The organism is Streptomyces sp. S6 (assembly GCF_054880855.1).
The window spans coordinates 1-47,414 of sequence record NZ_JBTYMC010000018.1 but is presented as its reverse complement, the minus strand read 5'-3'; the positions used below and the strand labels follow the sequence as shown (position 1 = coordinate 47,414).

Annotated in this window: 46 protein-coding genes, 3 tRNA genes and 1 pseudogene; 40 read left to right on the top strand and 10 right to left on the bottom strand. The window is 68.6% G+C overall.

Annotation, left to right across the window (positions count from 1 at the left end; genetic code table 11):
- A pseudogene (locus tag ACVNF4_RS04660) lies at window positions 1-176 on the bottom strand (hydrolase); the annotation flags it as partial.
- Window positions 177-423: 247 nt separating this feature from the next.
- Here ACVNF4_RS04660 and ACVNF4_RS04655 point away from each other — a divergent pair.
- The 6 genes from ACVNF4_RS04655 (at window position 424) to ACVNF4_RS04630 (ending at window position 3,050) form a co-directional block, all read left to right on the top strand.
- Window positions 424-496, top strand: a tRNA-Thr gene (locus tag ACVNF4_RS04655).
- 46 nt (window positions 497-542) lie between these two features.
- Window positions 543-615, top strand: a tRNA-Met gene (locus tag ACVNF4_RS04650).
- A gap of 89 nt (window positions 616-704) precedes the next feature.
- Window positions 705-869 (top strand): 50S ribosomal protein L33, encoded by a 165-nt coding sequence (gene rpmG, locus ACVNF4_RS04645; protein ID WP_003948671.1) that lies wholly within the window; start codon window positions 705-707, stop codon window positions 867-869.
- Window positions 870-972: 103 nt separating this feature from the next.
- Window positions 973-1,428, top strand: a complete 456-nt coding sequence (locus ACVNF4_RS04640; RefSeq protein WP_461801357.1) for an FAS1-like dehydratase domain-containing protein — start codon at window positions 973-975, stop codon at window positions 1,426-1,428.
- 8 nt (window positions 1,429-1,436) lie between these two features.
- The gene (locus ACVNF4_RS04635; RefSeq protein ID WP_461801356.1) at window positions 1,437-1,865 is read left to right on the top strand and encodes a MaoC family dehydratase; all 429 of its coding nucleotides are present in this window, start codon (window positions 1,437-1,439) and stop codon (window positions 1,863-1,865) included.
- A 129-nt stretch (window positions 1,866-1,994) separates the two neighbouring features.
- Window positions 1,995-3,050 (top strand): UDP-N-acetylmuramate dehydrogenase, encoded by a 1,056-nt coding sequence (locus tag ACVNF4_RS04630; protein WP_461801355.1) that lies wholly within the window; start codon window positions 1,995-1,997, stop codon window positions 3,048-3,050.
- A gap of 21 nt (window positions 3,051-3,071) precedes the next feature.
- On the opposite strand, the gene ACVNF4_RS04625 is transcribed toward ACVNF4_RS04630, so the two are convergent.
- On the bottom strand, window positions 3,072-3,704 hold the full coding sequence (locus ACVNF4_RS04625) for an NAD(P)-dependent oxidoreductase (protein ID WP_461801354.1): 633 nt from the start codon (window positions 3,702-3,704) through the stop codon (window positions 3,072-3,074).
- Between the two features lie 110 nt (window positions 3,705-3,814).
- Between ACVNF4_RS04625 and ACVNF4_RS04620 the strand changes: the two genes are divergently transcribed.
- Window positions 3,815-4,465 carry a TetR/AcrR family transcriptional regulator gene (locus ACVNF4_RS04620; protein ID WP_461801353.1) on the top strand — a complete coding sequence of 217 codons (651 nt, stop codon included), beginning with the start codon at window positions 3,815-3,817 and terminating at the stop codon, window positions 4,463-4,465.
- 24 nt (window positions 4,466-4,489) lie between these two features.
- Window positions 4,490-5,173 carry a hypothetical protein gene (locus ACVNF4_RS04615; RefSeq protein WP_461801352.1) on the top strand — a complete coding sequence of 228 codons (684 nt, stop codon included), beginning with the start codon at window positions 4,490-4,492 and terminating at the stop codon, window positions 5,171-5,173.
- On the opposite strand, the gene ACVNF4_RS04610 is transcribed toward ACVNF4_RS04615, so the two are convergent.
- Both ACVNF4_RS04610 and ACVNF4_RS04605 read right to left on the bottom strand, forming a co-directional pair.
- Entirely contained in the window at window positions 5,118-6,158 is a 1,041-nt protein-coding gene (locus tag ACVNF4_RS04610) for an adenosine deaminase (RefSeq protein WP_461801351.1), read from the bottom strand. The two genes, ACVNF4_RS04615 and ACVNF4_RS04610, sit on opposite strands and share 56 nt — an antisense overlap.
- A gap of 122 nt (window positions 6,159-6,280) precedes the next feature.
- Window positions 6,281-7,504, bottom strand: coding sequence for a pyridoxal phosphate-dependent aminotransferase (locus ACVNF4_RS04605; protein ID WP_461801350.1), 1,224 nt, complete (start codon window positions 7,502-7,504; stop codon window positions 6,281-6,283).
- 238 nt (window positions 7,505-7,742) lie between these two features.
- Between ACVNF4_RS04605 and ACVNF4_RS04600 the strand changes: the two genes are divergently transcribed.
- The 12 genes from ACVNF4_RS04600 (at window position 7,743) to ACVNF4_RS04545 (ending at window position 22,502) form a co-directional block, all read left to right on the top strand.
- Window positions 7,743-7,815, top strand: a tRNA-Trp gene (locus ACVNF4_RS04600).
- Window positions 7,816-7,924: 109 nt separating this feature from the next.
- A complete protein-coding gene (gene secE, locus ACVNF4_RS04595) occupies window positions 7,925-8,212 on the top strand; it encodes a preprotein translocase subunit SecE (RefSeq protein ID WP_461801349.1) in 288 nt (95 codons plus the stop codon).
- An 82-nt stretch (window positions 8,213-8,294) separates the two neighbouring features.
- Window positions 8,295-9,167, top strand: coding sequence for a transcription termination/antitermination protein NusG (gene nusG / locus ACVNF4_RS04590; RefSeq protein WP_461801348.1), 873 nt, complete (start codon window positions 8,295-8,297; stop codon window positions 9,165-9,167).
- A 168-nt stretch (window positions 9,168-9,335) separates the two neighbouring features.
- A complete protein-coding gene (gene rplK, locus ACVNF4_RS04585) occupies window positions 9,336-9,770 on the top strand; it encodes a 50S ribosomal protein L11 (protein WP_355869241.1) in 435 nt (144 codons plus the stop codon).
- Between the two features lie 81 nt (window positions 9,771-9,851).
- Complete coding sequence (rplA, locus tag ACVNF4_RS04580) at window positions 9,852-10,577, top strand: 50S ribosomal protein L1 (protein ID WP_461801347.1); 726 nt, start codon at window positions 9,852-9,854, stop codon at window positions 10,575-10,577.
- Between the two features lie 99 nt (window positions 10,578-10,676).
- Window positions 10,677-11,456, top strand: a complete 780-nt coding sequence (locus ACVNF4_RS04575) for a LolA-like protein (RefSeq protein ID WP_461801346.1) — start codon at window positions 10,677-10,679, stop codon at window positions 11,454-11,456.
- Window positions 11,457-11,557: 101 nt separating this feature from the next.
- A complete protein-coding gene (locus tag ACVNF4_RS04570) occupies window positions 11,558-12,448 on the top strand; it encodes a hypothetical protein (RefSeq protein WP_461801345.1) in 891 nt (296 codons plus the stop codon).
- A gap of 297 nt (window positions 12,449-12,745) precedes the next feature.
- Entirely contained in the window at window positions 12,746-13,276 is a 531-nt protein-coding gene (gene rplJ, locus ACVNF4_RS04565) for a 50S ribosomal protein L10 (protein ID WP_461801344.1), read from the top strand.
- A gap of 123 nt (window positions 13,277-13,399) precedes the next feature.
- Window positions 13,400-13,783 carry a 50S ribosomal protein L7/L12 gene (gene rplL / locus ACVNF4_RS04560; RefSeq protein WP_461801343.1) on the top strand — a complete coding sequence of 128 codons (384 nt, stop codon included), beginning with the start codon at window positions 13,400-13,402 and terminating at the stop codon, window positions 13,781-13,783.
- Between the two features lie 551 nt (window positions 13,784-14,334).
- The gene (rpoB, locus tag ACVNF4_RS04555) at window positions 14,335-17,820 is read left to right on the top strand and encodes a DNA-directed RNA polymerase subunit beta (RefSeq protein ID WP_461801342.1); all 3,486 of its coding nucleotides are present in this window, start codon (window positions 14,335-14,337) and stop codon (window positions 17,818-17,820) included.
- A gap of 94 nt (window positions 17,821-17,914) precedes the next feature.
- Entirely contained in the window at window positions 17,915-21,814 is a 3,900-nt protein-coding gene (locus tag ACVNF4_RS04550; protein ID WP_461801341.1) for a DNA-directed RNA polymerase subunit beta', read from the top strand.
- Window positions 21,815-22,013: 199 nt separating this feature from the next.
- A complete protein-coding gene (locus tag ACVNF4_RS04545) occupies window positions 22,014-22,502 on the top strand; it encodes a DUF1707 and DUF4190 domain-containing protein (protein WP_461801340.1) in 489 nt (162 codons plus the stop codon).
- Between the two features lie 295 nt (window positions 22,503-22,797).
- Here the strand turns inward: ACVNF4_RS04545 and ACVNF4_RS04540 are convergent, their stop codons facing one another.
- A complete protein-coding gene (locus ACVNF4_RS04540) occupies window positions 22,798-24,048 on the bottom strand; it encodes a hypothetical protein (RefSeq protein WP_461801339.1) in 1,251 nt (416 codons plus the stop codon).
- A gap of 137 nt (window positions 24,049-24,185) precedes the next feature.
- Between ACVNF4_RS04540 and ACVNF4_RS04535 the strand changes: the two genes are divergently transcribed.
- The 12 genes from ACVNF4_RS04535 to ACVNF4_RS04480 all read left to right on the top strand — a co-directional run bounded on the left by ACVNF4_RS04535 (window position 24,186) and on the right by ACVNF4_RS04480 (window position 38,959).
- Window positions 24,186-25,175 carry a glycosyltransferase family 2 protein gene (locus ACVNF4_RS04535; RefSeq protein WP_461801358.1) on the top strand — a complete coding sequence of 330 codons (990 nt, stop codon included), beginning with the start codon at window positions 24,186-24,188 and terminating at the stop codon, window positions 25,173-25,175.
- A 257-nt stretch (window positions 25,176-25,432) separates the two neighbouring features.
- Entirely contained in the window at window positions 25,433-25,804 is a 372-nt protein-coding gene (gene rpsL / locus ACVNF4_RS04530) for a 30S ribosomal protein S12 (RefSeq protein ID WP_003948652.1), read from the top strand.
- Between the two features lie 2 nt (window positions 25,805-25,806).
- On the top strand, window positions 25,807-26,277 hold the full coding sequence (rpsG, locus tag ACVNF4_RS04525) for a 30S ribosomal protein S7 (RefSeq protein ID WP_003992340.1): 471 nt from the start codon (window positions 25,807-25,809) through the stop codon (window positions 26,275-26,277).
- Between the two features lie 39 nt (window positions 26,278-26,316).
- Complete coding sequence (fusA, locus tag ACVNF4_RS04520; protein ID WP_461801338.1) at window positions 26,317-28,443, top strand: elongation factor G; 2,127 nt, start codon at window positions 26,317-26,319, stop codon at window positions 28,441-28,443.
- A 158-nt stretch (window positions 28,444-28,601) separates the two neighbouring features.
- Window positions 28,602-29,795: an elongation factor Tu gene (gene tuf, locus ACVNF4_RS04515; protein ID WP_461801337.1), complete on the top strand. Its 1,194-nt coding sequence runs from the start codon at window positions 28,602-28,604 to the stop codon at window positions 29,793-29,795.
- A gap of 170 nt (window positions 29,796-29,965) precedes the next feature.
- Window positions 29,966-30,313, top strand: coding sequence for a hypothetical protein (locus ACVNF4_RS04510; protein ID WP_461801336.1), 348 nt, complete (start codon window positions 29,966-29,968; stop codon window positions 30,311-30,313).
- Between the two features lie 4 nt (window positions 30,314-30,317).
- Entirely contained in the window at window positions 30,318-32,855 is a 2,538-nt protein-coding gene (locus ACVNF4_RS04505; protein ID WP_461801335.1) for a caspase family protein, read from the top strand.
- A complete protein-coding gene (locus ACVNF4_RS04500; protein ID WP_461801334.1) occupies window positions 32,852-34,162 on the top strand; it encodes an extracellular solute-binding protein in 1,311 nt (436 codons plus the stop codon). The genes ACVNF4_RS04505 and ACVNF4_RS04500 overlap by 4 nt, the downstream gene beginning before the upstream one ends.
- A gap of 88 nt (window positions 34,163-34,250) precedes the next feature.
- The gene (locus tag ACVNF4_RS04495; protein WP_461801333.1) at window positions 34,251-34,589 is read left to right on the top strand and encodes a hypothetical protein; all 339 of its coding nucleotides are present in this window, start codon (window positions 34,251-34,253) and stop codon (window positions 34,587-34,589) included.
- A gap of 38 nt (window positions 34,590-34,627) precedes the next feature.
- Window positions 34,628-36,847: a hypothetical protein gene (locus tag ACVNF4_RS04490; protein ID WP_461801332.1), complete on the top strand. Its 2,220-nt coding sequence runs from the start codon at window positions 34,628-34,630 to the stop codon at window positions 36,845-36,847.
- A 40-nt stretch (window positions 36,848-36,887) separates the two neighbouring features.
- Window positions 36,888-37,865, top strand: a complete 978-nt coding sequence (locus ACVNF4_RS04485) for a hypothetical protein (RefSeq protein WP_461801331.1) — start codon at window positions 36,888-36,890, stop codon at window positions 37,863-37,865.
- 503 nt (window positions 37,866-38,368) lie between these two features.
- A complete protein-coding gene (locus ACVNF4_RS04480; protein WP_461801330.1) occupies window positions 38,369-38,959 on the top strand; it encodes a hypothetical protein in 591 nt (196 codons plus the stop codon).
- Here the strand turns inward: ACVNF4_RS04480 and ACVNF4_RS04475 are convergent.
- Genes ACVNF4_RS04475 through ACVNF4_RS04455 form a run of 5 tightly spaced genes read right to left on the bottom strand, consistent with a single transcriptional unit; the run spans window position 38,954 to window position 42,580 of the window.
- Window positions 38,954-39,415, bottom strand: a complete 462-nt coding sequence (locus ACVNF4_RS04475) for a hypothetical protein (protein ID WP_461801329.1) — start codon at window positions 39,413-39,415, stop codon at window positions 38,954-38,956. The genes ACVNF4_RS04480 and ACVNF4_RS04475 overlap by 6 nt on opposite strands.
- Before the next feature lie 5 nt (window positions 39,416-39,420).
- Window positions 39,421-40,095 carry a hypothetical protein gene (locus ACVNF4_RS04470; RefSeq protein ID WP_461801328.1) on the bottom strand — a complete coding sequence of 225 codons (675 nt, stop codon included), beginning with the start codon at window positions 40,093-40,095 and terminating at the stop codon, window positions 39,421-39,423.
- A gap of 4 nt (window positions 40,096-40,099) precedes the next feature.
- Window positions 40,100-41,623 carry a putative T7SS-secreted protein gene (locus tag ACVNF4_RS04465; protein ID WP_461801327.1) on the bottom strand — a complete coding sequence of 508 codons (1,524 nt, stop codon included), beginning with the start codon at window positions 41,621-41,623 and terminating at the stop codon, window positions 40,100-40,102.
- Window positions 41,624-41,645: 22 nt separating this feature from the next.
- A complete protein-coding gene (locus tag ACVNF4_RS04460) occupies window positions 41,646-42,260 on the bottom strand; it encodes a hypothetical protein (RefSeq protein ID WP_461801326.1) in 615 nt (204 codons plus the stop codon).
- Window positions 42,257-42,580: a hypothetical protein gene (locus tag ACVNF4_RS04455; protein WP_461801325.1), complete on the bottom strand. Its 324-nt coding sequence runs from the start codon at window positions 42,578-42,580 to the stop codon at window positions 42,257-42,259. Before ACVNF4_RS04455 ends, ACVNF4_RS04460 begins: the two co-directional genes overlap by 4 nt.
- Window positions 42,581-43,076: 496 nt before the next feature.
- On the opposite strand from ACVNF4_RS04455, the gene rpsJ reads away from it, so the two are divergent.
- The 8 genes from rpsJ to rpsC form a co-directional block, all read left to right on the top strand.
- The gene (gene rpsJ / locus ACVNF4_RS04450) at window positions 43,077-43,385 is read left to right on the top strand and encodes a 30S ribosomal protein S10 (RefSeq protein ID WP_003948644.1); all 309 of its coding nucleotides are present in this window, start codon (window positions 43,077-43,079) and stop codon (window positions 43,383-43,385) included.
- 18 nt (window positions 43,386-43,403) lie between these two features.
- The gene (rplC, locus tag ACVNF4_RS04445) at window positions 43,404-44,048 is read left to right on the top strand and encodes a 50S ribosomal protein L3 (protein ID WP_005481233.1); all 645 of its coding nucleotides are present in this window, start codon (window positions 43,404-43,406) and stop codon (window positions 44,046-44,048) included.
- Window positions 44,049-44,055: 7 nt separating this feature from the next.
- Window positions 44,056-44,712 (top strand): 50S ribosomal protein L4, encoded by a 657-nt coding sequence (gene rplD, locus ACVNF4_RS04440; RefSeq protein WP_461801324.1) that lies wholly within the window; start codon window positions 44,056-44,058, stop codon window positions 44,710-44,712.
- Complete coding sequence (rplW, locus tag ACVNF4_RS04435; RefSeq protein WP_461801323.1) at window positions 44,712-45,131, top strand: 50S ribosomal protein L23; 420 nt, start codon at window positions 44,712-44,714, stop codon at window positions 45,129-45,131. The genes rplD and rplW overlap by 1 nt, the downstream gene beginning before the upstream one ends.
- Before the next feature lie 40 nt (window positions 45,132-45,171).
- Entirely contained in the window at window positions 45,172-46,008 is an 837-nt protein-coding gene (gene rplB, locus ACVNF4_RS04430; protein WP_355869329.1) for a 50S ribosomal protein L2, read from the top strand.
- A 12-nt stretch (window positions 46,009-46,020) separates the two neighbouring features.
- Window positions 46,021-46,302 (top strand): 30S ribosomal protein S19, encoded by a 282-nt coding sequence (gene rpsS / locus ACVNF4_RS04425; RefSeq protein WP_010986346.1) that lies wholly within the window; start codon window positions 46,021-46,023, stop codon window positions 46,300-46,302.
- Between the two features lie 43 nt (window positions 46,303-46,345).
- On the top strand, window positions 46,346-46,693 hold the full coding sequence (gene rplV / locus ACVNF4_RS04420; protein WP_055718839.1) for a 50S ribosomal protein L22: 348 nt from the start codon (window positions 46,346-46,348) through the stop codon (window positions 46,691-46,693).
- Window positions 46,693-47,414 (top strand): 30S ribosomal protein S3 (rpsC, locus tag ACVNF4_RS04415; protein WP_461801322.1); only part of this gene is annotated, 722 nt, incomplete at its 3' end. The genes rplV and rpsC, both read left to right, overlap by 1 nt.

The window sequence follows — 47,414 nt, the reverse complement described above, 5'->3', positions numbered from 1 at the left end:
GTGGGCGCCACGGCCAGGCTGCCCGCCGTGCCGACCGCCTCGATCCGCCCGCCCCCGAGCCGTACGTCCACGGTCCTGCCGTCGGTGAGCCTGGCCCCGCACAGCAGGAGGGCCGACGGGTCCTGCCGGCCACCGGAGGACGGCGACGGGGACGGCTGCGGCTGACTGTCGGTCATCGCGCTCCAGAGGTTCGGGGACGACGAAGGGACCCCCGGTCCGGGGGCGGGAAGATCACACAGAGTGAGTCGAGCCTAGGGCGGCCGTACGACGGTGTCAGCGAGGGACGGAATAGTCGTACCGGTGTGGTCCGTCGTGGCACAGGGGCCTTCGGGGCCCCTGTGAGAGGCCTGAATCCGGGCCCGCACAGGGCTGGACAACGGATTTGGGTGAACGCCCGAGGAGCGTGTAATGTCTTCCTCGCTCGCCCCAATAGCTCAGTCGGTAGAGCGTCTCCATGGTAAGGAGAAGGTCTACGGTTCGATTCCGTATTGGGGCTCTGGTGAGAGAAGTTCCCGCTGCATGGCGGGAACAGATCTCATCACAGCGGTGTAGCTCAGTCGGTAGAGCAAGCGGCTCATAATCGCTGTGTCACCGGTTCAAGTCCGGTCACCGCTACGAGCAGTAGCCGATTGTGGGGTCGGTCCTCCAGTCGGCTACTCTTTTATGCGTTCAACTATCCCATCCGTCCGTCAAGGAGCACTCACGTGGCTGCCACCGACGTCCGCCCGAAGATCACGCTGGCCTGCGTGGAGTGCAAGGAGCGGAACTACATCACCAAGAAGAACCGGCGTAACAACCCGGACCGACTGGAGATGAAGAAGCACTGCCCGCGCTGCAACGCGCACACTGCGCACCGCGAAACGCGCTGAATCAGGCTCGTACATGAGGCCGTCCCCGAGAGATCGGGGGCGGCCTCATGTCGTTCACGCAGGCAGTACCGGTCAGTAGAACAACGAGAGAGGTGCCGGGGCCATGGCGCTCGACCAGTCCTTCGTGGGGCGGAGTTACCCGCCCACCGCGCCCTACGAGGTGGGCCGGGAGAAGATCCGCGAGTTCGCCGTGGCGGTCGGTGACGACCACCCCGCGTACACGGACCCCGAGGCCGCGAAGGCGCTCGGCCACCCCGACGTGATCGCCCCGCCGACCTTCGTGTTCTCCATCACCTTCAAGGCCGCGGGCCAGGTCATCGAGGACCCGCAGCTGGGCCTCGACTACAGCCGCGTCGTGCACGGCGACCAGAAGTTCGCCTACGTCCGCCCCGTGCGCGCGGGCGACCGGCTGAGCGTCGTCAGCACCATCGAGAACATCAAGTCGATGGCCGGCAACGACATCCTGGACATCCGCGGCGAGGTCTTCGACGAGGCCGGAGAGCACGTCGTGACCGCCTGGACCAAGCTCGTGGCCCGCGCGGTCGCCGAGGAGGCGTGAGGAATCCCATGACGGCGAAGATCTCCTACGACGACGTCGAGGTCGGCACCGAGCTGCCCGCCCGCTCCTTCCCCGTGACCCGCGCCACGCTCGTGCGCTACGCGGGCGCCTCCGGCGACTTCAACCCGATCCACTGGAACGAGAAGTTCGCCAAGGAGGTCGGCCTCCCGGACGTCATCGCGCACGGCATGTTCACCATGGCCGAGGCGGTCCGCGTCGTCACCGACTGGACCGGCGACCCCGGCGCGATCGTCGACTACGGCGTCCGCTTCACCAAGCCGGTCGTCGTCCCGAATGACGACGAGGGCGCCCTCATCGAGGTCACCGCCAAGGTCGGCGCCAAGCTCGACGACAACACCGTCCGCGTCGACCTCACCGTCATGAGCGCCGGCCTGAAGGTCCTGGGCATGTCCCGGGCGGTCGTCCGCCTGGCCTGAGGCACACAACCCGCGACACCGGCACGCGCGCGTACGACGATGTAAGGGGCGTTCTCCATTGCGAGGCGCCCCTTACACATGGGCACGAGCCGCCCGGCGTTGTCAGTGCCGTCTCGTAGGCTTGGCCGCGTGCTCGAACTTCAGGACGCCCCGCTCGCCCCGCTGACCACGTTCCGGCTCGGCGGCCCCGCCTCCCGCCTGGTGACCGCGACCACCGACGCCGAGGTGATCGAGGCCGTGCGCGAGGCGGACGCCGCCGGGACGCCGCTGCTGATCGTCGGCGGCGGCTCCAACCTCGTCGTCGGCGACAAGGGCTTCGAGGGCACGGCCCTGCGGATCGCCACGCGCGGCGTGGAGCTGAGCGGGACGACGCTGGAGCTGGCCGCGGGCGAGGTGTGGACCGACGCCGTCGCCCGCGCGGTGGAGGCCGGGCTCGCCGGGATCGAGTGCCTCGCCGGGATCCCGGGCTCAGCGGGTGCGACGCCGATCCAGAACGTCGGGGCGTACGGCCAGGAGGTCGCCTCGACGATCACCGAGGTCGTCGCCTACGACCGGCGCGCGGGGGAGACGGTCACGCTGTCGGGCGCCGAGTGCGCCTTCTCCTACCGGCACAGCCGCTTCAAGGACGACCCCGCGCGGTACGTCGTCCTGCGCGTCCGGTTCGGGCTGGAGGACGCGGGCGGGATGTCGGCGCCCGTGAAGTACGTGGAGACCGCGCGGGCGCTCGGTGTCGAGGTGGGGGAGCGGGTCGCGCTCGACGCCGCGCGGGAGACGGTGCTGAAGCTCCGCGCGGGCAAGGGGATGGTGCTGGACGCCGAGGACCACGACACCTGGTCCGCCGGGTCGTTCTTCACCAACCCGATCCTCACGGACGCCGAGTTCGCCGCGTTCCACGCGCGCGTGGGGGAGCGGCTCGGGGAGGGCACCGAACCGCCCGCCTACCCGGCGGGGGAGGGCCACACCAAGACGTCCGCGGCCTGGCTCATCGACAAGGCCGGCTTCACCAAGGGCTACGGCACCGGCCCCGCCCGCCTCTCCACCAAGCACACCCTCGCCCTCACCAACCGAGGCACCGCCACCACCGAGGACCTCCTCGCCCTGGCCCGCGAGGTCGTCACCGGCGTGGAGCAGGCGTTCGGCGTACGGCTGGTGAACGAGCCGGTGATGGTGGGCGTGAGCTTGTAGGGAGACAGGGGTACCCCCCCTTCAGTACGCCACCCCCACCCCCTGCTTCACCGTCCCCGCCTCCCCCACCATCCCCAGCATTGCGTGCGCCACGTCCGCCCGCCCCATGAACCGCCCCGCGCGCGGGAACCCCCCGATCACCTGGCGGTAGACGCCCGTGACGGGCTTGTCCTGGAGGCGGGGCGGGCGGACGAACGTCCAGTCGGTCGCGCTGCGGGCGACCTCCGCCTCGGTCTGGCGCAGGTCGGTGTAGATGTCCTTGAGGGCCGCGGAGACCAGGCCCCGGACGGCCCGGTCCAGCAGCCCGTCGTTCTCCGGGGCGGGCCCCACGGGAGCGGCGGTGACCAGGACCAGGCGCCGGACGCCGGCCGCCTCCATGGCGGACAGAGCCGTGCGGGTCAGGCGGGTGGTGATGCCGGCGTCCTTGCGGGTGCGGGCGCCGAGGCCGGAGAGGACGGCGTCGCTGCCGGCCAGCGCGGGGCGCAGGGCCCCGGGGTCGGTGAGGTCGGCGCGGAAGACCTCCAGACGGGCGCCGGTGACGGTCAGCCGGGCGGGGTCGCGGACGACGGCGGTGACGTCGTGGCCCGCGTCGAGGGCCTGGCGGACGAGTTCCGTGCCGATGCCTCCGGTGGCTCCCAGGACGGTGAGTTTCATGACGGACTCCCAGCGGAAGAAGAGGTGAGTGAGTACTCACTCACCTTGCCTTCTTCTAGAGTGGGTAAGCAATCACTCACCCGTCAAGTCCCTAAGCCGAACGGAGCCCCATGGAACCCAGGCCCACCCGAGCACGCATCCTCGACGCCGCCCACGACCTGATGCGGACGGTCGGTCTCGGCCGGACCACCACCAAGGAGATCGCCAAGGCGGCCGGGTGCTCCGAAGCGGCCCTCTACAAGCACTTCGACAGCAAGGAGGACCTGTTCGTCCAGGTCCTCATGGAACGCCTCCCGAAGCTGACCCCCCTCCTCGGCAGCCTCGCCGCGGAGCCCGGCCGGGGCACGCTGGAGGAGAACCTCACCGAGATCGCCCACCAGGCGGCCCTCTTCTACGACGAGAGCTTCCCGATCGCCGCGTCCCTCTACGCCGAGAACAGCCTCAAGCGACGGCACGACGCGGTGATGCGCGAGAAGGGCGCCGGCCCGCACGTCCCCATCGACCTCCTCGCCGCCTACCTCCGCGCCGAACAGGCCCTCGGCCGCATCGCCCCCACCGCCGACACCTTCGCCGCCGCCTCCCTCCTCCTCGGCGCCTGCGCGCAGCGCGCCTTCGCCTACGAAGCCGTCGACACCCGCCCCGACACGGCGACGTTCGCCGCACGCCTGGCTCGCACGCTCCTGACAGGCATCACGCAACCCGCCCCAACTCCCGCCCCCGCCAACGGAATTCCCGTTGCACAGCCCCCGGTCGAACCGTGACCCTGGCCGCATGAGGCACCCCCTATGCGCCTGAGACTCACCGAGTTCCGCCCCCGCACCGGCCCGCACACCCATCGAGTGGTCCGCCCCCGCACCCCCCTGCGGCACACCTCGCTGTACGCCCCGGACCCCTACGGAGTGCTCTGCGGAGACCACGACGGGCTGAACCAGCTCGCGGGCCTGTTCTCCTTCGCCGCCTACTCCCGGCACACGATCGTCCACATCCCCCTGCGGGAAGGCGTTCCGCCGAACTGGGGAACGGGCGAACCGGTGGACCTCCTGCTGATCCCCGACTCCTACGGCCTGCGCCCCTCCGGCTGGCCCGACCTGCGCCGAAAGCTGCGGCAGGGCACCCCGCTGACCGTCCGGACCGACGAGCGGCGCACCGCGCGGGACGCGGAACGGTCGTACCGGTCACGGCGGGAACCGGAGCTGAGACAGGTCACGCACGCGCGGACGTGCATCCTGACCGGCGGCAGGGACGCCTTCGCCGAGATGGCGACCGAGTTCGCCTACACGGCCGGCTGGGGACCCCGGCAGAAGGGCGTGGCCCAGGGGAAACCGGTCTGCATGACGCACATCCTCGGATCGAGAGGCGACCGCGAACCCGAGATCGGCATCTGCTTCCAGGCGTATCCCCCTTACGCCCACTTCAGACGACCGGGCTCCCGATCCAGTCGTCGACCCCCGCCAGCAGCTTCACCCTGACGTCCTCCGGCGCGGCCGACCCCCGGATCGACTGCCGGGCCAGCTCCGCCAGTTCCTCGTCCGTGAAGCCGTGGTGCAGGCGGGCGATCTCGTACTGTGCGGCGAGGCGGGAGCCGAAGAGGAGGGGGTCGTCGGCGCCGAGGGCCATGGGGACGCCGGCGTCGTACAGGGTCCGCAGCGGGACGTCCTCGGGCTTCTCGTAGACGCCGAGGGCAACGTTGGACGCCGGGCAGACCTCGCAGGTGATGCCCCGCTCCGCGAGCCGCTTCAGCAGGCGGGGGTCCTCGGCCGCGCGGACGCCGTGGCCGATCCGGGAGGCGTGGAGGTCGTCCAGGCAGTCGCGGACGGAGGAGGGGCCGGTCAGCTCACCGCCGTGTGGCGCCGCCAGCAGCCCGCCCTCGCGGGCGATCGCGAACGCCCGGTCGAAGTCCCGGGCCATCCCGCGCCGCTCGTCGTTGGAGAGCCCGAAGCCGACGACACCGTGGTCGGCGTACCGGACGGCCAGCCGGGCCAGCGTCCGCGCGTCCAGCGGGTGCTTCATCCGGTTCGCCGCGACCAGCACCCGCATCCCGAGCCCGGTGTCGCGAGCCGTCGTCTCCACCGCGTCGAGGATGATCTCCAGCGCCGGGATCAGCCCGCCCAGCCGGGGCGCGTACGACGTCGGGTCGACCTGGATCTCCAGCCACCCGGAGCCGTCCCGGACGTCCTCCTCGGCGGCCTCCCGCACCAGCCGCCGGATGTCGTCGGGCTCCCGCAGGCACGAGCGCGCCGCGTCGTACAGCCGCTGGAAGCGGAACCAGCCCCGCTCGTCCGTCGCCCTCAGCTGCGGCGGCTCCCCGCTGGTCAGCGCCTCGGTGAGGGCCTCCGGCAGCCGCACGCCGTACTTGTCGGCCAGCTCCAGGACGGTCGCGGGCCGCATCGAACCGGTGAAGTGCAGGTGCAGATGGGCCTTGGGGAGTTGAGAGAGATCACGTACATGCGCCATTGGCCGATACTGCCGTATGCGGGTGAGAGGCGGGTAGTCGGTTCCCTGAACGTGGGTTTGCTCGCACAAAAAAACGGGCCAGCCCACTCAGAACGAGTGACCTGGCCCGCACGGGCAACGCCCTACTTCGCCTCGCCCAGCAGCTTCTGCACCCGCGAGACACCCTCGACCAGGTCTTCGTCCCCCAGCGCGTACGACAGCCGCAGGTACCCCGGCGTCCCGAACGCCTCACCGGGGACGACCGCGACCTCGGCCTCCTCCAGGATCAGCTCGGCCAGCTCCACCGAGGTGGCGGGGCGCTTGCCGCGGATCTCCTTGCCGAGCAGCTCCTTCACCGACGGGTACGCGTAGAACGCGCCCTCGGGCTCCGGGCAGAACACGCCGTCGATCTCGTTGAGCATCCGCACGATGGTCCGGCGCCGCCGGTCGAACGCGACCTTCATCTCGTCGACGGCCGACAGGTCCCCGGAGACCGCCGCGAGCGCGGCCACCTGGGCGACATTGGAGACGTTGGACGTGGCGTGCGACTGGAGGTTCGTCGCGGCCTTGACGACGTCCTTGGGCCCGATGACCCAGCCGACCCGCCAGCCGGTCATGGCGTACGTCTTGGCGACGCCGTTGACGACGATGGTCTTGTCGGCCAGCTCCGGGACGACGACCGGGAGGGAATGGAACTCGGCGTCGCCGTACACGAGGTGCTCGTAGATCTCGTCCGTCAGCACCCACAGCCCGTGCTCGGCGGCCCAGCGGCCGATCTCCTCGACCTGCTCGCGGGAGTACACCGCGCCGGTCGGGTTCGAGGGGGAGACGAAGAGCAGGACCTTCGTGTTCGCGGTCCGGGCCGCCTCCAGCTGCTCGACGGAGACGCGGTAGCCGGTCGTCTCGTCGGCGACGACCTCCACCGGGACACCGCCGGCCAGCCGGATCGACTCCGGGTAGGTCGTCCAGTACGGGGCCGGGACGATGACCTCGTCACCCGGGTCGAGGATCGCGGCGAACGCCTCGTAGATGGCCTGCTTGCCGCCGTTGGTCACGAGGACCTGCGAGGCGTCCACCTCGTAGCCGGAGTCGCGCAGGGTCTTCGCGGCGATCGCGGCCTTCAGCTCGGGCAGGCCGCCCGCCGGGGTGTACCGGTGGTACTTCGGGTTCTTGCACGCCTCGACGGCCGCTTCGACGATGTAGTCGGGCGTCGGGAAGTCGGGCTCACCCGCGCCGAAACCGATCACCGGACGCCCGGCGGCCTTCAGGGCCTTCGCCTTGGCGTCCACGGCGAGGGTCGCGGACTCGGAGATCGCGCCGATGCGGGCCGAGACCCGGCGTTCGGTGGGAGAGGTTGCAGCGCTCATGCGGCACATGTTTTCAGACCCGGAACACCGGAGGCATACCGGTTTCACGGACTGGTCAACCCGGGATGGCGCCGGTGTGAACCGACGGAACATCAGACTGAATCCGATCAAGAGCGCTTCGCGTTCGACGCACGGCCCCTGAGCACGTACACTCATCCGTCGTTGGCCCTCAACAGCCGTGCCGAAGTCGGTGCACACCAAGCACCCGGCTGGATACGGTAGGTTGAGGAGCAGACAAAGGGTCGTAGCTCAATTGGTAGAGCACTGGTCTCCAAAACCAGCGGTTGGGGGTTCAAGTCCCTCCGGCCCTGCTTCACACTTCCGAAATCGGAATGTGTGCGCAGGTACATACAGCACTGCACCGTCGTGCGGCTCAGACCGGGCGCGGCACGGCCACGACCCGGGAACAGGTGAGGACGAATGGCGGATGCCGTGGGCTCCATCGATACGCCTGATGCCCAGGACGAAGCGCCTGAGAGCAAGAAGAAGACCCGCAAGGGCGGCAAGCGGGCCAAGAGAGGCCCGCTGAAGCGTCTGGCCCTCTTCTACCGCCAGATCGTCGCCGAGCTGCGCAAGGTAGTCTGGCCGACGCGCAACCAGCTCACCACCTACACCACTGTGGTGATCGTCTTCGTGGTCATCATGATCGGTCTGGTCACGGTGATCGACTACGGCCTCAGCCACGCCGCCAAGTACGTCTTCGGCTGATGCCGACCAGCGAAGGGCGCCGAGGAAACCGGCGCCCCTTTCGCATGTTCCACCCCTATGCAACCCAGGAAGAAGCAGCCACGTGTCTGACCAGAACCTGAACGACGACCGCGAAGCTGCCGAGACCGTCGAGTCCCTCGACGACGAGCTCGACATCGTCGAGGGCGCGGACGAGGACCTGGACGAGGTCGAGGCTGCCGACGCCGAGGCGGGCGAGCCCGCCGAAGAGGACGCCGTCCACCTCGAAGAGTCCGAAGAAGAGGATGACTCCGAAGAGGACGAGTCCGAGGACGACGAAGAGGCCGACGCCGAGGAAGAGGCCGAGCCGGCCGAGCCCGTCGACCCGGTCGAGGCCCTCCGCGAGGAGCTCCGCACCCTCCCCGGCGAGTGGTACGTCATCCACACCTACGCCGGGTACGAGAACCGCGTGAAGACCAACCTGGAGCAGCGCGCCGTCTCGCTCAACGTCGAGGACTTCATCTTCCAGGCCGAGGTGCCTCAGGAAGAGGTCGCCCAGATCAAGAACGGCGAGCGTAAGACGGTCCGGCAGAACAAGCTCCCGGGCTACGTCCTCGTCCGGATGGACCTCACCAACGAGTCCTGGGGTGTCGTCCGCAACACCCCCGGTGTCACCGGCTTCGTCGGCAACGCCTACGACCCCTACCCGCTGACGCTGGACGAGATCGTCAAGATGCTCGCGCCCGAGGCGGAGGAGAAGGCGGCCCGTGAGGCGGCCGAGGCCGAGGGCAAGCCGGCGCCGTCGCGCAAGGTCGAGGTCCAGGTGCTGGACTTCGAGGTGGGCGACTCGGTGACGGTGACGGACGGTCCGTTCGCGACCCTCCAGGCCACGATCAACGAGATCAACGCCGACTCCAAGAAGGTCAAGGGGCTCGTGGAGATCTTCGGGCGCGAGACGCCCGTCGAGCTGTCCTTCGACCAGATCCAGAAGAACTAGCTCCTTCTGGAACAAACGCTTCCGAGCAGGTCAGGCAGGCCCTCGTGGCTTGTCTGACCTGCTCGGTTTTTGGCCGCACACCTATACCCGCTATCGTTGTGCGGTATGCCTGCGTCCGGGTGATTCCCGGAGGCGGGCAGGACCCGAATCGAAAGGACCCGGAGAGCTATGCCTCCCAAGAAGAAGAAGGTCACGGGGCTCATCAAGCTCCAGATCAACGCCGGTGCGGCGAACCCCGCCCCGCCGGTCGGCCCCGCGCTCGGTCAGCACGGCGTCAACATCATGGAGTTCTGCAAGGCGTACAACGCCGCGACCGAGTCGCAGCGTGGCTGGGTCATCCCGGTGGAGATCACGGTCTACGAGGACCGTTCCTTCACCTTCGTGACCAAGACGCCGCCGGCCGCCAAGATGATCCTCAAGGCCGCGGGCATCGAGAAGGGCTCCGGCGAGCCGCACAAGACCAAGGTCGCCAAGATCACCGAGGCGCAGGTCCGCGAGATCGCCACGACCAAGCTCCCCGACCTGAACGCGAACGACCTGGACGCCGCGGCGAAGATCATCGCCGGTACCGCGCGTTCCATGGGCGTCGTCGTCGAGGGCTGAGTCCCACCCCCCTTCCCGAGCAGTTCAGTGGGAGGGCCTGCTCGGCCCTGACCACGACTCCAGAACCTCACAGGAGCAGTAATGAGCAAGCGCAGCAAGGCCCTTCGCGCTGCGGACGCCAAGGTCGACCGGGAGAAGCTGTACGCCCCGCTCGAAGCCGTCCGTCTCGCCAAGGAGACCTCCACCTCGAAGTTCGACGGAACCGTCGAGGTCGCCTTCCGCCTGGGTGTCGACCCGCGCAAGGCCGACCAGATGGTCCGTGGCACCGTGAACCTGCCGCACGGCACCGGTAAGACCGCCCGGGTCCTGGTCTTCGCGACCGGTGACCGTGCAGCTGCCGCGGAAGCCGCGGGCGCCGACATCGTCGGCTCCGACGAACTGATCGACGAGGTTGCCAAGGGCCGCCTGGACTTCGACGCCGTCGTCGCCACCCCGGACCTCATGGGCAAGGTCGGCCGCCTCGGCCGCGTGCTCGGTCCGCGTGGTCTGATGCCGAACCCGAAGACCGGCACCGTCACCCCGGACGTGGCCAAGGCCGTCACGGACATCAAGGGCGGCAAGATCGAGTTCCGCGTCGACAAGCACTCGAACCTGCACTTCATCATCGGCAAGACGTCCTTCGAGGACGAGAAGCTGGTGGAGAACTACGCCGCGGCGCTGGAAGAGATCACGCGTCTCAAGCCGTCCGCCGCGAAGGGTCGTTACATCAAGAAGGCCGCGATCAGCACCACGATCGGCCCCGGCATTCAGCTCGACCCGAACCGCACTCGCAACCTCCTCGTCGAGGAGGACCCGGCCGCGCTCTGAGCCTCACCGCTCACCTCGTGACCGGCGACGGGCCCCACACCTCAGGGTGTGGGGCCCGTTCCCTTTTTCGGCGCGCGGAAGCTGGGTTACCGTGCGGGAATGAAGCGGGCGGGGATCTGGGCGGCGGCGGTGGCGGTGCTGGTGGGGACGGTCGCCTGTACGCAGTCCGGCGACGGCTCCCGGGCGCCCGGACCGCTGACGGCCCTGCGCGGCGCCGAGCGCTCCACCCGGGAGGCGCACTCCGCGCGGGTCGAGTCGAGCACGGAGATGGGCGAGCTGATGTCCCTGACGGCCGAGGGCGCCGTCTCCTGGTCCGGCGGCCTGACGGGGACGCTGGTCCTCACCTACACCGGCGGCAGCGTCGCGAAGACCATGCGAGCGGCCGGCACCCCCTCCACCGAGGCCCGCTACCTGCCGGACGCCTACTACGCCCGCCTCGGCACCCGGCTCGCCGCGCAGGTCGGGGGACGGCACTGGGTGCGGTACGGGTACGACGACCTGGCGCGGCTCCCGGGAGGCGCCGGGAGCTACATCCAGGACCAGCTGCGGCACACGGCGCCGAACCGGTCGGTGAAGCTGCTGCTGGACTCGAAGGACGTGCGTGAGGTGGGCCGGGAGACCGTGCGGGGGCGCCGGACGACGCACTACTCGGGGTCCGTGGACTCGGACGCGTCGAACGTGACGACCGAGCGGGTGGACGTCTGGGTGGACGAGCGGAACCTGCTGGTGAAGAAGGTGGAGAGGGGCGTCACCGCGAACGGGGCGTACAGCCAGACCGCGTACTACAGCGAGTACGGCACGAAGGTGGCCGCGCGGCGGCCGGCGGCGGCGGACACGGCGGAGTTCTCGGAGCTGGTGCGGGAACTCTCGCGCAGCTGAAAACGTCGGGGACAGTAAAGGGAGCCTCGGGCTATGGTTCTTCACGGATAAACCAAATACGGGGGAGCCGGGGGAGGCCCCTGAGGATTGTGGGGGGATTTGTGAACGTCCGAAGGAAGACCGCCGCCGCTGGAGTGACCGCTCTGGTCCTGACCGGCGCCGTGGCCTGCGGGAACGGCTCGGACACCGTGGAGCGGACGGCCGCGCAGGTGCTGACGGCGTCGTTCAAGAAGACGGCGGACGCGAAGTCGGCCAAGGTCAGCATGACGATGACCATGCCGAAGAGCGCCGGGATCGGCGGCGACGTGACGATGACCGGCGTCATGGGCTGGGACCCGACCGTGATGGACATGACGGTGAAGGGCTCCGCGCTCGCCGCCCAGCCGGGCGGGCCGGAGAGCGTGCGCACGATCATGCGCGACAACGTCATGTACATGGACATGGGCGCGAAGGCCGCCGCCGAGATGGACGGCAAGCGGTGGATGAAGCTCGACCTGAAGGCGGCGGCCGAGGCCACCGGGGACAAGGCGCTCCAGAAGCAGTTGACTCCCGGCCTGGACGAGATGAACCAGGACCCCCGCCAGCAGATAGCCCTGCTCCTCGACTCGCCGAACCTCAAGCACATCGGCAGCGAGAAGGTCGACGGCACCGAAGCGGACCACTACAAGGGCACGCTGACGGTCAAGGAGGCCCTGGCGGCGAACAAGTCGCTGGACGTGATGGACTCCGCGGACCGCAAGAAGATGCTGGACGCCATCGAGAAGTCCGGCGTCAAGGGCTACGACATCGACGTCTGGGTCAACAAGGACGACCTGCCGGTCCGGATGGACATGGTCATGGATTCCCCCAAGGGCGCCCTCAAGGTCGGCATGAAGTACTCGGACTACGGAGCGAAGGCCCAGGTCACGGCGCCGCCCGCAGCCGAGGTCTTCGACCTGGCCGAGATGCTCAAGGGCCTCGGCAAGGAGTCGGGGGGCGTCCCGGCTGCCTGAGCCGAGGTCGCTCCTGATCGTCGTACGACCGGATTTGCCCCGTGGCGATCCGGTCGCGTACTCTCGCAGGGAAGCCAAAGACCGCTGGTCGTTGCCGTGTGTCCGTCAGGGCGTGCGGTGGCCGAAGGATCCGCTGATTGCGGACGACCCGCGCAGGTGACTGTGGAAGTTGCTCCTGGATTCGGTCCGCCCACGGATCTGGTCCGGTAGAGCTACGCCCCGTGCGCCTGCGCCGGGGCGTTTCGTTTTCCCCAGCCCCTTCCGAGCGGTCTCATCACCCGGAAGGAGGCCACGCTCATGGCAAGGCCCGACAAGGCTGCCGCGGTAGCTGAGCTCGCGGACCAGTTCCGTAGCTCGAACGCCGCTGTGCTGACCGAGTACCGGGGTCTCACCGTGGCGCAGCTCAAGACGCTGCGCCGTTCGCTCGGTGACGACGCCCAGTACGCCGTGGTGAAGAACACGCTGACCAAGATTGCGGCCAACGAGGCCGGGATCTCGACGCTCGACGACCTGTTCAACGGTCCGACGGCGGTCGCCTTCATCACCGGTGACCCGGTGACGTCGGCGAAGGGTCTTCGTGACTTCGCCAAGGACAACCCGAACCTCGTCATCAAGGGCGGTGTCCTTGACGGCAAGGCGCTGTCCGCCGACGAGATCAAGAAGCTTGCGGACCTTGAGTCCCGCGAGGTTCTGCTCTCCAAGCTGGCCGGTGCCATGAAGGGCAAGCAGTCCCAGGCTGCCTCCCTCTTCCAGGCGCTGCCGTCGAAGCTCGTCCGCACCGTGGACGCGCTGCGCGCCAAGCACGAAGAGCAGGGCGGTGCCGAGTAACTCGGCTCGCATCATGACCGCCGCGTAGCGCTCCGCCGCAGCACGACGGTCGTAGCGGGCCGAACGCCCGCCAGACACATACATCCGGCACCTGCCGATCTAGAAGTGGAAGGAGCAGCCACCATGGCGCTCACCCAGGACGAACTGCTTGCCGAGTTCGAGGGCATGACCCTGATCCAGCTCTCCGAGTTCGTGAAGGCGTTCGAGGAGAAGTTCGACGTCACCGCCGCCGCGGCCGCCCCGGTCGTCGTCGCGGGTGGCGTGGCCGGCGGCGCCGCTGAGGCCGTCGAGGAGAAGGACGAGTTCGACGTCATCCTCACCGGTGCCGGCGACAAGAAGATCCAGGTCATCAAGGTCGTGCGCGAGCTCACCTCCCTGGGCCTCAAGGAGGCCAAGGACCTGGTCGACGGTGCGCCGAAGGCCGTCGTCGAGAAGGTCAACAAGGAAGCCGCTGACAAGGCGAAGGAAGCCCTTGAGGGTGCCGGCGCCTCGGTCGAGGTCAAGTAAGACCTTCCAGGTCTGAGATGCCCGTGAAAAACGGCCTCCAGGGGCTGTAACGCGAGCACCGCGAAGAGCGATCATCCATCCGGGTGGTCGCTCTTCGGCGTTCCTGGGAGCGCGGCCACGGTTGCCTTGAACCCCTGTTCACGGGGGGTATGGTGATCTTCGTCGTGTCTGCGGACACCCTCTGTTCGGGCGGGGGGCTCTTGACGAACAGCACGCAGCGCGCAATTCTCAGGACGCGTCGTCACAACGATCCGAATCCGAGGCATGGATCGACGGCGAAGAGGGCAGGATGACCGTGCGTTGAAGGCAGCGCGCCGAGGACTGTGAGTGACGACGAGGGCTGTTGAAAATCGGGGCTGGACATCAGTGTGCCAAGTGGCTACACTGTCCCTTTGCGCTGCCTGTTAGCTATCCCCTGCCCGTCACCAGGGGTCTGCCCTCACTTGAGCATCAGCGACTGAAACGGCCCTGAGCTGGGACTTTCGTCGTTTGTGCGCGGGGGAGGGGCCGGGAAGCGCGTAGTGAGTCCGAGCCCTCGGAAGGACCCCCTCTTGGCCGCCTCGCGCACCGCCTCGACCGCGAATACGAACAACGCCGCCAGCACTGCCCCGCTGCGCATCTCTTTTGCAAAGATCCGGGAGCCTCTTGAGGTTCCGAACCTGCTCGCGCTCCAGACCGAGAGCTTCGACTGGCTGCTCGGCAACACCGCCTGGCAGAGTCGCGTCGAGGCGGCTCTGGAGTCGGGTCAGGACGTCCCCACCAAGTCCGGTCTGGAGGAGATCTTCGAGGAGATCTCCCCGATCGAGGACTTCTCCGGGTCGATGTCGCTGACCTTCCGCGACCACCGCTTCGAGCCGCCGAAGAACAGCATCGACGAGTGCAAGGAGCGCGACTTCACGTTCGCCGCGCCGCTCTTCGTCACCGCCGAGTTCACCAACAACGAGACCGGCGAGATCAAGTCCCAGACGGTCTTCATGGGCGACTTCCCGCTCATGACGGGCAAGGGCACCTTCGTCATCAACGGCACCGAGCGTGTCGTCGTGTCGCAGCTCGTGCGCTCGCCGGGTGTCTACTTCGACTCCTCCATCGACAAGACGTCCGACAAGGACATCTTCTCCGCCAAGATCATCCCGTCCCGGGGTGCCTGGCTGGAGATGGAGATCGACAAGCGCGACATGGTCGGTGTCCGCATCGACCGCAAGCGCAAGCAGTCCGTGACCGTCCTCCTCAAGGCCCTCGGCTACACCACCGAGCAGATCCTGGAGGAGTTCGGCGAGTACGAGTCCATGCGCGCCACCCTGGAGAAGGACCACACCCAGGGCCAGGACGACGCGCTGCTCGACATCTACCGCAAGCTGCGTCCGGGCGAGCCGCCGACCCGTGAGGCCGCGCAGACGCTGCTGGAGAACCTCTACTTCAACCCGAAGCGCTACGACCTCGCGAAGGTCGGCCGCTACAAGGTGAACAAGAAGCTCGCCGCGGACGCGCCGCTCGACGCCGGTGTGCTGACCGTCGAGGACGTCATCGCGACGATCAAGTACCTCGTCAAGCTGCACGCGGGCGAGACCGAGACGGTCGGCGACAGCGGTCAGACGATCGTCGTCGAGACCGACGACATCGACCACTTCGGCAACCGCCGTCTGCGTTCGGTCGGTGAGCTGATCCAGAACCAGGTCCGTACGGGTCTCGCCCGTATGGAGCGCGTCGTGCGCGAGCGCATGACCACCCAGGACGTCGAGGCGATCACGCCGCAGACCCTGATCAACATCCGGCCGGTCGTCGCCTCCATCAAGGAGTTCTTCGGCACCAGCCAGCTGTCGCAGTTCATGGACCAGAACAACCCGCTGTCGGGTCTCACCCACAAGCGCCGTCTGTCGGCCCTCGGCCCGGGTGGTCTCTCCCGTGAGCGGGCCGGCTTCGAGGTCCGTGACGTGCACCCCTCGCACTACGGCCGCATGTGCCCGATCGAGACCCCCGAAGGCCCGAACATCGGTCTGATCGGCTCGCTCGCCTCCTACGGCCGCGTCAACGCGTTCGGTTTCGTCGAGACCCCGTACCGCAAGGTCGTCGAGGGTGTCGTCACCGACGACGTCGACTACCTGACCGCCGACGAGGAGGACCGGTTCGTCATCGCGCAGGCCAACGCCGGCCTCGGTGACGACATGCGGTTCACCGAGAACCGCGTGCTGGTCCGCCGTCGTGGCGGCGAGATCGACTACATCGCCGGTGACGACGTCGACTACATGGACGTCTCGCCGCGCCAGATGGTGTCAGTCGCGACCGCGATGATCCCGTTCCTTGAGCACGACGACGCCAACCGTGCCCTCATGGGCGCGAACATGATGCGCCAGGCCGTCCCGCTCATCAAGAGCGAGGCCCCGCTCGTCGGCACCGGCATGGAGTACCGCTCCGCCGTCGACGCCGGTGACGTCGTCAAGGCCGAGAAGCCCGGTGTCGTCCAGGAAGTCTCCGCGGACTACATCACCACCGCGAACGACGACGGCACGTACATCACGTACCGCCTGCACAAGTTCTCGCGCTCCAACCAGGGCACCTCGGTCAACCAGAAGGTCATCGTCGACGAGGGCGACCGGATCATCACCGGCCAGGTCCTGGCCGACGGTCCGGCCACCGAGAACGGCGAGATGGCGCTCGGCAAGAACCTGCTCGTCGCGTTCATGCCGTGGGAGGGCCACAACTACGAGGACGCGATCATCCTGTCGCAGCGCCTCGTCCAGGACGACGTCCTCTCCTCGATCCACATCGAGGAGCACGAGGTCGACGCCCGTGACACCAAGCTGGGCCCCGAGGAGATCACCCGGGACATCCCGAACGTCTCCGAGGAGGTCCTCGCCGATCTCGACGAGCGCGGCATCATCCGCATCGGTGCCGAGGTCGTCGCCGGTGACATCCTGGTCGGCAAGGTCACGCCCAAGGGTGAGACCGAGCTGACGCCGGAGGAGCGGCTGCTGCGCGCGATCTTCGGTGAGAAGGCCCGTGAGGTCCGTGACACCTCGCTGAAGGTGCCGCACGGCGAGATCGGCAAGATCATCGGCGTCCGCGTCTTCGACCGCGAGGAGGGGGACGAGCTTCCCCCGGGCGTCAACCAGCTGGTGCGCGTCTACGTCGCGCAGAAGCGCAAGATCACCGACGGTGACAAGCTCGCCGGCCGGCACGGCAACAAGGGTGTCATCTCCAAGATCCTGCCGATCGAGGACATGCCGTTCCTGGAGGACGGCACCCCGGTCGACATCATCCTCAACCCCCTGGGTGTGCCGTCCCGAATGAACCCGGGACAGGTCCTGGAGATCCACCTCGGCTGGCTCGCCAGCCGCGGCTGGGACGTCTCCGGGCTCGGCGAGGAGTGGGCGCAGCGCCTCCAGGTGATCGGCGCCGACCAGGTCGCCGCCGGCACCAACGTCGCCACCCCGGTCTTCGACGGTGCCCGTGAGGACGAGCTCGCGGGTCTGCTGAACCACACCATCCCGAACCGCGACGGCAACCGCATGGTGCAGCCGACCGGTAAGGCGAGGCTGTTCGACGGCCGCTCCGGTGAGCCGTTCCCGGACCCGATCTCCATCGGGTACATGTACATCCTCAAGCTCCACCACCTGGTCGACGACAAGCTGCACGCCCGCTCGACCGGTCCGTACTCGATGATCACCCAGCAGCCGCTGGGTGGTAAGGCCCAGTTCGGTGGCCAGCGATTCGGCGAGATGGAGGTGTGGGCGCTGGAGGCTTACGGCGCCGCGTACGCCCTCCAGGAGCTGCTGACCATCAAGTCCGACGACGTCACCGGCCGCGTGAAGGTCTACGAGGCCATCGTCAAGGGCGAGAACATCCCCGAGCCCGGCATCCCCGAGTCCTTCAAGGTGCTCATCAAGGAGATGCAGTCCCTGTGCCTCAACGTGGAGGTGCTGTCCTCGGACGGCATGTCCATCGAGATGCGCGACACCGACGAGGACGTCTTCCGCGCTGCGGAAGAGCTCGGCATCGACCTGTCGCGGCGCGAGCCGAGCAGCGTCGAAGAGGTCTGACGGGAGTCCGGCCGGGTTCCGCGTGAACCCGGCCGGCCCCAGGACCCCCGTTTCAGACCCCATGACTTACAACCCTGAGAGGGATTGACGCATAGTGCTCGACGTCAACTTCTTCGACGAGCTTCGGATCGGCCTGGCCACCGCGGACGACATCCGTCAGTGGAGCCACGGCGAGGTCAAGAAGCCCGAGACGATCAACTACCGCACCCTGAAGCCGGAAAAGGACGGGCTCTTCTGCGAGAAGATCTTCGGCCCCACCCGGGACTGGGAGTGCTACTGCGGCAAGTACAAGCGCGTCCGCTTCAAGGGCATCATCTGTGAGCGCTGTGGCGTCGAGGTCACCCGCGCCAAGGTGCGCCGTGAGCGGATGGGCCACATCGAGCTGGCCGCCCCCGTCACCCACATCTGGTACTTCAAGGGCGTCCCGTCGCGCCTCGGGTACCTGCTCGACCTCGCCCCGAAGGACCTGGAGAAGGTCATCTACTTCGCGGCGTACATGATCACGTACGTCGACGACGAGCGCCGTACCCGCGACCTGCCCTCCCTGGAGGCGCACGTCTCGGTCGAGCGCCAGCAGATCGAGAACCGCCGCGACGCCGACCTGGAGTCCCGCGCCAAGAAGCTGGAAGGCGACCTGGCCGAGCTGGAGGCCGAGGGCGCCAAGTCCGACGTCCGCCGCAAGGTCCGCGAAGGCGCCGAGCGCGAGATGAAGCAGCTGCGCGACCGCTCGCAGCGCGAGATCGACCGCCTCGACGAGGTCTGGGCCCGGTTCAAGAACCTCAAGGTCCAGGACCTGGAGGGCGACGAGCTCCTCTACCGCGAGCTGCGCGACCGCTTCGGCACCTACTTCGACGGCTCGATGGGCGCCGCCGCGCTCCAGAAGCGCCTGGAGTCCTTCGACCTCGAAGAGGAGGCCGAGCGCCTCCGCGAGATCATCCGCACCGGCAAGGGCCAGAAGAAGACCCGTGCGCTCAAGCGCCTCAAGGTCGTCTCCGCGTTCCTCCAGACCAGCAACAGCCCCAAGGGCATGGTGCTGGACTGCGTGCCGGTCATCCCGCCGGACCTGCGTCCGATGGTGCAGCTGGACGGTGGCCGCTTCGCGACCTCCGACCTGAACGACCTGTACCGCCGTGTCATCAACCGCAACAACCGCCTGAAGCGGCTTCTCGACCTCGGTGCGCCCGAGATCATCGTGAACAACGAGAAGCGCATGCTCCAGGAGGCGGTCGACGCCCTCTTCGACAACGGCCGTCGCGGTCGCCCGGTCACGGGCCCCGGCAACCGTCCGCTGAAGTCCCTCAGCGACATGCTGAAGGGCAAGCAGGGTCGATTCCGTCAGAACCTGCTCGGCAAGCGAGTCGACTACTCGGCGCGTTCCGTCATCGTCGTCGGCCCGCAGCTCAAGCTGCACCAGTGCGGTCTGCCCAAGGCCATGGCGCTGGAGCTCTTCAAGCCGTTCGTGATGAAGCGCCTGGTGGACCTGAACCACGCGCAGAACATCAAGTCCGCGAAGCGGATGGTCGAGCGTGGCCGCACCGTCGTGTACGACGTCCTCGAAGAGGTCATCGCCGAGCACCCGGTGCTGCTGAACCGTGCGCCCACCCTGCACCGCCTCGGCATCCAGGCCTTCGAGCCGCAGCTCGTCGAGGGCAAGGCCATCCAGATCCACCCGCTCGTCTGCACCGCGTTCAACGCGGACTTCGACGGTGACCAGATGGCCGTCCACCTGCCGCTCTCCGCGGAGGCGCAGGCCGAGGCCCGCATCCTGATGCTGTCCTCGAACAACATCCTCAAGCCCGCCGACGGCCGTCCGGTGACGATGCCGACCCAGGACATGGTCCTCGGTCTGTTCTTCCTCACCACCGACGGCGAGCTGCGCGACACCAAGGGCGAGGACCGCTCCTTCTCCTCGGTGCCCGAGGCGATCATGGCGTTCGACGCCGGTGAGCTCGCGCTCCAGTCGCCGGTCGACATCCGCTTCCCGGTGGGCACCATCCCGCCGCGTGGCTGGACGCCGCCGGCGCGTGAAGAGGACGAGCCGGAGTGGCAGCAGGGTGACAGCTTCCGGCTGCGCACCACGCTGGGCCGCGCGCTCTTCAACGAGCTGCTGCCCGAGGACTACCCGTTCGTCGACTACTCGGTGGGCAAGAAGCAGCTCTCCGAGATCGTCAACGACCTCGCCGAGCGCTACCCCAAGGTGATCGTCGCCGCGACGCTGGACAACCTGAAGGCGGCCGGCTTCCACTGGGCGACCCGCTCCGGTGTCACCGTCGCCATCTCGGACGTCGTCGTCCCCGAGGCGAAGAAGGAGATCGTCGCCGGGTACGAGGCCAAGGACGAGAAGGTCCAGAAGCAGTACGAGCGCGGTCTGATCACCAAGGAAGAGCGCACGCAGGAGCTCATCCAGATCTGGACCCAGGCGACCAACGAGGTCGCCGAGGCGATGAACGCGAACTTCCCCAAGACGAACCCCATCTTCATGATGGTTGACTCGGGTGCCCGAGGAAACATGATGCAGATGCGGCAGATCGCCGGTATGCGCGGTCTGGTGTCGAACGCGAAGAACGAGACCATCCCGCGGCCCATCAAGGCGTCGTTCCGTGAGGGTCTGTCCGTGCTGGAGTACTTCATCTCCACCCACGGTGCCCGTAAGGGTCTCGCGGACACCGCCCTGCGTACCGCCGACTCGGGTTACCTGACCCGTCGTCTGGTGGACGTCTCGCAGGACGTCATCATCCGCGAGGAGGACTGCGGCACCGACCGCGGCCTCAAGCTCGCCATCGCCGAGCGCGGCGAGGACGGCGTGCTGCGCAAGACGGAGAACGTCGAGACGTCCGTCTACGCCCGGATGCTCGCCGAGGACATCACGGTCGACGGCCGTGTGCTGGCCCCGGCCAACACCGACCTCGGCGACGTCCTCATCGACGAGCTCGTCCGGCACGGCATCGAGGAGGTCAAGACCCGCTCGATCCTGACCTGCGAGTCGCACGTCGGCACCTGTGCCATGTGCTACGGCCGCTCCCTGGCCACCGGCAAGCTGGTCGACATCGGTGAGGCGGTCGGCATCATCGCCGCCCAGTCCATCGGTGAGCCCGGTACCCAGCTGACGATGCGTACCTTCCACACCGGTGGTGTGGCCGGTGACGACATCACCCAGGGTCTGCCGCGTGTCGTCGAGCTCTTCGAGGCGCGTACCCCGAAGGGTGTCGCCCCGATCTCCGAGGCCCAGGGCCGCGTGCGGATCGAGGAGACCGAGAAGACCAAGAAGATCGTCATCACGCCGGACGACGGCAGCGAGGAGACGGCGTTCCCGATCTCCAAGCGCGCTCGTCTGCTGGTCAGTGAGGGTGAGCACGTCGAGGTGGGCCAGAAGCTCACGGTCGGCGCGACGAACCCGCATGACGTGCTGCGCATCCTCGGTCAGCGCGCGGTCCAGGTCCACCTGGTCGGCGAGGTCCAGAAGGTGTACAACTCGCAGGGCGTGTCGATCCACGACAAGCACATCGAGATCATCATCCGGCAGATGCTGCGCCGGGTGACGATCATCGAGTCCGGCGACGCGGAACTCCTGCCGGGTGAGCTGGTCGAGCGGTCGAAGTTCGAGGTCGAGAACCGGCGTGTGGTCCAGGAAGGCGGTCACCCCGCCTCCGGTCGTCCGCAGCTCATGGGTATCACCAAGGCCTCGCTGGCCACGGAGTCCTGGCTGTCGGCGGCGTCCTTCCAGGAGACGACGCGAGTCCTCACGGACGCGGCGATCAACGCCAAGTCCGACTCGCTGGTCGGCCTCAAGGAGAACGTCATCATCGGTAAGCTCATCCCGGCCGGTACGGGTCTCGCCCGCTACCGCAACATCCGGGTGGAGCCGACCGAGGAGGCCAAGGCCGCGATGTACTCGGCCGTCGGCTACGACGACATCGACTACTCGCCGTTCGGCACGGGCTCCGGTCAGGCTGTGCCGCTGGAGGACTACGACTACGGTCCGTACAACCAGTAAGCGGTAGGTTCACGAGAGCGGTCACTCTTTCCGGGGTGGCCGCTCTTGTGTTTTCCGGTGCGTGGTGGTGGAACCGTGAGGCTCTGCCGGGCGTTGGGGGATGATAAGGGTAAGAAGCGAAGCAGTGCCGTCCGGGGGAGGTCCCGTGTCGTATCCGACGCCGTGGCAACCGTGGCAGCCGGCGCAGGGCCCTTCGGGGATGCAGCAGGGGATGCTGGCGTCCACCGCTGACCGGGAGCGGGCGGTGGATGTGCTGCGGGCCGGGTTCAGTGAGGGGCGGTTGCAGGCGGACGAGCTGGAGAAGCGGGTGGCTCGGGCGTATCAGGCCCGGACCGTGGGGGAGTTGACGCTGATCGTCTCGGATCTGCCGCAGGGGCCGGCGCCTGTGCAGCAGTTCGGGCCGCCGCCGCAGGGGTATGTGCCGCGGACGTTCCGGCCGATGCCGGCGCCGCCGACCAACGGGAAGGCCGTGGGGGCGTTGGTGTGCGGGGTGCTGACGACCATGACGTTCGGGTTGACCGGGATTCCCGCGGTGATTCTGGGGCACAGCGCGCGGTCGGAGATCAGCCGGACCGGTGAGGGGGGTGATGGGTACGCCATGGCCGGGATTATTTTGGGGTGGCTGTCCATCGCCGGGTGGGCTGTTTTCATGCTGTTGGCGGTGGCGCTGGCTTCCGGGTCGGGGTGAGGGGTGGGGGTGCGTGGCGGGGTGCGGGTGTGTTGTGGCTGGTCGCGCCCGCGCGGCGGTAGCCGCAGATCGATACGGCCCCGCGCCGCTGAAAGACGTGGTGCCGGTCGGTGGGTGAGTGCGGCGCCGTTGTGGTTTTGCGCCCGCGCGGCGGTAGCCGCAGATCGATACGGCCCCGCGCCCCTGAGGGACTGGGTGCTGGTTCGTGGTCGGGTGCGGGTGTGTTGTGGCTGGTCGCGCCCGCGCGGCGGTAGCCGCAGATCGATACGGGCCCGCGCCGCTGACCCCTCCGTGCCTACGGGATCCCCAGCTCGAACATCAAGTAGTGCGCGTACCACCCCGACGCCACCGCGAACGGTACGAACAGGGCCGCCAGGGTCGTCCACTTCAGGCGGGCCAGCGCCATGGCCGGGGCCAGTAGCAAGGGGAACACCGGCAGGAGGTAGCGCGGGGTGTTGGCGAACATTTGTTGGGTGCCCAGGACTGTGATGATCGAGGCCAGGGTGTAGGCGGTCAGGACCAGTGGGGGTTTTGTCCGGAGGAGCAGGGCGATGAGGAACGGGAGGGTCAGGACCAGGAGGACGGCGAACAGGTCCGGGATCGGGAAGGCGAAGAGGTAGTTGGTCTTGCCCACGGCCGTGTTGGTCAGGACGTCCCAGGTGTAGGCGCCGAAGTCGAAGTAGTGGGCCCAGCCTTCACGCTGGAGGGTGAAATAGGCGGTGAGGTCGCCCATGCTGAGGCCGACCCAGGTGATGTAGGTCAGCAGGCCCAGCGGCGCCGCGATCATCGCGTACACCGGGCCGGAGATGCCGTGTTCGCGGCGGGACTCCTTGCGGGCCAGCGTCATCAGCGCCGCCAGGCCCACCGCGCCGATGAGGGCGGCCGACGTGGGGCGGTTGAGGCCGGCGAGGAAGGCCAGGAGACCCGCGGGGACCCAGTGGCGTTTCATGACGCACCAGCAGGTCCAGGCGGCGATGGCGATGAAGAGGGACTCGGAGTAGACGGCCCACTGGACGCCGGCGCCGGGGACGATGGCCCACAGGCCTGCGGCGACGGTGCCCGCCCGGGGGCCGGCGAGCAGGGAGATCACGGCGTAGACGCCGGCCGCCGCGACGAAGGACGCGAGGACCGAGACGAGGATCGCGGAGCCGTAGAGGCCGAGGCCGGTCACCTCGGAGACGCCCCTGATCAGGCCGGGGTAGAGGGGGAAGTAGGCCACCGAGTCCTGCTGGACGGTGAAGACGCCGCCCGGCGCGAGGTGCTGGAGCGGCTTCGGGTCATACCCCTTTTCGGCGACCTGGAGATACCACCAGCCGTCCCAGGTCTGGAGGACGTCCCACCAGTGGGCGCCGCCGCCGAACCGGGGGTCCTTCGTGCGGTAGTCGCCGGCCCACTCCAGGAGGTAGGCGAAGACCCCGAGGCCGACGATTTTGCAGGCGCCGTACAGGGCCAGCGCCGGGAGGTACGGTCGTACCCCGTCGGGCACCGTGAAGCGGCGCGGCGGTTTCGGCGCCGTCGCCACGGGTTCGGTCGCGGTGGTACTCATTCGACGGGTTCTCCCTCGGCGGCAGGGCCAGCGGGGCCAGGCATAAGATCGCATCAGAGTCGCACATCCGCTCCACAGGTTTCGGGAGAAGCCTGTGGACAACTCGGGAGAGGCTCGTGGACAACCAGGACGATGGCATACCGGCGGTTCCGGTTGCGCTCTCGGTCGTCATTCCCATGTTCAACGAGGAGGAGGCGCTCCCCGCTCTGGTGAGCCGGCTGCGCCCCGTCCTCGACGGGCTGGGGGAGCCGTACGAGGTCGTGGCGGTGGACGACGGCAGCACGGACCGCACCGGCGTCCTCCTGGACGCCTTCCGGCTCGGCTGGCCCGAGCTGAGGATCATCGGCCTGCGCCGCAACTCCGGGCACCAGGCGGCGCTGACCGCGGGTCTGGACCGGGCGGGCGGCGAGTTCGTCGCGAGTATCGACGCCGACCTCCAGGACCCGCCCGAGAAGATCCCCGAGATGCTGGAGCTGGCCCGCAAGGAGGGCCTCGACATCGTGTACGGGATCCGCGCGGACCGGGCGAGCGACACCGGGTTCAAGCGGTGGACGGCGTCCCTCTACTACCGTCTCGTACGGCGTCTGGCGGGCCCCTCCGTGCCCGCGCAGGCCGGTGACTTCCGGCTCCTCGGCCGGGCCGCCGTCGACGCGCTGAAGGCGCTTCCCGACCAGCAGCGGGTGTACCGGCTCCTGGTGCCCTGGCTGGGGTTCCCGAGCGGTGAGGTGCGGTACGAGAGGGCGCCGCGGACGGCGGGCAGCAGCAAGTATCCGCTGGGCCGGATGATCCGGCTGGCCCTGGACAGCGTGACCGGGTTCTCGGCGGCCCCGCTGAGGATCGCGACCTGGCTCGGGGGGCTCGCCTTCCTCGTCTGCCTCGGGCTGATCGGGTACACGCTGTGGGCGCACGCCTACGAGGAGACCGTGCCGGGGTGGACGTCGCTGTTCATCGGGGTGCTGTTCATCGGGGCCGTCCAGCTGGTCTGCGTAGGACTGCTCGGTGAATACGTGGGCAGGATCTACACGGCCGTGCAGAACCGGCCCACCTATTTCGTCGGCCGTGACAGCGCCCGTGACAGCGCGCGCGACGGCGGACGGGTAACACGGGTCACGGATCAGCGGCCCTGACAAGCCCCGGCGTGTCGTGCCGTGACCCTTTTATTTTGACCGAGGCCCACCCTCTGGGTACCCTCGGGACTTGTGCCTGGGGTGTGCCCTGGCTCCTGTGCGTGTCCTCAACCGCACGTGAGCCGTGTACGGCCACCGCGATCCGAGCCTCTTCCCGCCTCGCGGCGGGGGTCTGCCGGGTCCGACACACCCGACCGCGTGGGTCGGCGAATGTTCCAGGTTAGCTTCACCATCGGCACACAGAAACCGGAGAAGTAGTGCCTACGATCCAGCAGCTGGTCCGGAAGGGCCGGCAGGACAAGGTCGAGAAGAACAAGACGCCCGCACTGGAGGGTTCTCCCCAGCGCCGTGGCGTCTGCACGCGTGTGTTCACGACCACCCCGAAGAAGCCGAACTCGGCCCTGCGTAAGGTCGCGCGTGTGCGTCTGACCAGCGGGATCGAGGTCACCGCTTACATTCCGGGTGAGGGACACAACCTGCAGGAGCACTCCATCGTGCTCGTGCGTGGTGGCCGTGTGAAGGACCTGCCCGGTGTTCGCTACAAGATCATCCGCGGTTCCCTCGACACCCAGGGTGTCAAGAACCGCAAGCAGGCCCGCAGCCGCTACGGCGCCAAGAAGGAGAAGTAAGAATGCCTCGTAAGGGCCCCGCCCCGAAGCGCCCGGTCATCATCGACCCGGTTTACGGCTCCCCCCTGGTGACCTCCCTCATCAACAAGGTGCTGCTGAACGGCAAGCGCTCCACCGCCGAGCGCATCGTCTACGGCGCCATGGAGGGTCTGCGTGAGAAGACGGGCAACGACCCGATCATCACGCTGAAGCGCGCGCTGGAGAACATCAAGCCGACGCTCGAAGTCAAGTCCCGCCGTGTCGGTGGTGCGACGTACCAGGTCCCGATCGAGGTCAAGCCCGGTCGCGCCAACACGCTCGCGCTGCGCTGGCTCGTCGGTTACTCCCGCGCCCGTCGCGAGAAGACCATGACCGAGCGCCTGCTCAACGAGCTTCTCGACGCTTCGAACGGCCTCGGTGCGGCCGTCAAGAAGCGCGAGGACACCCACAAGATGGCCGAGTCCAACAAGGCCTTCGCGCACTACCGCTGGTAGTCGCAGTCCACATCGAGACCGAGAGAAGACAGAAGCCTTATGGCTACCACTTCGCTTGACCTGGCCAAGGTCCGCAACATCGGGATCATGGCCCACATCGACGCGGGCAAGACGACCACCACCGAGCGCATCCTGTTCTACACCGGTGTGTCGTACAAGATCGGTGAGGTCCACGACGGTGCTGCCACCATGGACTGGATGGAGCAGGAGCAGGAGCGTGGCATCACGATCACCTCTGCTGCCACCACCTGTCACTGGCCGCTCGAAGACGTCGACCACACGATCAACATCATCGACACCCCGGGTCACGTCGACTTCACCGTCGAGGTGGAGCGTTCGCTCCGCGTTCTCGACGGCGCCGTGACGGTGTTCGACGGCGTTGCCGGCGTGGAGCCCCAGTCCGAGACGGTTTGGCGTCAGGCGGACCGCTACGGCGTGCCGCGTATCTGCTTCGTCAACAAGCTGGACCGCACGGGCGCCGAGTTCCACCGCTGCGTGGACATGATCTCGGACCGCCTGGGCGCCATCCCGCTCGTCATGCAGCTCCCGATCGGCGCCGAGGCCGACTTCCAGGGCGTCGTGGACCTCGTCCGCATGAAGGCGCTCGTGTGGTCGGCGGAGGCGGCGAAGGGCGAGATGTACGACGTCGTCGACATCCCCGCCACGCACACCGAGGCCGCGGACGAGTACCGCAACAAGCTGATCGAGGCTGTCGCCGACTACGACGACACGATCATGGAGCTCTTCCTGGAGGGCCAGGAGCCCACCGAGGAGCAGCTCTACGCCGCGATCCGCAAGATCACGATCGCCTCCGGCAAGTCCAACGGCGTGACGGTCACCCCGGTGTTCTGCGGCACCGCGTTCAAGAACAAGGGCGTCCAGCCCCTGCTCGACGCGGTCGTGCGCTACCTGCCGACTCCGCTCGACGTCGAGGCCATCGAGGGCCGCGCCGTCAACAACCCGGACGAGGTCGTCAAGCGCAAGCCGTCGGACGAGGAGCCGCTCTCCGCGCTCGCGTTCAAGATCATGAGCGACCCGCACCTCGGCAAGCTCACCTTCGTCCGGGTCTACTCGGGCCGCCTGGAGTCCGGCACCGCGGTGCTGAACTCCGTCAAGGGCAAGAAGGAGCGCATCGGCAAGATCTACCGTATGCACGCGAACAAGCGTGAGGAGATCGAGTCGGTGGGCGCCGGCGACATCGTCGCCGTCATGGGCCTGAAGCAGACCACCACCGGTGAGACGCTGTGCGACGACAAGCAGCCGGTGATCCTGGAGTCCATGGACTTCCCGGCGCCGGTCATCCAGGTCGCCATCGAGCCCAAGTCCAAGGGCGACCAGGAGAAGCTGGGCATCGCGATCCAGCGTCTCGCGGAGGAGGACCCCTCCTTCCAGGTCCACTCGGACGAGGAGACCGGCCAGACCATCATCGGTGGTATGGGCGAGCTGCACCTTGAGGTGCTGGTCGACCGTATGCGCCGTGAGTTCAAGGTCGAGGCCAACGTCGGCAAGCCGCAGGTCGCGTACCGCGAGACGATCCGCCGTGCCGTCGAGCGCGTGGACTACACCCACAAGAAGCAGACCGGTGGTACCGGTCAGTTCGCCAAGGTGCAGATCGCGATCGAGCCCATCGAGGGCGGCGACACGTCGTACGAGTTCGTGAACAAGGTCACCGGTGGCCGTATCCCGAAGGAGTACATCCCTTCGGTCGACGCCGGTGCGCAGGAGGCCATGCAGTTCGGCATCCTGGCCGGTTACGAGATGACCGGCGTTCGCGTCATCCTCATCGACGGTGGCTACCACGAGGTCGACTCCTCCGAGCTCGCCTTCAAGATCGCCGGTTCGCAGGCGTTCAAGGAGGCCGCTCGCCAGGCCAAGCCCGTGCTCCTTGAGCCGATGATGGCCGTCGAGGTCACCACGCCCGAGGACTACATGGGTGACGTCATCGGCGACATCAACTCCCGCCGCGGCCAGATCCAGGCCATGGAGGAGCGTCACGGTGCCCGCATCGTGAAGGGCCTCGTGCCCCTGTCGGAGATGTTCGGCTACGTCGGCGACCTCCGCAGCAAGACGTCGGGGCGCGCAAGCTACTCGATGCAGTTCGACTCCTACGCCGAGGTTCCCCGGAACGTCGCCGAGGAGATCATCGCGAAGGCCAAGGGCGAGTAACGCACCGCGTTCGCACGCCGTAGGCTTTACCCCGGTGTCTCACGGGCCTTTCCTCCACATTCGTGGGGGTAGGGCCCGGGGCCCGGGAAACGACAGCAAAGATCCCTGGCGCCGGTTCAGAACCAAGAGGCGTACAGCAACTCCACAGGAGAACCCCAGTGGCAAAGGCAAAGTTCGAGCGGACTAAGCCGCACGTCAACATCGGCACCATCGGTCACATCGACCACGGTAAGACGACCCTCACGGCCGCCATTACCAAGGTGCTGCACGACGCGTACCCGGACCTGAACGAGGCCACCGCGTTCGACAACATCGACAAGGCGCCCGAAGAGCGTCAGCGCGGTATCACCATCTCCATCGCGCACGTCGAGTACCAGACCGAGGCGCGTCACTACGCCCACGTCGACTGCCCGGGTCACGCGGACTACATCAAGAACATGATCACCGGTGCCGCGCAGATGGACGGCGCGATCCTCGTGGTCGCCGCCACCGACGGCCCGATGCCGCAGACGAAGGAGCACGTCCTCCTGGCCCGCCAGGTCGGCGTCCCCTACATCGTCGTCGCCCTGAACAAGGCCGACATGGTGGACGACGAGGAGATCCTGGAGCTCGTCGAGCTTGAGGTCCGTGAGCTCCTCTCCGAGTACGAGTTCCCGGGCGACGACCTGCCGGTCGTCAAGGTCTCCGCGCTCAAGGCGCTTGAGGGCGACCCGGAGTGGGCGAAGACGGTCCTCGACCTGATGACCGCCGTCGACGAGAACATCCCGCAGCCCGAGCGTGACGTCGACAAGCCGTTCCTGATGCCGATCGAGGACGTCTTCACGATCACCGGTCGTGGCACCGTCGTCACCGGTCGTATCGAGCGTGGTGTCCTCAAGGTCAACGAGACCGTCGACATCATCGGCATCAAGACCGAGAAGACCACCACCACGGTCACCGGTATCGAGATGTTCCGCAAGCTGCTCGACGAGGGCCAGGCCGGTGAGAACGTCGGTCTGCTCCTGCGTGGCATCAAGCGCGAGGACGTCGAGCGCGGCCAGGTCATCATCAAGCCGGGTTCGGTCACGCCGCACACGGAGTTCGAGGCCACGGCGTACATCCTGTCCAAGGACGAGGGTGGCCGTCACACGCCGTTCTTCAACAACTACCGCCCGCAGTTCTACTTCCGCACGACGGACGTGACCGGCGTCGTGACCCTCCCCGAGGGCACCGAGATGGTCATGCCGGGTGACAACACCGACATGTCGGTTTCGCTCATCCAGCCCATCGCCATGGAAGAGGGCCTGAAGTTCGCCATCCGTGAGGGTGGCCGGACGGTCGGCGCCGGCCAGGTCACCAAGATCACCAAGTGATCTTGAGCCTCCGGTAGCTCTCTGAGCGGTAGCTCCTTGAGGGGACCCGTACGACTTCGGTCGTACGGGTCCTTTCTGTTGAGGGGGTGGGGCCCGAGTGCCTCCGGCCGCCTGGTCCGCTTTTGTCCAAAGGGTCCCCCAGGGGTGGGACCGGTGCCATGATGGCGGGCATGGCTGACGGGGAAGCGGTGCCTGAATCGGGTTGGCGGGTTCGGCTCGGGGGCGGGAGCGATGCCGATGCGCTGAAAGCCTGGCTGGAGCGGGAGGAGTTGCTCGGCGGGCTGGTGCGTGAGGGACGGTTACGGTTCGAGGTGCGGCCCTCGGCGGGCGGCGAGCACGAGCACATGGGCCTCCAGATGGATCTGGTGGTCCAGATCGTCGACTCCGTCGCCGACCTCGCGACGATCGGCGGCGTGCTCCTCTCCTCCGTGCACGCGTGGAGATCCAACCGCGACCGGGTGACGGGGGAGGCCACGGCCGACCCTCCGGTGGATCCGCTGGACCCAGACCAGGAGTAGTCCGGTGAACCGCTTCGACCCGCGGGGGAAGGTCAACCGGGCGCTGGTGGTGGGGGTCTCCAGGTACGACCACACGGACGTCGAAAAGGGCGGTGTGTCCGGGCAGTTGAAGGCTGTCGAGCACAACCGCTCGGAACTCTGCGACGTCCTGCGCCGCAGCGGGATGTTCGGGTCGGACGACGACGTGCTCGTGTGCGACTCCCCCTTCCTGGACGGCTTCGACGTCGCGCTGCACAAGGTCGCACAGGAGGCCGAGGGCCTGCTGCTGCTCTACTTCGCCGGGCACGGCATCGTGCGGGTGGGGGGTAACGACCTGCACCTCCAGATGCGCAACGCGCGCATCGTGTACAGCGGCAAGGGATCGTTCCCCGGTTCCGCGAGCTTCGAGTCCGTCCTCGCCGAGTTGGACCAGAGCCGGGCCGAGCGGGTCGTGGTCATCCTGGACTGCTGCTACTCGGGCAACGCGCGGCACACGCTGGACGGCCTGCGCGACGACCACAAGGTCATGCTGCTGATGAGCGCACAGGCCCACCGGCTCATCACCCCCGGGGACCACTCCGAGGCGACACCCTTCACCCGCGAACTGATCGAAGTCCTCGGCGAACGCGATGAGTTGTCGCTTTCCCAGGTGTACGAGCGGTTGCGGGCGCGCATGCGGGCGGCGGCCGTTCCGACGCACTACAGGGAGGGGGAGACACAGGAGCCGCAGGCGCAGTGGGACCCCGGGGTGGATGTGCTGTTGAGGGGGCACGGGCGCGCTGCTGACGAACCGGACGCCTCCGCCGGGACGTCGAACCCCGTCTCGTCGCCGGAACCGGAGGAACTTCCCCCACATTGGCTGAAACGCCTCGCCCCCCTCCTCCACCGCGCCGGCGGCCTCGTCCTCACCCTGGCGCTCACGGCCGTCGCCACCGTCGCGGGCGGCTTCGGGATCGGCGTACTCGCCGGGGACGGGAACGGTGTCTGCGCGCCGCCGTTGCACCTGCGGGTGCTGACCGACGCGGATCTGGAACCGGTGATCGCGGCGGCGGCGAACGCGTACACCGAGTCGCCGGAGAACCTGCGGGACGGGTGCCGCAGGAGCGGGATCGGGGTGTACAGCGCGGGGGCCACCGACGTGGTGACGGGGCTGCGGGAGCAGGCCGGGAAATGGCGGCGGCCGACGGGGCGGGACGGCGAGCCGCAGCCGCAGCGGGACATCGGCCCGCAGCCGGACGTGTGGATCCCGGGCAGCCGCGCGGACCTCGACCGGGCCCGGCCCGATCCGATCGGAGACGACCCCGTCGTCCAACTCCACGCCGACAGCGGGCCGTTCGCGTACTCCCCGGTCGTCCTCGCCGCCTCCTACGATGCCCCGTGGCAGCGCACCGGGAGGTCGCTCGTGCGGATGGCGACGGACCTGGCGAGCGGCGGGTTGACGGTCCGCCGTCCCGATCCGGAGTACACGGACTCGGCGCTCTTCGCGACGATGGGCCTGTACGGGGAGACCGACGACACCCGGGGCGGAGAGCGCCGCGTCGCCCACCAGGGGCCACCCGCGCGCGACGCCGCCGAACTGCTGTGCGCGGCCTCGGGAGGGCCACCGAGCGCGGTCCTGGTACCCGAGTTCGCCCTGACCGGCAACACCGACTGCCCCTGGGGCGGCTGGGAGTCGCGGACCGCGCTGTACCCGGACGACGTACCGGGGCTGACCCCCACGTTCGTGCGGGTGCGGTGGCTCGCGGCCGTCCGGGACGCCCCGGCGCGGCAGACCGAGATCGAGCGGTTCAGGGACTGGCTGACCGGGGACGAGGGGCGCAAGATCCTCGGCGGCGAGGGCCTGCGCTCGGCCGACGCAGGCCACCGGTTCCTCGGCGTGACACCGCACGGTGCCGAGGCCGGCCTCGCCGACTCCGGGCGGTACACCGAGGCGACCGCGATGAACGCCACGCTGGGGCGGTACCGCAACGCCCTCGGGCCCGGCCAGGTGCTGTTCCTGCTGGACAGCTCCGGGTCCATGGACAGGCTGTGGCGCGGTCCGAGCAGCGGACCGGGACTGATCCAGCAGTCGCTCGGCGGGCTGGGCGGCAAGGACCGGTACGGGGTGTGGGCGGTGGCCGGGCGCACCGGGCCCACCCATACCGACCTGCTGCCCTTCGGACCGCACGCGCGCGCCGACGCCGTACGGGCCCTGGAGGCCGCCCGGAAGGCGGGGGCGCGCGGCGCCGAGGCCGATCCGTACCAAGCCCTGCGTGACGCGCTGGAGTTCATGAAGCGGCAGGGCGTCGACACCCAACAGCCCCAGATGGTCGTCTACTTGACGGACGACGAGGACAACGACCGGCTGACCGGGCAGAACCTGGCGGACCTGAAGGCGCTCGCCCGGGACTCGGGGGTGCCGGTGACCATGGTGTCCCTGGCGACCGGGGGCTGTGAGCCGGACCGCGCCGACCGGGTCATCTCCGGTGCGTCGCAAGGGCGTTGCCTGGATCCCGGGCACGACCTGGCCGCCGATCTGCGGGACGAGGTCGCCCGCACGGGCACCGGGACGGGGGAGAAATGAGGCGGCACACCTGGCTCGCGGCCCTGCTGCTGACGCTCACCGCCTGCACGTCGGGCGGGCCGTCCGAGCAGCCGCCGTCCGGGCAGGAGCCTTCCCCGATCTTCGTCGCCAGCGGCCGTGACGTCACCGACGGCACCCGCCAGCGCCTCATCGACACCTGGAACGCCCAGCAGGGCAACAGTGGTTACACGGCGATCCTCGTCGAACTCCCCGGCTCCGCCGACGAGCAGCGCAGCCAACTGCTGGCCGCGTTGCAGTCCGGCAGCAGCTCGTACGACGTCGTCAACCTGGACGTCACCTGGATCCCGGAGTTCGCCGCCGCGAAACTCCTCCAGCCGCTGCCGGACGACGCCGTCCGCGACCCCGGTGACCTCATCACGTCGGTCGACGCGACGTCGTTCTGGGACGGGCGGCGCTACGCCGTGCCGTTCAACAGCGATGTGGGGCTGCTGTATTACCGGCGCGACCAGGTCGGGGGCGAGATCGGGCCCGTCGCCCGCTGGGCGGACCTCCAGCGCTACCTCAGCGCCGTGCGCGACCGCAGGCCGGCCCACTGGGAAGCGGGCTGGACCACCCAACTCGCCCCGTACGAAGGGCGGACCGTCAACGCGATCGAGGCGTTCGCCTCCGCCGTACCGGGGCTGCGGATCACCGACGACGACGGACGGTACCGGGCCGACAAGGCCCAACTGGCCAAAGGCGTCGAGGAGTTGCGTGACCGGATGGACTATGTCCTGCGGCGCGCGTACACCTCCGACGAGTCCGGCTCGCTCAGCGACTTCACCCAGGGGAAGACCACGTTCCTGCGCAACTGGCCTTACGCCTACCCCGCGTTGGCTAAGGCGTTCCGGGGGAACCTCGGGGTGACGCAGCTGCCCGGCAAGGCCGTGCTCGGCGGGCAGAACCTCGCCATGACCCGGTCCGTCTCCGGGGCGAAGGCCGCCAAGACCGCCGAGCTGATCCGGTTCCTCACCGACGCCGACAGTGAACGATGCCTGCTGCGCGCCGGGTTCGCGGCGACCCGCGAGTCCTCCTACAAAGGGACCCTGCCCTGCACACACGCCTACGACTCCGGCGCGCAGAGCGCCGGAGAGAGTCCCGGCCACGGCACACCGGACCGGGAGCGCTTCAACCAGAACGTCCTGCTGCCCGCGCTGCGCACCGCCGTCCAGCGACCCCGCACCCCGCTGTACGGCGCCGTCACCCAGACGCTCGTCGAGAGACTCGACCCGCTGCTCAGGGGCAACGCCGACCCGGCGACGGTGGCGGAGCAACTGGACGAGGCGCTGCGCCGCGAACTGCCCTGAAGACGTGAGATCTTCACTTGTCGCAACGGTTCGCCCAGGTGACATTGGTGGTTTGAGCAATCGCACGTGCGCACGGGGGTGCAGCGACATGGGTCGACCGCCGGAACCGGCACCGGAAGTGGCGTCCACACCCACCCAGAAGGAAGCCGCGGCCAAAGCCATCCAGGATCACATCGAGCCGGACACGCGGACCGCCGCCGACTGGGCGGACGACGAGACCGGGACCGTCGTCAAGTCCTTCGAGGGATGGGCGACTTCGGGTGCGGTGAAGAAGGCGCACGCCGCCTGGGGCGAGCAGTCGCAGGGCCTCATGAACCGGCTCGGCTCCGAGAAGGAGGCACTGCGCGCCGCCCGGCTCACCCTCCAGGGCACCGACCTCTCCGTCGGCCTCGGCGTCCGGCGGATCTCCCCGCTCGACCAGTACTGACCGGGGACGACGACACCGTGCCGACGTACCACGACATCATGACCACCGACCTCGCCGCGCTCACCGCCGCCGCGACCCGCTGGGACGGCATGGCGGCCGAGCTGAACAAGCAGGAGACCGCCTACTCCCGCGACGTCCACGGCATCTCCCTGGGCACCTCCTGGCTCGGTCTCAGCGCAGGCGCCGCGAACCGGCGGTTCGACGTCACACTCAAGGAGTTCCAGAACGCGCAGGTCGAAGCCAAGGCGATCGCCTCCCTGTTGAGGGACGCGCACACGCAGTTCGCGGAGTTGCGGGGGAAGTTGGAGTCGGCCCGCGCCGACGCCGTCGCCGAGGGCATGAAGGTCTCCGAACAGGGCATCGTCGCCTTCGACACGGCCGCCCTGGACGCCGGTGCCCGTAGCGCCTACGTCCACGACCCCGACTACCAGGCGAGCGTCCGCAAGAGCGTCGCCTCCTGGCAGGCCCGCCTCGACCAGGCTGTGGCCGCCGTCACCGACGCGGACCACGGGGTCGAGATCGCCCTCAAGGCCGTCGTCGTCGACTCCGACCCGAACGACGGTACCCTCGCCGGGTTCAACGGGGGTGCCCTCGGCGACATCGAGCAGTACGAGGCGCGCGCCGCCGACGACATCGCCGGCCGTCTCGCCCAGGGGGAGAAGGTGTCCGCCGCCGAACTCGCCGAACTCCAGCGGGCGTTCCGCGACAACGCCGGTGACAAGGCGTTCAGCCAGGCCTTCCTGAGCGGACTCGGTCCCGAGGCGATGCTCAAGCTCGCCGGCAACGCCGTCCACACCCAGATCCAGGGCGGGTTGGCCGACGTCCTCGCCACCGCCACCCAAGTGCCCGGCAGCGCCGCCGACATGCCGCCGGGGTCGGCCAAGTTCAAGGAGTGGCTGGCGAGTTCGGACGGCACGTTCTACCGGCAGTGGAGCGAGGGACTCGACAAGGCGGGCACGAAGAACTTCGGCTCGAAGAGCAACCCCCTCTACGGCTACCAGTCGCTCGCCGCCCTCATGCAGCACGCCGGGACCGGCTACGACGACCAGTTCCTCGGCGACACCGCCGGCCGCATGATCTCCGCCGAGCGCGCGCACCCCGGCCTCTTCACGCAGTGGGGTCCCGGCCACGACGGCGTCCGCGCCGACGCCCTCGACTCCGTCCTCGGCCTCATGAGCAGGAACCCCGACGCCGCGACCGCCTTCTTCGACCCCGCCCGGCCCTCCGGCGGCGACCACCTCCACTACCTCCTCGGCGAGGGCGCCGGCACCCGCGCCTGGCCCCGCCACGTCCTCACCGGCGTCTCCGTCATGGAACTGGACGACCCGCTGAGCAGGACCGGCCTCGGCGCGGCACTGGAGGCGGCGGCGACGGGACACCCACCCCTGGCGGCGGGACAGGACCCGTGGCCCGGTATGAACCACACCGAGGCCCAGGCGCGCGTGACGCACGCCGTCGTCACCGAACTCGCGCCGACCCTCGGCACGGACACGACTGTGCAGCCGAACCTCCGGCAGCCGCTCGCCCGCGCGCTCGCCGAGTACACCTCGGACACGCACGAGATCCTCGGCGGTATGCGAGGTGACTACGTGCGGGCCGTGACCGGCGACGGGTACTTCACCGACGGCGGCACCGCCCACCTGGCCGTGTCCCAGAAGGACCTGGTGCAAGTCATGCGAGGGCTCTCCGAGGACCCGGACGCCTACGCGACCCTGCACAAGGCGGAGTCGAGGTACATCGACACGCAGTTGCGGGCCGTACCGGAGAACGCGACCGGCTTCGAGCACTCCGCGCCGCTGGGCAAGGCCGGCGCGACGCTCGGGGTGTACTCGGCCATCCGGGAGGATGTGATCAACGACGGCCGCATGGCCGCATACAGCGAAGCGGACTGGAAGTCCAAGGTCGCCTACCACGTCGTCGGCGGCGCGGTGACCCCGCTCTACGTGACCACGGGCGGCGTGTCGATCGCCTTCGGCGACGCCATCCAGCGGGGCGTCGACACCTGGGCCTGGCAGTGGGGCAACGCCATGAAGGCCGACGCGGACGCGACGGCCGACGCCGCGATCGCCGACGAGTACCTCGCCGCGAACAACCAGATGGCGCTCATGGTCGAGAGCTGGGCCGACGACCGGGCCGACATCGACCGGAAAACCCCCGCTGGGCAGGCTCAGGTGCAAGCGCTCACCGACGACATGCTCAACGGCCACGACCGGGGGAGCAATCTCGCGAACAAGTATCTGACCGACACCTCGAACTGAGACCCCGCACCGCCCCCACTCCCTCCTCAGCAAGGAAGCCATGTCCGAGACGCCCGCTCGCCCCGCCCGGCGCTCCCGCCTCCTCGCCGTGACCGTCGTCGCCCTCTGCGCGCTAGGTGTCGGCGCCGGTGCCTGCCGGCTCCTGGCGGAACCCGGCGGCAAGGGAGGGTGCGAGGCTCTGCTCGACGACAAGCGGGTGCAGCGGGCTCTCGGTGGCGGGAGCCCGGAGGGGACGAACTGCGCCGAGCTGGGCGCGGCTGTCAGGAAGGCGACCGTCGGGGCCGGGCCCGGGCGGCACTCGGTGACGCAGGCGCGGGCCATGAGAGACGTCCTCATGGCCGTGGACGACACCCTGCGCTCCCCGTCGAATCACCTCGACCCGGCGCTGCGGCTCCCGTTCGCCGAGTCGCTGGCGGACTACTCGGCGGACACGCAGATGATCCTGGGCATCACGACCGGTGACTACGTCCGCAGGGCCTTCTCCTCCGAGCCCGCTTGGGAGGACGAGAACGGGGTGCATATGTCCCTCCCGACCGCGACCGTCGAACGCGTCCTGCGGGAGCTGTCGCAGGACGCCGCGGCCTATGTCGCCCTGCGCACGGCGACGGCCCGGGAGGGTGCGCGGGAGCTGAACGCCGTACGCCGTGACCCGACCGGCGCGGAGCCGGCGTCGCCGATGGCACGCAACGCCCGCGTCCTCGGCTTCCTGGACGCGGTGGCCGAGAAGAGGCAGGACGACACGTGGACGGAGGCGGTCTTCAGGGGGCTGGCCGCAGGTCCCGCGACGCCGCCCGCCTACGGGGAGAACCCCGTCGACCACATCGTCGTCTCCTGGCAGGGCGTACTGCGGACGGGTGCGGCGGACCCGCTGTCCGCCCTCCAGCGGCAGAGCGCCGACATGACCGACATCTGGGCGAAGGCCCTGGGGATCGACGAGAAGGAGCGGGAGGGTCTGCGCCGGAAGGCATTCAACAGCTCCGCCTCCTCCCGGATCTCGGGGCTGCGGGAGCTCAAGTGAGGGTCGCTGAGGTGGCGTAGGTCACTCGGTGAGCAGAGCCGGCCGGACGCCGACACCGACTCCGCGAGCGGCGAACGTCTGGTGGAAGCGTTCGTCGGGGGGATACGCGGCGGCTTCACCACGGGGGAGACAGCCGCGTCGAAGTACCTGACGGACACCACGAACTGAACCGAGGGAAGACACCCGTGTCCGAAGCTTCTCCCCGCCCTTCGCGGTGCGGGCGCCTCGCGCACCCGCCGAGACCCCCGGGACGTGCGAGCCGGTGCGCGAGGCGCTCGGCTCCGGGTACCCGGCGGGGACGGACTGCGCCGAGCTGGGAGCGGCCGTCAAGAAGGCGACGGTCGGAGCCGGACCGGGGACCCACACGCTCGCCCAGGCGCAGGCCATGAAGGACGTCCTGGTCGCCACCGGCGACGCGGTCGGGAAGTCGGACGGCCGCCTGCCGGACGAGTTCGCCGTCCCCCTCGCCGAGGCGCTCGCCGACCACGCGGCCGACACCGGGGGTGATCCTCGGCCTGTGGACCGGCGACCACTCCCGGCACGGCCTCCCCTCCCAACCGGCCTGGCAGGACTCCGACGGCGTCCACATGGCCGTCCCCGAGACCCTGCTGCTGCCTGCCGTCCGGGCCGTCTCCGAGGAACCCGCCGCGTACGTCACCCTGCGGACGGCGGCGACCCGCAACGCCGCCGAGACACTCGCGGCAGCGCCACGCGGCACCGACCCGACGGCGAGCGGCTCCTACACCCTGGGTTCCTACGACGCCGTTGCCGAGGCCGTACGGCAGGATCTCGGCGAGGAGCGGGCGAAGGTGTGGCAGCGGGACGTCGTCGAGGGCCTGACCAGGGCGTCCGCTGAGCCGCCCTCCTACGCCGCCGACCCCGCGGGACACCTCGTCGGATCCTGGCTGCGCACCCTGCGCACGGGCGGTGCCGAGAACAGCGCGCAGGCGTTCGAGGAGCAGAGCGCCGACCTGACCGACACCTGGGCGAAGGCCGTCGGCCTCGACGAGAGGCATCGGGCCGCCCTGCGCCGGACCGCACTCGCCTCGGCCTCGTCGTCCCGTGACTCGGCGCTCAGGACACTCGGGTCATGAACAGCGCAGCACCAGCCGCCCGGGGAGCCCGCGCTCGACCTCGGGGGAGAGCCGCCAGCCGTACTCGGTGTGCGCGATGCGGTAGGCGTGACGTGCGCCCAGGAGGCGGTAGTAGGTGTCGTCGATCGTGAGGTGATGGTGTCTCGTGGTGCAGGGCAGACCGCGGGCGGCGGCGCAGGGGGGACGGTGCTCCGCCAGCAGGCGTCGGAGCTCCCCCTCCTGGGACTGGGGGTCTGTCAGAAGAGAGCGGCGCAGGGCGGCCCTGGTCAGCCAGAAGCGGTTGCGCCGGTGGGACACGGGACTTCCTGGGCCTGGTACGTCGATCTCCAGCAGCGCCAGCACGATGAGGGGGAGGCGGACCAGGAGCCAGAACGGTGGGGCCCAGAGCCACTGTGCGAGGTAGCGGGTCCACACGCGCAGGGGTGACCTGGGCGGGCGGGGGGACCACGCCGGCATGTCCGTCAGCCTTTGCGTTCGAGCGTCTGGAGGGCGGCCAGGGCGTAGGCGATCCGGGAGTCCAGCAGGCGGGGTGTGTGGCGGTAGACCTTGCTCAGGCCTCGATGGTCCAGGACCGTGCCAAGGTGCGGCGCACGCCAGCGAGTCCGGACGGGACGGCCGAACGTGTAGTCGTCCGTGGTTCCGTCGACGTACGCGTAGAGGGTCATACAGAGCGCGAGGAGAAACCAGAAGGGCGCTGTTCCCACGTGGATCAGCCAGGAGTACCAGGTGCCTTCCTTCCCCGTGATCACCGACGGCGCTCCGGTGAGCCGCGCGGACCAGCGGACGCGACGGGGACAGGGCAGGAGCCGTCCGGCCCGGCGGTCGATCCGGGCCAGGTGGGTGCCGTCGGGTGCGTGGACGTCGTAGGTGTCGGGAGCGGCGGAGCGGACCGAGCACCACGGGCCGCCGGACGATCCGTCGTGGATCGCGAGCGGCAGGGGGACGACCCCCTTTCCCCGTGGCGCGGACCGGGGGACGAACACCCGGGCCAGCGGTGTGTCCTCGGGACGCTGTGCGGTCCGCAGCCGGATCGTCGCTCCCAGCTCGGCGTCGGCGGGCAGACCGGCGGCCGACGGTCCGGAGACAGGCACGGGATTGTTCACCGAGACCACGAAGGCGTACGGGGTGTCGTGCATGGCGCTATCCCAACGGGTTGACGGCTGCCAGGAGGCCGTTCGCCTTCTCGCGGGCCTCGTCGTACTTCTCATGGATCTGGTCCGACGCGAACTGGACCTCTTCGGTGGCCAACCGGGTGCCTTCCGCATAGAGGTGTTTCGCACCGAGCGCGGCCTCGTAGCCGCGTGCCGTCCAGGAGCGAGGGTCGATGTAGCGGCCGACCGTCTGTCCGGCGCCGTCCACGATCGGCCTGACCGAGTCGGAGAGTCCTGGGACACGTCCCAGCGGGGTGTGTTCGATCAGCTTGGGCATCAGCTTCTGGAACACCTTGTCCGAGAAACCCGCGCCCGGCCGGTAGAGGTTGCGGTCGCCGAGTTCCTTGGCCACGGCGACCTTGAAACGGTCCGCCAGCGTGTCCGCGGTGATGTGGATCGCGTACGACTCACGGCCGAGCGCGCCGACGTTCCGCATCACCCATTTCTCGGCGTCGTCACCCAGCTTCGCGGTTCCCCCGGCCTGCTCCACTATGCCGTGCGCGCGTTTCCAGGAGTCAGCCGCCTTCACCCCGAAGTCGTTGACACTCATGGGGATCTTGACGCCGGTGAACGTCCCCTTGCCGATCTTTCCGACCCGGGCGAAGTCGCCGAACGGGATGAAGCCGGCGAGGTCCAGGCCGATGTCCGTCCAGTTTCCCTTCTTCGAACCGGCCGCCCAGCCGACGCCGTGGGCGAGCAGGGCGCCGCTGTTGAGGGCCATGCCGATGCCCTCGAAGACCACGGCGCCGATGAGGGTCTCGGAGAAGACGACTGCCAGGACGTCGCAGGCGGCGCTGGCATAGCCGAGCCAGTCCCCGATCTCGTAGATGTCGTCCGCGTGGTCCTGGACCCACTTCCACACCTCGCCCGCGAGGCTCTCGACCCGGTCGGTGAGGATGTCGAGGGCGTCCTTGAGTTTGTCGAGGAGGGTTTTGTCGGGTGCGGCCTCGGCGGCCTTGCGGACCTGCTGGGCGGCCTGGTGGGCCATGGTCTGGTGGTCGTGCTGGAGTTGTCGGGCCTTCTCGATGATCGCGTCGAGGTCCGCGCTCGCCGCGGTGACGCGTCTCGTGGCGTGGTCCAGGCGCCGCTGGGCGTCGTCCAGTTCGGCCTGCGTGGTGAAGGTCCGGCCCGCGAGTCGCAGGTCCGGGTCGGCGCGGGCCTGCGCCAGGGTGCTGCGGGACGCCTCGGCCTCCTGTTCGTAGAGGTGGGCCTGGTACTGGAACTCCGTGAGCTGCGCCTCCCAGCCGCGCAGCGCGTGCGCGGCGTCGAGCAGGGAGTCGTGCGCGGTGTTCAGGTATCTCGGGAGCGAGCCGGTCGTGCTTGCGAACGCGGATGCCCCGTCGCCCGTCCAGGCCCCCTCCGCCTTGCCCAGCTTGGTCAGGGTGGCGTGGGCGTCGTCGAGCTGTCTCGCGGTCCCGGTGAGGGAGACGACCAGCCGGTCCACCGAGGCCGGGTCGCCGGGGGCGGGGTCGAAGCCGAGCGCGTCGTACGGGTCGGTCGTCTTGGGGTGCATGGTGACGGGCTCCTCGGTGGGGTCAGTAGGAACCGAAGGGGGAGTCGGGCTCCGTGGGTTCGCCGAAGGCGACGGTGTCGGCGATGTCCGCGAGGACCGCCTGGTAGTGGCGGAGGTCCTGGACGTCCGGGGTACTCAGGCAGAGCAGCAGCAGGCGGTCCTCGGCGGGGAAGGGGAGCCAGACCTCGACGCGGACGAAGTACTGCTCCTGCTCGCCCTCCGGCAACTCCCACACCGCACGGGACCCGGCGATGTGGACGGCGGCGGGGCCGGCGGGGAGGGCGATCAGTTGGGCCTCGCCGGACTGCTCCAGGGTTCGTGTGATGCCGGTCGCCGTGAGCAGGGGGTCCGGGTTGTCGAGTTCACGCACGCCGATGGTGAGGGTGGCCCGGCTGATGCGGCTGGGGGTGGCTTCCACGGGGAAGACGCCGAGCGCGTTGTAGACGGCGCCGCCCTCGGTGAGGATGCGCGCGTTCTCCTCGTACAGGGCTTCGGTGAGCGCGTGCAGCGGGGCCAGTTCCTCGCGTTCTCCCCAGTAGTCGCGGGCGAACTTCCGCATCTCGTCCTGCGTGCCCTCGTCCAGAGGCACGGCGTGGAACTCGGGTCCGACCCGGAAGCGGAACGTCGTGGCGGTCATCGGCCGGCCCGCATGGTCTTGTCGACGGTGCCGACGGCCTCGACGAGTGCGACCACCTCGTGCTCTGTGCCCCGGTAGAGGCGTCCGGCCCGGACGACCCGCTCGGTGACGCCGCTCGTCGCGTCGGCGATCTGCTTGATGCCGTGGCCCCACTTGTCCTGGAAGTGGTCGCAGGCGCCGTCCAGTTCGGCGGAGCCCGTGCCCGACGGGCCGATGTCCTCCAGTTGCCGCATGGTGGACCGCATGCTCCGGGCGCATCCGGCGAGGTCGAGGACGAGTCTGCCGAGTGCTTCGAAGTCGACCCTGTAGTGGTCGGCCATACCTGACGTACCCCCGTGGTGCCGTCGATCGATGATCAACTCACGTATAGCGGTGGAGGGTAAGAAAGGGTGGGGCGCGTCTTACCGAGGTTCAGGTATGTGAACCCCGGGAGAACCCCGCGTTTGAGCTGCGTCACTCTCGGGGTATGCTCCCCGACTCGATTGGCGGAGTCGGTGCCCCGTATGGCAGACTAGCGGGGTTGCTCGGTCGAGTGTTGATGCTGTGCGCCTCCCGCCGGGAGGACCGGAAGCGAGTCCCACAGTACTCGTCGCCTTAACTGCCCCTTGGGGGCAGCGCTGGGGCGGACGTACGGGAATCTTTCGGGAAGCGCGGTGCGGTACCGACCAGGGCCCGGTGGAAATCCTCGTAGGAGATGGATTGGTCCTCTGTGGGACTTTTTTGTCGGCGAGGGCGCGACACGCCCGACCGCGTGGGTCGGAGCGGGGAGTGCGGGACACCGGTTCCGGAGCGAAGAGACAGGACTACTGAGTAGCCATGGCGGGACAGAAGATCCGCATCCGGCTCAAGGCCTACGACCACGAGGTCATCGACTCCTCGGCGAAGAAGATCGTCGAGACGGTGACGCGTACTGGTGCGTCGGTCGCGGGCCCGGTGCCGCTGCCCACTGAGAAGAACGTGTACTGCGTCATCAAGTCGCCGCACAAGTACAAGGACTCGCGCGAGCACTTCGAGATGCGCACGCACAAGCGCCTGATCGACATTCTCGACCCGACGCCCAAGACCGTTGACTCTCTGATGCGACTCGACCTCCCGGCCGGTGTCGACATCGAGATCAAGCTCTGAGGGTCGGTGATCTGAGTAATGGCTAAGCAGATCAAGGGCATCCTGGGCGAGAAGCTCGGCATGACGCAGGTGTGGGACGAGAACAACCGTGTTGTTCCGGTCACCGTCGTCAAGGCCGGCCCGAACGTCGTCACCCAGGTCCGTACGAACGACGTCGACGGCTACGAGTCGGTCCAGATCGCCTTCGGCGAGATCGACCCGCGCAAGGTGAACAAGCCCCTCAAGGGCCACTTCGCCAAGGCCGACGTCACCCCCCGTCGTCACCTCGTCGAGATCCGCACCGCGGACGCCTCCGAGTACACGCTGGGCCAGGAGATCTCCGCCGAGGTCTTCGAGGCCGGCGTGAAGGTCGACGTCACCGGCAAGAGCAAGGGCAAGGGCTTCGCCGGTGTCATGAAGCGTCACAACTTCAAGGGCCTCGGCGCCGGTCACGGCACCCAGCGCAAGCACCGCTCGCCCGGTTCCATCGGTGGCTGCGCCACCCCGGGCCGCGTGTTCAAGGGCCTCCGCATGGCGGGTCGCATGGGCAACGAGCGCGTCACCACCCAGAACCTGACCGTCCACGCCGTTGACGCGGAGAAGGGTCTGCTGCTCATCAAGGGCGCTGTCCCCGGTCCGAACGGCGGCCTCGTCCTGGTCCGCACCGCGGCCAAGGGGGCCTGAGGTACCGATGAGCACTGTTGACATCCTTTCGCCTGCCGGCGAGAAGACCGGAAGCGTCGAACTCCCCGCGGAGATCTTCGGCGTGGAGAAGGTCAGCATCCCGCTGATCCACCAGGTCGTCGTCGCGCAGAACGCCGCTGCCCGTCAGGGCACGCACAAGACCAAGACCCGTGGCGAAGTCCGTGGTGGTGGCAAGAAGCCTTACCGCCAGAAGGGCACCGGCCGCGCCCGTCAGGGCTCGACCCGCGCGCCGCAGTTCGCCGGCGGTGGCGTCGTGCACGGCCCCCAGCCGCGCGACTACTCGCAGCGGACGCCCAAGAAGATGAAGGCCGCGGCCCTGCGCCACGCCCTCACCGACCGGGCCCGCCACAACCGCATCCACGTCGTCACCGGCGTGATCGCGGGCGAGACCCCCTCCACCAAGGCCGCTCGCACGCTGTTCGGCAAGATCTCGGAGCGCAAGAACCTGCTCCTGGTCGTCGAGCGCGCCGACGAGGCCGCGTGGCTGTCCGCCCGCAACCTGCCCCAGGTGCACATCCTGGAGCCGGGCCAGCTGAACACGTACGACGTGATCGTCTCTGACGACGTGGTCTTCACCCAGGCCGCGCTGGAGTCCTTCGTCGCCGGCCCGAAGGCCAACGACATCGAAGGGACTGAGGTCTGATGGCCATCCGTCACCCCTCCATCGCCCCCAAGGCCGCCAAGGCCGCGAAGGCCGCGCGCGTCGCCAAGGCGAAGCGCCACGCCGCCGAGGGCAAGAACACCGTCGTCACCCCGCTCAGCAAGTCGTTCACGGACCCCCGTGACGTCCTGCTGAAGCCGGTCGTGTCGGAGAAGAGCTACGCGCTCCTCGACGAGGGCAAGTACACGTTCGTCGTGGCCCCCGGCGCCAACAAGACCCAGATCAAGCAGGCCGTCCAGGCGGTCTTCTCGGTCAAGGTCACCGGCGTCAACACGATCAACCGCCAGGGCAAGCGCAAGCGCACGAAGACCGGTTTCGGTAAGCGTGCCGACAGCAAGCGCGCGATCGTGACTCTTGCCGAGGGCGACCGTATCGACATCTTCGGCGGTCCGACCGCCTGACGGCGGTCCGGATCGTCCGATATCGGACGAGGACTGAGAAATGGGAATCCGCAAGTACAAGCCGACTACGCCGGGCCGTCGTGGCTCCAGCGTCGCCGACTTCGTCGAGGTCACGCGGTCCACGCCGGAGAAGTCGCTGGTCCGCCCGCTGCACAGCAAGGGCGGTCGTAACAACTCCGGTCGTGTGACCGTTCGCCACCAGGGTGGCGGACACAAGCGCGCCTACCGCGTGATCGACTTCCGTCGTCACGACAAGGACGGCGTGCCGGCGAAGGTCGCGCACATCGAGTACGACCCCAACCGCACCGCGCGCATCGCGCTGCTGCACTACGCGGACGGCGAGAAGCGCTACATCCTCGCCCCGCGCAACCTCCAGCAGGGTGACCGCGTCGAGAACGGTGCCGGGGCCGACATCAAGCCCGGCAACAACCTGGCGCTCCGCAACATCCCGGTCGGTACCACGATCCACGCGATCGAGCTCCGTCCCGGTGGCGGCGCCAAGTTCGCCCGCTCCGCCGGTACCTCCGTGCAGCTGCTCGCGAAGGAGGGCTCGATGGCCCACCTCCGCATGCCTTCCGGTGAGATCCGCCTGGTCGACCAGCGCTGCCGCGCCACGGTCGGCGAGGTCGGCAACGCCGAGCAGAGCAACATCAACTGGGGTAAGGCCGGCCGCAAGCGCTGGCTGGGCGTTCGCCCGACCGTCCGTGGTGTCGCGATGAACCCGGTCGACCACCCGCACGGTGGTGGTGAGGGCAAGACCTCCGGTGGTCGCCACCCGGTCAGCCCGTGGGGTCAGAAGGAAGGTCGTACTCGTTCGCCCAAGAAGGCGTCGAACAAGTACATCGTCCGCCGCCGCAAGACGAACAAGAAGCGCTAGGAGCGGGTTTAGATGCCGCGCAGTCTCAAGAAGGGGCCCTTCGTCGACGACCACCTGATCAAGAAGGTGGACGCCCAGAACGAAGCCGGTTCCAAGAACGTCATCAAGACCTGGTCCCGTCGCTCCATGATCATCCCGGCGATGCTCGGGCACACGATCGCGGTGCACAACGGCAAGACCCACATCCCGGTGTTCGTCACCGAGTCGATGGTCGGTCACAAGCTCGGCGAGTTCTCGCCGACGCGCACCTTCCGGGGTCACGTCAAGGACGACCGGAAGTCGAAGCGCCGCTAATCGCGGATCGCATCAGACACGTAAGTAACTGAGAGGGACAACCATGGAAGCCAGGGCCCAGGCGCGGTACATCCGCGTCACGCCCATGAAGGCCCGCCGCGTGGTGGACCTTATCCGTGGCATGGACGCCACGGAGGCTCAGGCGGTCCTGCGATTCGCCCCGCAGGCCGCTTCCGAGCCCGTCGGCAAGGTGCTGGACAGCGCCATCGCCAACGCCGCTCACAACTACGACCACACCGACGCCACGTCGCTGTTCATCAGCGAGGCGTACGTCGACGAGGGCCCGACCCTGAAGCGGTTCCGTCCGCGCGCCCAGGGCCGTGCCTACCGGATCCGCAAGCGGACCAGCCACATCACCGTGGTCGTCAGCAGCAAGGAAGGAACCCGGTAATGGGCCAGAAGGTTAACCCGCATGGGTTCCGGCTCGGCATCACCACGGACTTCAAGTCCCGCTGGTACGCCGACAAGCTGTACAAGGACTACGTCAAGGAAGACGTCGCCATCCGTCGGATGATGACGTCCGGCATGGAGCGCGCCGGCATCTCGAAGGTTGAGATCGAGCGCACCCGTGACCGCGTCCGTGTGGACATCCACACCGCTCGCCCCGGCATCGTCATCGGCCGCCGCGGCGCCGAGGCCGACCGTATCCGCGGTGACCTGGAGAAGCTGACCGGCAAGCAGGTCCAGCTGAACATCCTTGAGGTCAAGAACCCGGAGACGGACGCTCAGCTGGTGGCCCAGGCCGTCGCCGAGCAGCTCTCCTCCCGCGTCTCCTTCCGTCGGGCCATGCGTAAGAGCATGCAGTCCGCCATGAAGGCCGGCGCCAAGGGCATCAAGATCCAGTGCGGTGGCCGTCTCGGCGGCGCCGAGATGTCCCGCTCGGAGTTCTACCGCGAGGGCCGTGTGCCCCTGCACACGCTCCGCGCGAACGTGGACTACGGCTTCTTCGAGGCCAAGACGACCTTCGGCCGCATCGGCGTGAAGGTCTGGATCTACAAGGGCGACGTCAAGAACATCGCCGAGGTCCGTGCCGAGAACGCCGCGGCCCGTGCGGGCAACCGCCCGGCGCGTGGTGGCGCGAACGACCGCCCGGCCCGTGGTGGCCGCGGTGG

Bases quoted from the DNA above. Each gene is read 5' to 3' on its own strand.
- ACVNF4_RS04640 (WP_461801357.1), top strand. From the start codon at position 973: ATGGCGCTCGACCAGTCCTTCGTGGGGCGGAGTTACCCGCCCACCGCG.
- ACVNF4_RS04635 (WP_461801356.1), top strand. From the start codon at position 1,437: ATGACGGCGAAGATCTCCTACGACGACGTCGAGGTCGGCACCGAGCTG.
- ACVNF4_RS04625 (WP_461801354.1), bottom strand. From the start codon at position 3,704: ATGAAACTCACCGTCCTGGGAGCCACCGGAGGCATCGGCACGGAACTC.
- ACVNF4_RS04620 (WP_461801353.1), top strand. From the start codon at position 3,815: ATGGAACCCAGGCCCACCCGAGCACGCATCCTCGACGCCGCCCACGAC.
- ACVNF4_RS04615 (WP_461801352.1), top strand. From the start codon at position 4,490: ATGCGCCTGAGACTCACCGAGTTCCGCCCCCGCACCGGCCCGCACACC.
- ACVNF4_RS04610 (WP_461801351.1), bottom strand. From the start codon at position 6,158: ATGGCGCATGTACGTGATCTCTCTCAACTCCCCAAGGCCCATCTGCAC.
- ACVNF4_RS04605 (WP_461801350.1), bottom strand. From the start codon at position 7,504: ATGAGCGCTGCAACCTCTCCCACCGAACGCCGGGTCTCGGCCCGCATC.
- secE (WP_461801349.1), top strand. From the start codon at position 7,925: ATGGCGGATGCCGTGGGCTCCATCGATACGCCTGATGCCCAGGACGAA.
- rplK (WP_355869241.1), top strand. From the start codon at position 9,336: ATGCCTCCCAAGAAGAAGAAGGTCACGGGGCTCATCAAGCTCCAGATC.
- rplA (WP_461801347.1), top strand. From the start codon at position 9,852: ATGAGCAAGCGCAGCAAGGCCCTTCGCGCTGCGGACGCCAAGGTCGAC.
- ACVNF4_RS04575 (WP_461801346.1), top strand. From the start codon at position 10,677: ATGAAGCGGGCGGGGATCTGGGCGGCGGCGGTGGCGGTGCTGGTGGGG.
- rplJ (WP_461801344.1), top strand. From the start codon at position 12,746: ATGGCAAGGCCCGACAAGGCTGCCGCGGTAGCTGAGCTCGCGGACCAG.
- rplL (WP_461801343.1), top strand. From the start codon at position 13,400: ATGGCGCTCACCCAGGACGAACTGCTTGCCGAGTTCGAGGGCATGACC.
- ACVNF4_RS04545 (WP_461801340.1), top strand. From the start codon at position 22,014: ATGCAGCAGGGGATGCTGGCGTCCACCGCTGACCGGGAGCGGGCGGTG.
- ACVNF4_RS04540 (WP_461801339.1), bottom strand. From the start codon at position 24,048: ATGAGTACCACCGCGACCGAACCCGTGGCGACGGCGCCGAAACCGCCG.
- rpsG (WP_003992340.1), top strand. From the start codon at position 25,807: ATGCCTCGTAAGGGCCCCGCCCCGAAGCGCCCGGTCATCATCGACCCG.
- fusA (WP_461801338.1), top strand. From the start codon at position 26,317: ATGGCTACCACTTCGCTTGACCTGGCCAAGGTCCGCAACATCGGGATC.
- ACVNF4_RS04510 (WP_461801336.1), top strand. From the start codon at position 29,966: ATGGCTGACGGGGAAGCGGTGCCTGAATCGGGTTGGCGGGTTCGGCTC.
- ACVNF4_RS04500 (WP_461801334.1), top strand. From the start codon at position 32,852: ATGAGGCGGCACACCTGGCTCGCGGCCCTGCTGCTGACGCTCACCGCC.
- ACVNF4_RS04495 (WP_461801333.1), top strand. From the start codon at position 34,251: ATGGGTCGACCGCCGGAACCGGCACCGGAAGTGGCGTCCACACCCACC.
- ACVNF4_RS04490 (WP_461801332.1), top strand. From the start codon at position 34,628: ATGACCACCGACCTCGCCGCGCTCACCGCCGCCGCGACCCGCTGGGAC.
- ACVNF4_RS04485 (WP_461801331.1), top strand. From the start codon at position 36,888: ATGTCCGAGACGCCCGCTCGCCCCGCCCGGCGCTCCCGCCTCCTCGCC.
- ACVNF4_RS04475 (WP_461801329.1), bottom strand. From the start codon at position 39,415: ATGCCGGCGTGGTCCCCCCGCCCGCCCAGGTCACCCCTGCGCGTGTGG.
- ACVNF4_RS04470 (WP_461801328.1), bottom strand. From the start codon at position 40,095: ATGCACGACACCCCGTACGCCTTCGTGGTCTCGGTGAACAATCCCGTG.
- ACVNF4_RS04465 (WP_461801327.1), bottom strand. From the start codon at position 41,623: ATGCACCCCAAGACGACCGACCCGTACGACGCGCTCGGCTTCGACCCC.
- ACVNF4_RS04460 (WP_461801326.1), bottom strand. From the start codon at position 42,260: ATGACCGCCACGACGTTCCGCTTCCGGGTCGGACCCGAGTTCCACGCC.
- ACVNF4_RS04455 (WP_461801325.1), bottom strand. From the start codon at position 42,580: ATGGCCGACCACTACAGGGTCGACTTCGAAGCACTCGGCAGACTCGTC.
- rpsJ (WP_003948644.1), top strand. From the start codon at position 43,077: ATGGCGGGACAGAAGATCCGCATCCGGCTCAAGGCCTACGACCACGAG.
- rplC (WP_005481233.1), top strand. From the start codon at position 43,404: ATGGCTAAGCAGATCAAGGGCATCCTGGGCGAGAAGCTCGGCATGACG.
- rplD (WP_461801324.1), top strand. From the start codon at position 44,056: ATGAGCACTGTTGACATCCTTTCGCCTGCCGGCGAGAAGACCGGAAGC.
- rplW (WP_461801323.1), top strand. From the start codon at position 44,712: ATGGCCATCCGTCACCCCTCCATCGCCCCCAAGGCCGCCAAGGCCGCG.
- rplB (WP_355869329.1), top strand. From the start codon at position 45,172: ATGGGAATCCGCAAGTACAAGCCGACTACGCCGGGCCGTCGTGGCTCC.
- rpsS (WP_010986346.1), top strand. From the start codon at position 46,021: ATGCCGCGCAGTCTCAAGAAGGGGCCCTTCGTCGACGACCACCTGATC.
- rplV (WP_055718839.1), top strand. From the start codon at position 46,346: ATGGAAGCCAGGGCCCAGGCGCGGTACATCCGCGTCACGCCCATGAAG.